Source organism: bacterium, from assembly GCA_041648665.1.
GTDB lineage: Bacteria > UBA10199 > UBA10199 > 2-02-FULL-44-16 > JAAZCA01 > JAFGMW01.
Map to the genome: position 1 here is coordinate 1 of JBAZOP010000003.1, position 53,135 is coordinate 53,135.

Sequence of the window (53,135 nt, forward strand, 5' to 3'; positions counted from 1 at the left end):
CGGCGGGGAGGGGCATGATGTCCGCGAGCGTCAACGGCTTGTCCACCCAGTCTCCGCACGCTCCCGTGTGCAGGTTGCGTCGCACGCACACCACGCGCCAGCACGTCTCGCACGTCCGCTGCGGCGGGGGCTGCACCATGTGCGGCACGTCTCGCGGCACCGTCGTTGTGTAGTGCTCACCGTGGCAGTCGGAGCACGGCGCCGGGTCGATGCGCGACTTGTCCCAGTAGCAGCCCGCGCACGGGGAAGGCTTCGGGGGCTGCTCAACCTCCTGGTCGCGCGGGTCGGGGTGCGGCGGAGCGAGAGAAGCTTCCATAGCCGCCAGTTTCTCGACTACGATTACCACACTTTGCAGCAGCGCGTTCTCGCTGGACAGGCCGGTAGCCAGGTTGAGTAATCGCATTGCTTCACGCCACTGATACTCCCGATCAGTGAACCCGGGGCCTTGGCTATCGAGCCCCACTGCCTCGACGGCGGAAGGGGGTTGCGAAGGCGCATTCCCATACTGCTTCTCAGGGGCGGGGAGGGGCTTGAATTGCGTGCAGCCGTCGAACGTGAGCACCTTGCACTTCGATGGATCGAAGGCGGCGCACCGACTCTCGCACGTCCGCTGCGCCGCTGGCTCGCACGCATCGGCCAGCTTGCGAAACGCGCTCGCGGTGCCCTTCCAGTCGGTGCCGTCGTCGGTGGGTGAGGGCTGCACAGTGGCAGGGTCGGCAGCGGGGGAGGCGGCATGCATCGGACACGACGCCTTGCTACACCCGTTGCAACCGGCACACTTCCGCGCCGCCTCGACCACCGCGCGCATGGCGTCGCGTTCCTTCTCTACCTCGGTCCTGCGACGAGCTTGATACTGCGCCGTTTCGATCCACTGGGCGCGTCCCCGGTCTGCTTCGATGCGCTCTTTCTCGGCTTTGCACTGCGCCGACACTGCGACAGTGAGCCTTGTGCACGTCTCGCGAAGTTCCGCCTTGTACTCATCCCGCTCCTTCTCGGCCTTGCGCTGGGAGGCGAGGGCGGCGTCACGCTCCGACTTCACGCCTCCGACCTCGATGCGAAGGTAGGCGATCAGATCCTCCGCATCCCTCACCCGTGCCTGCGCGGCGTCGCGCTCTGCAATGGCGGCGTTGTACTGCACGAGCCCAGGAACGGTCTCCTGCGCAGGGGCGGAGGCACAAGACGGGCAGAGAGAGGGAGGGGGCGTCTGTAGGTATACTGGTTTGAACGTCACGGGGTCGTGCGGGTTGTCGTTGTCTCGGTACAGAGTGGCCTGCATGTCGTGCCTATAGTCCGACGATGGCATCCACAGCGGCTGTCCGTTACTGCTACTGATGGCAACCCACCCGACCGGCTCCCCCTGCGGCGGCGCGGGGACGACTTCGGCGAGACGGCTCTTCAAATCCGCCAAGGCGTTGTCGCGAACGGTGCTCACGCGCGCCTCGGAGACGCTGCGCAGAACATACCCGGCCACCTCAAGATCCTTCGGCTCAGCCCGCACATACAGCGATGCGTCCAAAGGACCGCAATCGTCTGCGCCCACCGGAGCCTTGTACAGCCGCATCTTCTGCGGCTCTAGCCATTCAACGGTCTCGATGACATCGCGGATTTTCATGCACACCCCCCGCCGACCGCCTTGCGGTTCTCTTCCTTCTTGAACTTGTACGCGACCCGCGTCTCCTTCGGATAGAACCACGCGCGCAGCTTCACCTTCCCCTTCGTCAGATACTGGATCGCCAGCCTGTACGTCGTGTCCGGGCGGTTCTCTCCGCTGAGCCACCTGTACACGGTCGGCTGCTTGACACCCAGCGTTTCCGCCAGCCACTTCTGACTGCGCCCGAACTTGCGCCCCGACACCAGCCAGTCCCTGAGCATTCTTCCTGCGGAAGGTAGTTCCATGCGGCCAATATACGCGCCCGTATGAAAAAGTCAACGCATCCGTATTGACTTCCGCTGGACAGATGGATACTCTCAAGCCGCATGGGACTTTCGCTCGCACAGCTCAAGATGCGCCGCTCTGGCATCACGGCAACGGACATCTCCGCCATCCTTGGTGAGAACCCCTGGCACAAGCCCATCGACGTGTGGATGGACAAAATGGGCTACACGCCGCTGGAGAAGCCGGGCGGCGAGCGCGCGGACATGGGCAACGCCTTCGAGTCCGCGGTCGCGCAGTATTACAAGAGGACGCAGTGCCCGACCGGCAAGCACTGGCGCATCTACAAGCCCACGGTCACCATCCGCAGCAAGCAGTGCGAGTGGGCCCTGGCGACCCCGGACAGGTACGTGTTCGAGAACGATGCGGGCGTGTCCTTCATCAGCGCCAGTGGCTTGGATGCCATGAGCGGAAAGGCGCACCATCTTCTTGAGGTGAAGCTCGTCGGTCCGAGAGCCATGGACAAGTGGCTCTTGCGTAATGACGAGCCCGAGGTCGAATGTGACGCGGACCGCCTGCCGACGTACGTCTACTGTCAGGTGCAGTGGCAGATGTTCGTGACGGAGCACTACAAGCGGTGCGACGTTGCTGCGCAGCTTGGGGGCACCAGCTTCCGGGTCTTCAATATCGACAGGGACGACGCGTTCCTGGATCATGCCGTCAAGACAGCGGAACGCTTCTGGGCCCGCAACGTGGTGGGCAAGGCCACCCCCGAGCCTGACGGCAGCGAGTCGTACAAGGGCTTCCTGAACCAAACCTTCCCGGATGCGAAGGTCGTCGATCTCGTGCCCGCTCCAGCAGAAGCGGAGCAGATCGCACGCAGCTACAAGGACGCTTGCGCTCTGAAGGCCGAAGCCGATGAAGATCGTGAGACGTGCTCGCAGCAGCTCAAGACGATCATCGGCAGCGGCGCGGGCATCGAGGGGTCGTGGGGCAAGGCGACGTGGCTTACCTCGCGCGGGCAGGTGGACTACAAGAAGCTCTGCGAAGCGCTCAAGGTGCCGCAGGGGACGATCGAGAAGTACAGGGGCACGAACCGGGTTCTTCGCGTCACGATGAAGGGTGAGAAGTAGGAGGAAACATGTTGGGGAACGTCTTGATCTGTGATGTGGAAACGACTGGGTTGGACCCGGACTCGGACTTTGTGATCGAAATCGCCGCGGTCGGCTACAACGTGCCAAACCATAGTGTCGTCGAAGCATTCTCGTGCGTCGTCAGCTCTACCGACGACAACAAGGCCGAGGCGATCAACCATATTCCATCGGCCATCTTGTCGCTCTCCAGTAAGTGGCCAACGGATGTCTGGAACATCGCCAACGCCATGAGCATAGGGTGCGACGCTGTCCTCGCCCACAACGCGTCGTTCGATTACCAGTGGGTGGAGAAGACCGTAGCGGAGAGGCTGTACAATCTCCCCTGGATCGACACCTGCGACGGGATCACGTGGCCCAAGCAGGCCAAGCCCGGCTCCTCGTTGATCTCGCTCGCCCTGGAGCATGGTCTCGCCGTCGTCGATCCTCATCGCGCGCTCTCGGACTGTCTGCTGCTAGCCCGTCTGCTCACGCGTTGTGCCGAACTCGGCCACGACGTTCAGGCAATGCTCGCCAGGGGGCTGCGCCCACAGACGCTCGTGCAGGCGCTGGTGTCCTTCGAGGAGAGAGACAAGGCGAAGGAACTTGGCTTTCACTGGGACAGCGCCAACAAGCGATGGATCCGCCGCATGCCCCTTGAGGATTGCGCCGCCCTGCCATTCTCGGTACGACCAGTCTGAGGAGACTACCATGCCGAAGGTTGATACGATCGTCACCAAGTTCACCCAGGAAGAGCTTGCCACTGCGCTGTGCCGCGCCCATCTCGCCTACTTCGGCGAGACGCCCGCGGATCCGTGCCTTGCCTGCGCATGGGCGCACAACGTGCTGGAGTGCGGCAGGGACGCCCACGGCGTGATCTCCAGCTGCCGGTGTTTCAACCTGGGCAACATCACCATCGCTGCGAAGGACTACGAGTCCGTCCCCTACTGGCAGATCGTCTGCTCCGAGCAGCAGCGCAACGGCGATGGGTCGCTCAACGGCAAGTGGGTCAGCACCGTGATGCGCTTTGCAGCGTTCGACTCGCTGCTGGACGGGGCGATCTTCTACTGGGCGCTTCTTGCGCGTCGGCCTCGCAGCCTTGCGGCAATGCGGACCGGCGACGGCTACAAGTTCGGCCTAGCCCTTGGGGCCGATCACTACATGACCGCCAACCCTGAGCCATACGCTAGGTCGCTCGCGTCTCTTGCGCGAGAAGGCGCAGCACTCGTACAGGGCTTGGCAATCCAGGACACCTCTGGTGACGCAGATCGCGCCGGGCAGCTGATGAACATGATCGCGCTGACTCTGGACGAGTCGGTGCGCGACTTCTTGAATCCACCAAAGGACGAAGGGGAATCTAATACATGACCAACGGAAACGTAGAACAGAAGGACTCCGCCATCACGCTCCTGCGCAAGGACGTGGAATCCCAGATCGAGAGGGCGCGGGCGCTCATCGAGCCTGCGCTGCCGAAGTCGTGTGACTTCAAGCAGCTCGTTGCCAAGACGCTGGTGGCCATTCAGAGCACGCCCAGCCTCGCGGACACCAACGCCGTCTCGATCTTCTGGTGCTTCGTGCACGCCGCTGAGCTGGGGCTGTCGCTCGACGTGTCGAGTCAGGAGGCCCACATCATCCCGTTCGAGGACAAGAAGCACGGACGCGGCAAGCGGGCCAAACTCATCACCGGCTACCGCGGCCTCGTCAAGCTCGCCTTGCAGCATCCGAAGGTGCTCAGTGTCCACGCCAGGGCGGTCTGCGAGAAGGACAAGTTCGAGTACGACGAGGGGTCCACTCCGTTCGTTGTGCACAAGAGGTTCCTGGGAAGCGATCATCCCGGTGAGGTGATCGCCGCGTATGCGGTCATCAGCCTCCAGAACGGCGGTAGGATCGTCGGTGTCATGTCCAGGTTCGACGTGGACAAGGTGCGCGCCATGTCCCGCGGGTCGAGCGACCCCGACTCGCCGTGGACGAAGTGGTACGACCAGATGGCGGCGAAGACCGTCCTTCGCAACACCCTGAAGCAGAGCCCCAGGTCAGTCGAGGCGGAGAAGGCTCTCGCGCTCGAAGACGCGGCTGAGCAGGGCGTGATCGAGCCCGGCGAGGAGATCGTCGTGGCCAAGCGCGGCCAGCCAGCCCAGGGACGGGTGAGCAGGATGCGAGGCCGGGTTGCGCAGCAGGCAGAGGCGGAACCGACGAACAACGGTCGCGACGAAGAGCCGCCGCCGGATGATCTGCCGTGATCCTGTACGTGATCTACCGCCCGACCACCTCGGACCACTCTGGCAAGTGGGTTGTGCGAAAGCACTACATCCTGCCAGGGGTTCCGGTGGGCGTGCCCGACTCAACCGGAGCGGTGCTGGCCGACACCCTGGAGCAGGCCCGTGCCCAAGTCCCCGCTGGGCTGGAGTGCATCGTGCGGCATCCCGACGACGATCCGGTGATCGAAGAGACTTGGCTGTGATACCATCGATCGCATGAGACTCGCCCTCGTCCTGCTCTGCACTTTCGTCTGCGGCTGCGGCAACTGCAATCCGGTCCACAACCCCGTCTCCTCCGAGTACCCCTGCGGCACCCGGGCGCATGCGTGCTCGACAGCGCCGCTGAGCTGCTGCTGGAACGATCTCGTGTGCGGCGGAGAGGTCGGCAGCGGGTGCCCGGCTGGGATGTGCTGCTACGGTGGGGACTCGTTCGCCGCGCGCCAGGACGGCGGCAACGCCGCACCGTCGAGGCAGTGGCAACCCTGAATCGTTGTGGTACTCTTGAAGCAGTGGCACCGGCTGACGCGGCCCCCCCCTCCGCGTCGTCGGTGCTGCTCTTTATCAGAAGCCCATGCGGAAGGGCGAGTTCGGATCACTCTCGTGGCGGATCTCGTCCACATCGCCATCGCGATTCATCCCCTTGTAAAGCCGGTCTGGGAAGTTCACGACGAGCCCTGGAACCGCGCCCACGTTGCGGTACCCGTGCACGACCCCCGGGGGAACGATCAGCATGCACGGGTTGGAATCGCCCATCCACAGCTTCATCGACTTGCCGTACGTGGGCGAGCCCTTCCGGTTGTCCCAGAGCATGATCAAGAAGTCTGACGGCCCTGTGAAGCAGAACATGTCCGTCTGCTCCTTATGCTCATGCGGCCCGCGGTCAACGCCGGGGCCGGTCATGGACAAGTAGCACATGGCAGGAACGGGGATGTTGTCGGACGCGAACTTCAGGTTCGCCCACTTCGCGCACCGCTTGATCTCGTCGTGCCTAAGAAGCTCGCACAGCCAGCCCCTATCGTCCGTGTGCTTGCTCAGGATCGCAAAGTATATACCCTCCAACCAGTTGCCTTCTTTTTTGAGTTCCACAACTACCTCCTGCCGCACGTGATGACCGTGTCGTCCCCAACGGTGAGAGACAGCCCGCTGTGCGCCAGCGTGTCCTTGATGACTACGCGCCTTCCGACCAGAGCATCCTCCAGGCGGGGCACGCCGACAATCCGGCTGTCCTCCATGATGACCGAGTGCGACACGGTAGACTCGACGACGCACGCTCTGTCGCCAATCGACGTGAATGGGTCAATCCTTGAGTTGCAGATGCTCGCGCCCAAACCGATGATGACCGGGCCTCGGATCGTGGAGTTCTGGATAATGGCCCCGTTGCCAACGCGTACGCGGCCCCACAGCTTGCTCTTCTCATCTATGTGCGCCCCTGCGCTACCAGACTCCAGGAGGCTGTCCAGAACCGTGTCGTTCGCGAGCAGGAGGTCGTCCTTCTTGCCGGTGTCGAGCCACCACGATGTGACCATCGAGTAGCCGACCTTGCCGCCCATCTCGATCAGCTCCTCGATCGCATCGGTGATCTCCAGCTCGCCTCGCTTCGACGGCTTGATTCGATCGATCGCCTCGAAGATGCGCGCGCGGAACAAGTAGATCCCCACGAGAGCGAGATTCGAGATGCGCTCCTTCGGCTTCTCGATCAGCTGGACGATCCCGCCATCCTTGTTGAGGACAGCAACGCCATACGATGCCGGGTTCGAGACCTCCTTGAGCATGACCGCCGCGTCCACGCCCTTCTGCCATACAAACTCCTGGACCGGAGCAACGATCGACGTGCCGATCAGGTTGTCTCCAAGGTACATGCAGAAGTCGCTGTCGCCCAGAAACGGCTTCGCCACCAGAACCGCGTGGGCAAGCCCAGCAGGCTGCTCCTGGCGGATGAATGTGAACTTCACGCCCCACTTAGTTCCGTCCCCGAGCGCTTGCTGAATCTCAAGCCCGGTCTCGGGCGAGATGATCACCCCGATGTCCCTGACGCTCGCGCGCGCGAGGCTCTCGATGACGTAGAACAGGATCGGCTTGTTCGCCACGGGCACGAGCTGCTTCGCTCCGCTGTACGTGATCGGACGAAGTCGGGTTCCACAACCCCCCGCGAGGACGAGTCCCTTCACTTCGGCCCCACGCCGAGCCCCAAGCGCTCGCGGTTGTACTTTGCCTTGGCCTTCTCGCACCAGTCCAGGTGCTCCAGGTACCAGCGGACGGTGTGGCGTATGTCTTTCTCGAAGTCGCGCTTCGGCAACCACCCCGTATGCCTCCACAGCTTCGATGCTTCGATTGCGTAGCGAAAGTCGTGCCCCGGGCGATCCGTCACGAACCCGATCAGCCTGCGGTATCCGTTCTGGTTCTCTCGTAGCCAGCTGAGCGCGTCGCAGATCGAATGCACGACCTGTAGCGTGTTCCGCTCTTGGCTACTACCAATGTTGTAGACCTCCCCAGGCGTCCCATCGGTCGCCACACGTATGAGCGCTTCGCAGTGGTCGTCCACATGGATCCAGTCACGCACGTTCATGCCGTTGCCGTAGACCGGGATGGGCTTGCCCTCGATGGCGTTCAAGATCGTGAGCGGGATGAGCTTCTCGGGGAACTGGTAGGGGCCGTAGTTGTTCGAGCAGTGCGTGATGATCGTCGGCATCCCGTAGGTCTTGTTGTACGCGCGCACGAGGTGGTCCGACGCGGCCTTCGTCGCTGCGTAGGGTGAGTTGGGAGCATACGGGCTGTTCTCGGTGAACTTCGCGTCATCCATCCCAAGCGACCCGTAGACTTCATCGGTGGAGACGTGGATGAATCGGCACGAGCCTGAGCAGCCGCTGCCGCTGCTCCAGTAGTCCTTCACGGCGTTGAGCATCCTCGCTGTGCCCGCAACGTTGGTTGACACGAACGGCATGACCCCGTCGATGGATCGGTCCACGTGGGTTTCAGCGGCGAGGTGGAACACGACCGTGGGCTTGAACCACGCAATCTCGTTGTAGAGATTGCCGGTCCTGATGTCCAGATCCGCAAACTCGAACCGAGGATCTTCAGCCACGTCGGCGAGGTTCTCCATGCTGCCCGCGTAGGTAAGCGCGTCAATGATGTACACGCTGACCTCGGGCTCCTTGAGCAGCATGCGCACAAGGTTCGATCCGATGAAGCCTGCGCCACCCGTTATGACGTACCTCTTTTCGCCGCTCACTTTCCCGGCTCCCGCTCCCTGGCCTCCGCCGAGATGTTGAAGCGCTGCTCGTACTCGCGACACTTCTTCAGCAGCCGCGTGTTCTCGTTCTTGTACCAGCTGATCTTGTCCTGCATTGCCCAGTACCGTGAGGCGTACCAGCCCATCTTCTTGCTCAGCGGCGCGAGCACCTTGTACAGCACGTCCACGTCTCCCTTGGAGAGCTTGCCAAGGAGCACACCCGCAAGCAGAGCCTCCTTGGAGGCCTGCACATCGGCCCCATCCTGCTGGTCAGTGTAGCCAGCTGGCGGGGCCTCTGGGTACTCGTCCGGGAGACGCGCGGCCCGGTCAAGGTCGGCGGTCTCCACCACAGCTTTCTTCTTTTCAGTCATCGCTTCCTCCGTCTCCCTCCGGAACATCGCCCCCGAGCTGATCTCGAATCGCCTGCGTAACGACCTCGAACGGCACCACCTGCTTGGGCCGGAAGTTGTACCGAGTGATTCGCTTGCCGTCGATCTCCTCGATCGAGGATCGGATCTCGCCCACAACGTGGACCCACATCCCCTTGCGCAGCCTGTCGGCCATCTTCACGGCGAAGTCCCCGAACCACGCGAACGTCACCCAGGTCGTGTCCTCCTCCCACTTGTCGTTCTTCAAGTAGGGGATGTTCGCGGCAGCAACGACCTGGAGCCGCTTCTGCCCGTTTAGAAGCGTCTTCATCGACGGATCTTTGGCGATCCGCCCGAGAAATGTGAACGTTGCGATTCCGCGCATCGACGATCTCCTCGCTTTGGGAATATACGAGAGCGTAAAGCGTCGAAAGGGGCCTGTCAACAGGGAACGGATCAGGCCGCGCGCTTGATGATCTGCGGTCCGAAGTGCTTTCCAGCGAGGTATCCGAGCCCGGCGAAGACGAGCAGGGTGACGATCTTCCCCGTCGAGAAGCCGCCTGCGTAGTTCGGGGGCACGAGGCACTTGGGCCGGAACGGCAGAAGGTCGGGGTCCACGTGCCCCACGTACTGGATCTCGGACAGCTTGCGCTTCTTCGTGCTGATGTACTGGAGCCCGCCGTGATCCTTGTCGGTGTCTCCGCCATCCACGCTCTGAAGCCAGTCCTCCGCGGCGTTCATGTCCACGCAGGTGAACGTGTGCGTGAGCAGGCCCGAGCCGACGACGAGGTAGCAGCCGGGGAAGAAGGACCAGTCGGCCTTCCATGCGCCGAACTTCCGGGCGAAGTCGATGAAGCCCTTGTTGTTGCCGCCGCTGAACGCTGTGCCAGCTTCGTAGGGGAGCCACAGGTTCGGGTCTGCGACCCCGCTTCGCCGCTGGTTGCCACGCACAACGAGGCCGCAGGTGGAGACGCCAACCGTTGCGTACGTCTCGTAGTTCTCGACGTGGAAGGGCCGGTCCAGGTCCCAGTAGGCACCAGGAGGTAGGGGGCCAAGGATGTCCTCGAACTCCGCACGCGCCGCAGGGTTGCCGCTCCACGCCGAGAGGCCGATCATGCTCTTGGCGTTCGCGATGATGACCTCGCGCCGCCCCGCCGGGGTGGAAGGAGTTGCGATCTCGCGGAGAGGAATTGCTGCACCCATGGGTTAGCCCGTGTACATGATCGACGCGTCGTGCATGGCCTGCGCGAACGAATACGGTTTCGGATCGTCTTCGCTGAACATGCGCCTGTATGACCAGCTTCCATCCGGGGAGTAGATGAAGATGGTGTCGAAGAACCGCTCGAAATTGTCCGCGATCTCGAACACACCCTCGTCATCAACAGTGATGTGAAGTAGCTCCGTAACAAACCGCTGGTTTGCCGGATCGCTGAGCCACTTTTTCTTGGACATGTTGTCGTCCGCGCTCCACGACTTCGCCGCGTTGTCGAATACGGCTTCCACGAACCGACGAACTTCCTCTGGCAACGCGACGCCCTTTGCGGATCGCCTTACCGCCGCGGGACGGCTACGTTCCACATCGTACCCGAACTTCCCCCCGCGCGCTTTTCGTGTCGCTTTCTCGATCGCGTCCGCGTCGGCAGTGCTAGGCCCCCACGGAGGCCGCTCTTCACCAGCTTCGCGAGCAGCCGTAGAGAACGACACAATCGACCCGACAGCCATGGCGGCGATCTGGTCGTACGCCATTGGCTCTCGCGTATCCACGACAGTGCCGTACTCGTCCTCCCATGACTTTGGGGCCTGATCCTCGAAACCGATCTTGATGCCACCTACCTCCACCGTACCGGAATATTTGGATCGACCAAGATATTCGACCCGGATCTTCGCGTCGCCAATGTACCGCGTTGCCATGCTACGCCGCCTTCCTCCACAACTGATGGAGCAGGAAACCAACGATCGCTCCGCCGACAACAGCCGCGACCTTCGCGCTGCCCCCACCCTTAGCGAACACCAGCTCACCGCGCGCCCACGGGGCCAGCAGCGTGCGCCACACGGCCTCCTGGCACTCGTTGGCTTGGTAGATGTGCGCCTGCTTGTCGTCGGGCGGGAAGTCCGGTGGGTACACGCCCAGGATGAACAGCGCACCGATCCCAATCGCTTCCGCAACGGGGATGCCCAGGTCGATGTCGATCGGTTTCGCGCCCACGCTGTCGCCCAACGACAGGGCCGTCTCGCGCGTCCCTGGGTAGGTGGGCGGCAGGATCTTGGAGTGCGTGACGATCATCATCTTCTCGCCGCGCGACGCGCTGGAGGCGAAATCGAGCCAGTGCTGCCCAACCTTCGTGACCCTCCAGGTCTCGCCCTTCGCTCGCTCTGCGTACGAGGGCTGCGCGCCCTTCCACCCGCCGTGCATGCCATCCACCACGTACAACGCGCTCACCGCATCGGAGTCACCCGTGTTCTTGATGATCTGTCCGATGCCCCAGCCGCCTGCGGAAAAGCCCACAAGTCCGATGAGCCCGCTCGGGTCTGCGCCATGCTCTTCGATGAACGGACGCAGGAACTCGCCACCGTGCGCGTCCTGGTAGTTCTTGACCCAGGCCTGATGGTTGTCCGAGCCCGCAGCAGAGACGGGGATCGACAGCACGACCGGGCGCACAGATTCGTCAGGCCACAGCTCGCTCAGAAGCGGTCCGCAGATCGTCGGCGTGCAGGAGAAGTCGGTGATCAAGATGGGGCGGGGCATGTGGGTCTTCCTACTTCCAGTCGAACGCCTTCACCCAGAAGTCCAGCCCGGGTCCGTTGCCGAACGTGTGCTGAAGCCTCCTCGTGACAGCTTCCTCACACGCGGAGAAATTCGGCCCTACGCAGTCGATGTTCACCATCGTCACCAGTTGGTCTTCGTGACCCTTCTGCTTGCTGAAGTCCATACCCTTCGCAAGTACGTCCTGCGGAGCCCAAGCGTCCACAAGTTGGTAGTAGCGCTTCGTCTCGGAGATGACGGAGCTTTCCACTCGAACAACGCAGCGAATTTTGCCATCTGACATTTTCACGATCGTTCTCCTTCACCGCTGGTGCGTCTTGTCCGTCAGCGAGTCGTAGTGCTCACCTTTGTGGCCCTCGTGCAGCGTGCAATAGTGCCACCGGCTTCCCGCCTGCCACGCGAACTGGCAGCGGTTCGTGGGGTCCAGGAAGGAGTAGCCGTGGCGAGCGTTCGGGATCAGACGCTGCGTCGCATCGTCACACAGCGAGTCCATGTGCTGTCCACTGTGCCCCTTCTCCCTGGTGCACATAAACGTTCGCTTGCCGCTCTTCCACGTGTACTCGCACCGATTTGGGGGCTTCCAGCCCTGCGCCTTGGGATCCGTCAAGCGACTGTAGGCGTTGGGTGCCGCCCGGCCTGACAGAAACGACTTCACTTCATCCGGCGTGCCCTCGAAGATGCGGTGCCACGCGGGTTCGTCCGGTGCCGAAAGCTCGACGACCAGGATCGGAGCCCCACGCTTCTCGGACCAGTAGGCGCACTTCTTCAGGATGCGGACCTTGGCACCGGGGAAGCCCGCGACGTTGACGCCGCGGGAGTCGGTCGCGAACTTCTCCGCTTCCTGCGCGACCGTGGCAGCCTTCAAGGCTTCGATGCGAGGCACAGCGGCTTGAACTACGCGAGCGCTGACGTGAGAGCGCTGGGGAGTCTCGTTGTGACAAGCGTTCTTCTTCGCCCACGCGCTTGGTACTTCCTGTGCGAAAACCGTGTAGGACTTGCCAAGACGCTCAGACAGCCTGTCTCGCACAGCGGACTCGCAGGCTTTCTCGCTTGGGTCAGAGCACTCGACCACAACCTGTGTGATCTCTCTCTCGCCTTTCGTCGAACCCATCGGCGCGGTTGTCCGCAGATACGGATCTGCGCTCTTGATGTCTTCTCTCTTGAAACAATCAAGAATCATCTGCAAGTTGTGCTTATAACACCTGTTGAAAGGCTGCTCGATAACAACATAACAGATCATGACAACTCCTATATCGTCTCGACTTCAACCACCGGAGGGTTCCCCTCCCGATGCCCAACGATTCTCATTCTCCTGCCGAACAAAACCGTCTCCCTGTCATGCGCGGTAGGGGCGGCGAGGAGCCATTCCGAATGCTCTGTCGTCACAAACACATCCGTCGTCGGGCACGTCAGCTCTGCCACAACCGGGTTGCCGCGCACGACCGTCATCACGTGCTTGCCATACGCGTACTCTGTCGCCGCCTCAAACGATGGCGTCCACGACTCAAGAGGCCTCGTCTCGACAATCGTTCCGACCTTCGATGACAAGAGCTTGCCACCGTGCGCGCTGTGAAGACCTCGGTACACGGTGATGGTCGGCTTCCCGATTTTAGCTACCGTCTCGTCCGAAACCGCCTTCATTGCCAAAGCGATCTTCCTCGGATCGTAGTCCTCTTTCGCACGCTCGCCCGTGAACATGTCTCGCGTCGCGATCTGCATCTTGCCGGTGTCGTAGTGGTAGATCACGGTCCTGCTAAGCGCTCCTCGCGGGTCCAGCGTGAACCGGAACGTGCCGTCTTCGTCGTCGTACGGAGCCCCCGGTGTATCTGCCCCGGTGGCAAGCCCGCTCGCTTTCGCAATGCTCATCATCACGAGCGTCGGCTCGCAAACCGCAGACGCCCTCCACTGGCTGACCATGAACTCAAGGATCTGGCGCGTCACCGGGTCCGCAGACCAGTTGCGTCGCGCGCTTCGACTCCTTCGGCCAGCCATGCCCAGGATTCTACAACGACTCGCCAAATTCGACACGCGGCGCGACCCCGCCATCGGCCTGTCGCGAGATCGTATTGGTTACCGCTCGCTCTGCCACAGATCGCAGCAGAACATCTGCGGAGAATACGGCAACTTGGAAGCATCCTTCGGCTTGATACCCGTCGAAAGCCGCCAGTTCTGGTACCCGACGTTCGCGCACTGCGCTTGCCGGTTGAGCCACCCGCAGTTGGCGCACATGGCCCCGCCGCTTGGCACGCGGGAGCCCCACTTGTGGTCGGGCGGAAACGCGAACACCCCGTTCTTGATCCTGCACACGCACTGGCCACCGTCCGCGTGTGTCTCCATCTCGACGAGGTACGTGTAGTAGTGCTCGTTCTCGCGAATGTGCGCCATTGCGATGGCAAAGTAGACGAAGGGATCCCCGCGCGCGATGTCGGCGTGTTCCTGCTCCACCCACATGCCGACGACCATCTGCTCGACCTGATCGTCGTTCAGCGCAACGCCCAGGCGCGAAGCGATGTGCTTCACGTCCGCGTTGCTGAAACGCTTGCGAGCCATGACCTTACTTGGAGATGAGCGTCTTGATCGACGCCGCCGCGACGAGCACGCCGACGACGGCTGCGCCCATGGCGATCGGCTTGGCGTACTTGGTGATCGTCAGCACGATGCCCATGTACTTCTTCTCGTAGGCTGCGGCCAGCGTGTTGATCCGCTTCTCGGCGATCGGCAGCGCGATGTTCAGAAGCTCAGGGATCTTCGGCTTGGCTGCATCCACAAGTCCCGGGATCTTCGGCTTCACCACCGTGTCGATCACTTCGGCCAGCTTCGGCTTCGCCGTATCGATCAGCTCGGGCAGGCGTGCCTTCGCAACGTCGATCGCCATGTTCGCCACGACGGGGACGACCTGATTGATCTTCTCCTCGACGGGGGGCCACACCGCGCCCAGGATCTGCTGGGTCAGCTGGCTCGCGAGCGCCGACACGTCCAGCGACCCGGTGACGCTGAACCCGAGCCCCTGAAGGTTCGGGGCGGCTGAAAGTCTGCGAACGGGAGGAGCCTTGGGGTAGACCCGGTACATCTCGTACATAGGCCTGATTCTACCGCAGGATCACCGGAAACTGAAAGCGATCGGGTCCGCGATGAGAAGCTCGCCGGGCTGGGCTGGCGCAAGCGAAGCTCCCGCTCTGAACTCCACGCCCTTCCCGCTCTTGCCGAACAGCGTCAGCAGGGACCGCACGTCGGCCCAGGCGCTGTTGAACTCCGCAAAGACGGTCTTCAGGTCGGGGGCCTTGCACATCTCGATACAGGCCACCAGGACCGAGTTCGCGGCCTTCAGACCCGCGCCAGCCTTCGCCAGGGCGTCGCGCAAAGGGCCCTTCACGTTTTCGGGCATGGGCACCGTGTCCACGATGCTCTGCACCTGCGCGAGCGCGAAGGCAGCATCCGCAACGATGCTCTCGGTCTTCACCAGCACCGGCATCACGACGTTGCACTTGTTGCATCCCGACGTGGTGATCGCCGCGCCGATCAGCCCGGTCACCACCAGCAGCCCAAGCATGAACGAAACGAAGAAATGTCGCATCCTGTCCTCCTATTCGGGCATCGGCGGCAGCATGATCCGCGGCACGATGTCGTGCGTGTGAAAGTTCGCGAAGTGCTCGATGCGCCAGTAGGCCATGTCGGGGCCACGAATGCAGACCCAGTCGAATAGCTCGCCGCACTTGTCGCACTCGGCGTGGATCTGGATCTGCCCGCGCCGCATCCCGACCAGCGCGTACTGCACATGCTGCACGCGAGGGTGACGAACCATCTGCACTGCGTTGCTCATTCCTCAGCCTGCCCCAATATCTTTGCAGAAGCCCCACTTGAGCTGCTTGCACGCGAGGTACAGTACCACGGCGAAGCTGCCCATGCCTAGAGCTGCCTTCTTGGCCTGCGCCACATCCTCGTTGCTCATCTCCGGAGCGTCCTGGACGATCTTGATTGCGGCGATCGCGCCCAGCCCAACGATGAGGCCTCCTGCGAGCTGTTGGCGGGTCAGCGTCATTTGCTCGCACTCGCCGCCGGGACCGGCTTCGACGTTGTCCTGGCGACCGCGACGTTGACCGCGTAGGTCGCCACCGATCCGACGATGAGCATGGCGAGGCCCACAACGGCTGTGAACCGCGCCTTGCTCCACTCGAACTTCTGCGTCTTGAGCACCATCTGGCTCGCGTGCGCCGCTCCCAGCTTGCTCTCCAGGTCTCGGATATAGAACACCTTGCTGTTCTCGGACATGTCCTCCAACTTCTTGGTGATGTCCGTCTTGCCCTGCTCGACCGCCCCGAGCCGCTGCTCGATCCCGCCGTGCTTGAGCGAACACACGCGGTCCTGATCGAGCTTCATCTCGGTGAAGCGCCGATCCACTTGCTGGGTGTGGCTGGTCAGTGTGGAGTTCAGCGCGATGACACCGTCCGCGGCATGCGTGGTTGCGGCCATGATCTTGCCGAACATCTCCGTGATCTCACCGCCGCTGTCTCGCACACCCTGGAGTCCTTCCTTGATCTCCTTCAGCTCACGACCATGCGCCGCGAGAATCACGCTATGCTTCGCGACCGTTGTCTCAAGAGGTTCCGGAGGGGCCATCGTTGTTACCTGCGTCTTTCGCGGTTGGTTTGTCGTCTGACAGAGGCGCGGCGGGCGATGCCTTCTGTGCGCTCAGCAGCGCCTTCACAATCACATCCAGAAGCCACGGCAGCTTGAACGTCCCCTTGCTCATGGCGGGCGTGACGACCAGAAGGAGCGCCGCATGCAGTCCGTTCCAGACCCTCGCCATCGTGTGGTTCTTGGGCTGGGGTAGCTGAGCCCAGGCGACGTTGAAGATCGCCCACGCGATGACCGCGACCTCCAGCGGGTGAGCCGAGATCCATGCCCAGATTGCCAACAGGTACGTCATGTTCTACTCCGTGTACTTGTCCCACAGCAGCTTGCCGATGAGCCCGACGAGCGCGAAGCCGCCGACGATCTTGGCCTTCGCGATCAGCTTGGCCCGCTCGATTTCGTCCAGGCTGAACAGGTTCGTGAACACGCCCTCCATGACGCAGGCTTCGGCGTCATCCTGTCCGAATGCGGATAGGCCTATCGGCACCAAGCGTTTCGGGTTGCGCTTGATGATGGTCCCCGTGGGGCCTCGCCTGGGCGCGACTAGCGAAGCGGCAGCTTGCAGCCCGAGAACCTTTCCGGACAGCCCTTCGAGCGCGCCCTTGGTGCATTCAGTCTTCCAGCGTTCGGCGAGCACGGTGCGCACGACTTCGCGCTGAATCACCTCGGCCTGGAACTCGTGGGCCGGGCCGCTGCTGATGACAGCGCGGCTGCACCCTGGTTCGGGTGACTGATCCTTCACGGCGACCCCAAGCGTGATGAAGTTGCCGATGGCCTCGGCGCGCGTGACGCCGTAGGGCGCGCGAAACATCGCCTTGTGCGGGCACCCCTGCCACGCCGGGTACGGCTCCGTCCAGTACGTGCCCTGCTCGTCGGTATTGTAGCCAACGGGCCAGCTCTCCCGCGCCCCTTCCTCGACGAACAGTGCGGCTGGGTACAGAGACCCTTCGGGCCGATAGTCGCCAACGTCCTGCTTGACCAGCGAGATCAGCTTCGTGGCGGCTTCCGTGGTGGATGCGTAGGCATCACCCGGCACCACCTGCGAGTGCGACACGACCATGCACTGCTTGCCCTTGGCCGCTTCGGCGGCAAAGGCCCTGATGTTGTCGAAGTCAGCGTCGCGTACGAAGTCTTGCACCAGCGCGCCATCGATTCGCTCGTTGAACTGACGCGCGCGCGCCATGTCCACCAGCTTCGTGTCCCACGACGCGTGCATGCCGTCGCAGTAGTACACGAAGTCCACGAGCGCGCGATCCGCCGGGTTCGCAAGGATCTCGCTCACCGCGCCGCACCCGGCTGAAAAACCCATGATGCCCACGCGACCGATGGTGTAGCCCTTCGGGATCCTCAGAACTCCCGACGACCCGAGCACCCGCTTCTTCAGCCAAGGAGCGACGAACAGCCCGCCGTTCTCATCCTTGAACGACTTGACGGCAGCTTTGTAGTGTCCGCTGCCAACCATGCCGCTCGTAGCGGGAAGCGGCACTTCGGTGACGATCGGCGTGGGGGCGTTGCCCACGCTGTACATCCACAGCGTCTCAAGCCAGTCGCCCATCAGCGGCTTCGCCGAGTAGGCCGTGATCAGCACGTCGATGTACTTCGCCATGCCGCCCATTGTACGCGCAGACTCCGAAACGCCCAAATGGGGCGAGGTGTTACACCTTCTCGGGATCAGGACGCTTCGGAGGGACTTCGACCACGAAGCCGTCCGGGCATTTCTCGGGATTCACCGGGTGTTTCGGCTCAACGTGCAGGCTGTGCCAGTGCTCCTGGATCTTGCCGTCCATGAATGGCGTACCGTCCCACTGCCCGGCGATCTGCTTTCGCAGTTCATCGATTTTCTCGCACAGGACGTTCTGCGTGTGCTCGAAGTCCCGGCCCATCGCGTTCCAGAGGCGGTACCAGTAATCGCGCTGGTCCGACAGGTCGCACATCGCCTTGTTCAAACGAAGCATACGGGCGCGAAGCTCGGTCAGCTCCTTCACCATCGCAGGCACGTCGTCGAGCCTGCCAGCGAGCGCAGAGTAGGCGAGACCGATGCGCTGTGCGAAGACCTTGACGTTCACCAGCTGTTCTCCTTTTTGGGCGCGCACCATTTGAGGTGCGTCTCGGCAACGACAGATGCCGCTGCCATCCCGCCGTGCTTGCCGCAGCGGGCCACGATGATTCCGCATTTGCGGCAGAACACCCCATCGGGGGTTTCCTCTGTACAACGAGGCCCCCCGGTCGGCTCATCCTCCCCATGGGTGCACTTGTAGATTTCCAAGCCGCACCTACGCCTTCGCCGGTTCTTCCGGAGACGCCTCCGCCACAAGCTCCTCGTCCTTCTCGAAAGGGTTCTTCCCCTCGAACATCCGCCTGAGCTGCTTGTGTCGGAGAAAGACAAGCTGCGAAAAATCCTTCGAGTCGTCTTCCAGCTCGATACGGAAGCACGGGCACGGGACATCCTTGCGCGCCCTTGCGGCCACCGTCTCTCCCCAGTGTTCGCTCAGCTGCGAAGGCTCGATGGTTTCGATCCACTCCATCTTGTAGAGCTTCGTTCCGATGACCACGCTCACCCACGCGCCTATCTGCTGCGGAAAATGGACATAACCGTGCAGCGGCACGATGCTCATGGGAGCTTGGTACGGTATCCCATCGTCGTCCTTCGGTTCCACGATCATGAGAGCGCGCCTAACGGCACCCTCTTCGTCGAGCGGCCCATCGAGAAGCAGCCGAATTTCATGATCGCAGAAGTTCACAAACACGACGGCTTTGACGGTATCGGGTAGCCACTGGAGAAGCGCGTGTCGCTCATCAACCGGGTTGTCCCTGTGCGACTCCTTCGCCGGTTCTTCAGCAGCCGCTCCGTACCTTCGCTCCTCTGTCTCACAAGGGCACGGGAACACCACGGCGTCGAACGCCTCGCTTGCCTGAAGCCATGCCGACAGCCTGTGGCGGGTCCTTCTGTCGAGCTTGCCGATGGTGCGCATGATGTCGAACTCGTCCAGAATGATCGTGGCCCGACGCTCCTCCGCAGACCCTGGCATGTCCTCTGTGGGGATCGAAATGGTTTCTTCGGCAGGCCCATCGAAAATACCGTTGCCCATCACCTACTCCTTAGCCGGCTCTTCCGGAGCCGCCTCCGCCTCGGGCTCCTTCTGCTGCTTGGCGATGAATTCCGCCTGCACCTTCATGAGCACGCGCCACACGTCGTCCAGGTAGCGCTTGCCCTTGCCGGTTGCCAGGACAGTCCCGCTGGTCGCCGGGTCACTGCGCAGGCTCGCGACAAACCTGTCCTTCTCGATGACCTGGGGAATCATCACGACGGTGCTCTCGCCGTTCTGCTCGATGAATGTCTTGACCAACACCTCGGGCGGCACCCTGTGAGAGCACGCCTCCTTGATCGTATTCACGAGCCCAGCAACCTGCTCGCGGTTGATCCCTGGGATCCAGTCGAACGAGGACCACGGCTCCTTCTTCGGCGCGACGTTCTGCTTGGCCGCGGGCTGCGACACGGGGGTGTCTGCCGCAACGGCCTGAGCCGCCGTCACAGGCCCCTGCGGAGCCTGTTCGATGACCACTGGCGGCGGGTACTGGGGCTGCTGCACGGGCTGCTGCGGGGCCTGCCGCATCGGCTGCTGCGTGATGGACGGCTGCGTCATCGGGTTGAACGGGACCGGAGGCATGCCGGGACTGCGCGACGACATGCGGTTGTGCTCGTCTGCGCTCACCTGCGGCCCCGGCAGGTTGTCGAACGAAGACTGCACGGCTGGCCCCTCGCTGTCGGCGAACTGCACCCGGTGCACACGCCTGGGCGGAGGCAGCATCTGACGAGCCTGCTGCACGGGAGGCACCTGCTGCACCTGCACCTGCTGCACAGGAGGACTACCCTTCTGGAGCAAGTCCTTGATCTGTGGGATCAGCGTGTCGGCCTGGGAGATGGCCATGAGGATGGCCTTCTGATACCAAGGCGCGTTCGCCGCAGCCGCCGCCATCGCGGCCTCTTCTGGAGTCGGCCCGCCTTCCTTCTCGTCTGTCGCGATCCCGAGCGCAACGGCGGTCTCCCGAAGCTCCTGCACCTTGTTCAGAAGCGGCTTGTTCTGCTCCGCGAGGTGGGCGTTGACGAGCTGCGCCTTGCTCTGGAGATCCGCCACCGTCGCGGCAAGCTGGTTCTGAAGCGCGCGCACCTCGAATCCGTGCGCCGCATCGAGCGTCGTCTTGGTGTTCGTCTCGACCGCCTCGCGCATACGCGTTTCGCGATCGTGACTGCGCTGGATGTCGTCGAGCCGCTGTTGCCCGATGCGCTGCGCTTCTTCCATCGACCGCTTGTGCTCTTCGCGAAGGTAGCGCTCACGCCGATCGAAGTCGTCCTTCAGCTCGCGCTCCCGGCGTTCGATGATCGTATCCTTGTCGCGCATGCGATCTTCAAGTGAAGCAACACGGGTCTGCATCTCGGACCGAACGCGCTCGACCTCGCGCTCCTTCTCTCTCTTCTCGATCTCGATCAGCCGCTCGAACTCCCGCTGCCTCATCTCCATCTCGCGTGCGTGCTGCTCCTGCACCGCGCGCATGTCATCGGAGTTCGCCCCGCCGCGCACCGACGAGTTGATCAGCGCAACGGCCTTGACCATCTCGACCATGTCGTTGGGCTTCTGGCCGATCTCGGCGATCTGCCTGCGCATCTCCATCATCTCGGCTTGCTTGGCTTCGAGCTGACGTTCCAGAAGCGCAACTTGCTGCTGCGCCATCTCCTTGGTCGAGTCGATCGCGCGCTCCTGCTGACGACCCATCACGCTGAAGACCGTATCGGGCAAGCCCTGCTGAGCCTGCTGCGGCCTGTTTGCCATGCGCTCTGCGAAGCTCAGAAATGGCGCGTAGTCTTGCGGCTGCTGTTGCTGCGGCATCTGCATGCGCATGCCCGCGCCTCCGTAGGGGCTGCCACCACCCGGGAACGTGAACACCATAGGTCCCTCACTACTCTCGCTGTCTGCGATCGGAAGGCTCTGCATGTTGGGATCGACAGGTACGGAGAACTCCGCAACGGCAACATCCACCAGCGCGGGAGGCCCGCCCATGTTCGAGCTGTCACCTTGCTCCATCACGCCGTAGACCCGGTACTTGTACCCGCCGTAGAGCCGCAAGAACTCCTGCGTGCCGATCATCATGTTGTGCATGCCGACGATACCGGAAACGCGCTGGCGCTGCCCCGTGCCGGGATCGAGATGCCACTCGGGCTCGATGCGCTGTACGCGCAGCTTGCCGACCTTCCGGAGATCCGGGTACGCGCTGTACATCGTCTCAAGAGATGGGAACTTCGGCACGTTCATGCCGCCGCGGCGACGGCTGATCTCGGCACGCCGCTCGACATCCTCCATCGGCGCGCGCGACTCGGGAAGCGATCCCATGTCGATCCCGCCCATCGGATCGTACGAAGTAGCAGCAGGACCGCCTGATCGACGGCGCGCGGGGAACGGGAGTTCGGGCAGCGGCTGTTCTTCAGCCGTCGTGGGTTCGTCGGCCATGAGCTACCTCACCTGTCGCAGACATCGGCCTGTACGCCGTTGGTTTTGATAGCTCATCGAGCTTGGCGAATCCGTCATCGAAGCCGTGTTGCAGATATCGGCCTGCGCGCCATTGGTTTCGATCGCTACGGGATCGTCGGCCATGATCCACCTCAGTTTGGTTCAGGCTCGTCGGGCTCTTCTTCGATGACGAGATCCTTGACACCCTCGATGACAGATTCACCAAGCTCGATGAGATCGGCGAGCTGCGCAGCGATCGGAAGCCCCTGCTTCTTGGACTCCGCATGCTGCGCCTTGAAAATCTCAACGGCCTTCTCGACGAAGGCGAGGATCTTGTCGGCGTCTTCCTGTTCGAGCTGGCTCGCGCCTTCGGCCTCTTCGAGATCCGCGATCGCGTCTTCGTGGCGCACAACGGCGGCGGCGCACACTCGCACGTCTTCGGCCAGCATCTTGAGGTTCGGCAGAAGATCATCCTGGATGAAGTCGTGCAGATCGCGAGACCCCTCGTCGGTCTTCACGTCGTTGTCGATCTTCTTCGCGAGCTTGTCGAGATTCTCCAGCACCATGTCGATCTTCAGCACATCGCCTTCGGTCTCGTCACTCATCGGTCACCTCTTGGAACTCATCCTTGTCGAGAACCTTCTTGCCCGCTTCCACATCTTCCTTCGTCTTGAACATGCGGTAGCCCTTGATCTTGCGCGGAGCCTCGCGATCGCCAGAGCCCGCGCCCTCGACGATGACGCGCGCCTTGCCGATCTCGATCTTCTCCGCGTCGATCGCGTCCAGCACGTTCGTCGCCGCGGGATCAGGCGGATCGCGGAACTCGCAATCGAAGATGGCCGAGTCCTTCAGACACATCGCTGCGCCATTGATACCGCGAAGCGCTTCGACGGTGCAGAACCGCTCGATGAGCGCAAGGTCGGGAATGTCCGGGCTGATCACGCGCTGCCTCTTGTAGAAGCGGCACTTACCGAGCCGGGTCAACCGGCCCTTCTTTGGATCTGGCTCTTGTTCCAGACACGAGAACGTTTGCGGGCACAGCGGAGGAGGAAGTGCCTGAGAGAAGGTCCACGGCGGATCCTTCTCGATCGGCATACCGTCCGGTCCGTCTCGGTACTCGGGCTGCGCAGGCCGGAATTGCTCGAAGATGCTGCCGCCGGGAGTCGGGCTTCCGGTTTCAGTCTCCTCTTCGTCGGCTTGTTCTGCTAGTGTCTCGTCCTGTTCGATCGTGGGGTCATCAGCCATGACGCACGTTGTCGCAGGAAACGCACAGCGTGTCAACGACGATTAGGGGGTGCCTGTTTTCCCGGAGGTTGCGGATATCGGCCCGCACGCCGTTGGTTGATCGCCATGATCCTCGTTGATACGTCGCACGATACCTGCGAGTTGCGGATATCGGCCCGCACGCCGTTGGTTCTTGAGGCGCAGTATCCTCTTCGGGCGATAGCCGCAGCACAGATCGCACACGAGGAACGAGGGTTCCTTCACGGTCGAGCCCTTCAGATAGGGACCAGCGTAGAGCGTGGGGACGACGCGCCCGCACCACATGCACGGGCGATCGGGCACAACGTCGAAAGGTTCCCACTGCACGGGGATTTTGGGCCAGTGGCTCATGATGGGCCAGATGGTATCGCAGGGTCGTATAGTTGGCAAGGGGATGTGATGACAAATAGAGGACGCGCGGCACCAAGTGAGGGGGGGAGGACTCGGTCTGCCGCGCGCCAGATTTCGGCCCAAGGTCGCGATGCGTCTTCGTGGGCCTGAACGGTAGGGTATGCGCAACGGCCCCGCCCGTCAACTGTCGTCCACTTCCCACGTCCGAACAATGGTGCTGCCGCAGGGGCAGTCCCGGTACTCCATCGCTTCGCCCCAGTCGAATACCGTGTAGCCGACCAAGTGGAGCTTCTGCCACTGGGCTTCGGTGTAGAGCTTGCCGCACGGGCACCGCTTGGGCATCGGGTCCAGGAGCTTGCCGAGGCGGATTGCGGGTGTCGTTGCCATCTTCGATCAGCCAAAGCGTCCGAGCGAGAACCCGGCTGTCCCCGCACGACGCCCCTCCGCGATGTCGGCAAGCGAGCAGAACCCCAGAAATCTCGTATCTACGCGGTGATCCGGGACTCGTTTGACAACCGCTCCGCGCTCCTGCGCGACCTCCGGGCTTGTCACGTCCACGTCGCCGTTCTGCGCGCCAATGCACGCTGCTCGCCCTTCGGGCGGGTACCACTTCTCGACCAGCATGATGTGGACGGCCTTCTGTGCGCTTCCGAAGAGGGCAACGTCCCCTGGGGTGGGCTCCACAACCTGCGGAAGAGCATGCCAGATCGCGTTCGAGTTCATCTCCATCTCGAACCCGGCAGCGCGCGCGCAGTCGATGATGAGCCCCGAGCAGTCCAGGCCCCACGAGCTTACGCCCGCGTGCCCTCCGCCCCACTGGTAGAGCGTCCCAGCCTTCACATGCTCATCGGCGCGAGCAAGCATTGCCTTGCGCCACGGGGCCAGATTGGAGGCTCCCACGCGGCTCGCGTACACGATCGCTACGATGGCTGCGATGCCGAGAGCCCACGGAAGCGCGGGGTTCATCCTTGTCTTCCGCCTAGATACAAGTTCATGTCGCCGTGCTCACCGTGCAGCCGGTACGGCATCTTGCCCTCCGCGATGAGCTTCATCCTCCAGATCGCCAACCACAGCAGCACGCCGACGAAGCCGACGACGACTACGCCCACAATGGCCTTGGTCGCCGTGGAGGTCTCCTTCGCGCAACGGGGCTGGCCGTTCAGGTAGTACAAGGACTGCCCGGGTGGGCAGCTGGCCTGGGCGACCGTAGGCGGGTCCGCGCTGAGAGAGTGGGGGCGGGTAACCTGGATCATGCTGCCATCCTACCTCAACCGTCTCAAGCCACCAACTTGAGCCGCGCCCTGAACAGCCGGTTCTTGGTGGTCGAGTCGTTGGCCGCATCGGTCCCAAGCACGGCATCGACGATGGCGCTCCGATCCACAACGGGCATGGCGTCAACCTGCTTCAACACGCTAAGCAGTCTCGCCCGCGCCTCGATGAGGCTGTCGATGGTGCAGCTGGTCTCGAACTCGGGGACCACAACGGCGGCATGTCGGCAGCGGTCCCGCTTCACTTCGAGGCACTTCATGATGACGATGTGGTGCAGCCACGTGCTGACCTTGCACCTGCCATCGAAGGGAGCCGTGAGCGCCTTGATGAACGCCCACTGCACAATGTCCTCCGCATCCTCGCGGCTGGCCATGATGCGCTGCGCGGCAGCGACGAGCCGCGCCCGGTGCGCCCTGCATTCCCGATCCAACGCCTGCCTGTCCATCGGACAACCGATGGTAAGCACGCGCCGCGCCGCTTGCAAGAGTCGCCGCGCGCATGGATACATGATCGAGCGTTCCGACGTTCCTACGATCCATATCCTCTCATACGAGGTCGCGTCAGCGTTGTGGTAAATGCAAGCTCAACCCAAGCGCCTTCCGATCTCGCAGGCGAGGATCATGCTTTAGCGTTCTGGGTGAAGCAGAGGCTTCGATCCAACCATCCCGCTGAAGCGGCGTCCTCCCCTTCCGATGCCATCCTCTCGGAACGAGGATACACATATCACCAACTGATCCAGATCCCGATTCGAGGAAACACCTCGGTCTCATCCAAACGTTCGTACCCTACGGGCACTCACTGGGAACACGAAGCGTTATGGCGAATCGGGAAATACGCCACGACGTAAGGTAGATCCCTATTAGGCCAGAAAATGGATGGGGTCCACAAGTGAAAAGTGAACGTAGCGTGCCACGATTTCAAAATAGGTAGCATAATGTGAGCGCTATACACACAAAGCGCGCGACGGATTGGTTGATAGCTGGAAGCGTTCTAGTCGGGCTCGATCGCGATGGGATCGACGGGGCCTCGGCGCAAGGCTTCGGTCAATAGAACGGGCGCGAATTTATCGATCGCCACGTCCATCCCAATACCGATGCAGGCGTATCCAGGGAGCCATACGTCCGACTGGTTGAACCCGAACTTGATTTGCAACTGCTTGGACGTGAGCGACTTGCAGTGGCTGATGAAGTTCAGAACGTTCGTTCCTATCGACGGAGATATGACGAGTTCGACCATGTTTCTGGTCACCGCTCCGGAATTGATGAGAACGCTGTCTGGTCTTTGTTGTCGGACGATGCTTCTGATGAGTTCCTTGTGCTCCATCTCGAAGACTGTAGGAGGCTTTGCTCGCCAGCAAATCCACAACGGGTTGTAGTAGAACGACGCTCTTTCGGAGTTGACGAGGTTCGACATGTCCGATGGATCCGGGCATCGTCGATAGAAAATCGTCCAGTCGTACGGCTCCTCTGGCGTAAATCCACTTCGTTTCAAAAGAGCAATGATCTCTGGCCCGGGAGCAAACCACTCTCCTCTGATTCTGTAGTGCGCAAAAACACGATGGAATTTGTGCTCCGTTTCAACGCCACCGGCAATGACTCCGACGACATTCAACTCCCATGGACACCCGGTCTGTATCTCGTTCTGACGGCTTTTCGCCGTTCCTGTTGTCGTCCCGATTTTGATTGGTCCACCCCCGGGAATTTGCATGAAGTAAACGCTCATAATGGCATGGTAGCCACGCATTAGGAGCATCTCAAGCTATCTCTCTCTACTCTGAGTGACACGTAACGTAGTGCCACGCATCGCCACGCATTCAACCTGATGTGCGTGATGTCACGGACAGAAAATCATCGGTAAACAGGCTCGAAATGATTGACTGAACGGGCGTGGCTGCGTATCGTAGACGGTCCAGGCACAACGAGCGGGAGATAGTTGCAATGGCTACTGCAAGGTCAACGTGTCTCGACAGAAAGCCGCAAAAACATCCATGGGACGAGGGAGGTGAGGCTCCTGCCCGTGGGTGGCGTCGATGACCCCCGATCGTCTTGAGCTAGCCGTCCAGGTCATACGTCGTCTCAACCCCCATCCAGGCCGCTTCGCCTGCTACGTCCACCAGCGCAACCAGTACGTTCAGGTTCGCCGCGCCCCCACCGATCAAGAGGTGGTCGAGCACATACGCGGGCGTCGCCTGCTCGGAGCCGTGAGCGCAGACGACCAGGGGATGACGACAGCCGTGGGGCTGGATCTGGACGCACACGTGTCCGGTCAGCGCCCGTTGGCTGCGGCCAAGCGCTTCGTGCAAGCGTGTCAGGTGTTCGACATCCCGGTGCTCGTGCACACCAGCAAGAGCGCCAAGGGCTGCCACGTCCGCACGCTGTTCAACAAGGAGACGCCCAGCTGGATGGCGCGAGCGATGTACGTCGCCCTCGCCGTCTCGTCCGACCTGAACCAGGACAGCGCCTGCGACAAGGTATGGCCACCGTCACATGGCTATGGGGTGCTCGCTCTGCCGTACCAGGGGCGGTACGCGGTGCAGAACGGCGGCACCATCGCTCTGAACCCGAACACGTGGCTCCCGTACCCGCAGGACGTGCAGCTCGACGTTGTGACCGAAGCCCGGGAGATGGACACCGACGACATCGAGGGGGTGCTGCGCACCTTCGGTATCAACACCGAACGGCAGGCGAAGCTGCTGGCAGGAGCGGCCTTGAGCGGCCCCACGGAGCCGTCGTGCCGCGATGGGACAGATGGCGGCGTGCAGGAGATGATCAACCACTGCGCCGCCGTGAAGCGGCTGGAGGAGGAGGCTGGGACCGTCCCGTACGTTTTCTGGTTCGGGATGATGACCAACTTCCGCCCCTTCGCAAACGGCAGGGAGCTGTTCGAGGCGTATTGTGAGCTTGACCCAAAGCGTCACGATCCAAGGGCGCTAGACCGGATGTGGAAGGCGATCACGGGGAGGCCTAGGATCTGCCTTCACCTTGACCCTCAGTGGACATGTCCGCTTCAGGGCAGGTGTCCCGCGAATGCCCCAGCCGGGTTGCCGTTCGCGGTCAAGAGAGCGCAGAAGAAGCGGGAGCAGGGCGACAAGAGCGAGGGGTAATCATTCTCGGGAAGGGAGCAGGCAGAAATGGCCAAAGGGAGACGTGTCAGCGCACATAGCGACACAGGCGTAGGGCACAAATCGACACAGACGGCAGAAGGTGGCTCACAAGGTGCCGAAAGTGGTGCCAAACTGTTCGATGGTCAGGCACAGTTTGTCACTGATGACATTTCTGAGCCAACAAATGAGCCACCTGTGCCTATCCAGTCGGATTCTGGTGACAATGTTGGCCAATCTGAGCCAGAAGTGACAAATGGGCCAGAATCGACTGAGCCAGTGGCACGCAGGTACAAGGACTGGGTGTCGGGTCCTCTGATTTGCCCCAAATGCGGCCTGAACGAGCGCGCCTTCGGTATGAGGTGGTGCCGGGCCTGTAGAGCTGCTTACATGCGCGCAAACAGGCCAAAATACTCGGAATTGTCCGAAGAAGAGCGCCGACGTAGTTGCTGTAGGTCATATACACACACGTTGATCAAGAGGGGCCAGTTGCAGAGGGAACCGTGTATTCGCTGCGGGTCTCCGTACGCGCAAGCCCACCATCCTGACTACTCGGATCCAAGGAACATCGTTTGGATGTGCCGGGAATGTCACCTGCTTCTGCACGGAGTTTTGTTTGGAGGCCACCTATGAGCGCAGACGATGCTGAATTTCCGGAGCCGGTAGACGAATCGATCAAGGAAGCAGACGAGCCGTCTCGGCGCATGCCCGGCGACGACTCGGAGGAACCTGCTGCGTTTCCGAGCCCTCGCGAGAGCAAGCGCCCGCCGCCGATGCCAGCGTTCGTGCAGGGCGTGGATGACGAGGACCGCATGGACCCGCCCGCGACGTTCGTCCCCAACTCGGAGAAGATCCGGCAGATGGTCGAGGACAAGGCGAGCCCGGTGCGCGCGGGGGCCGACTACCCCATCGAGCGCAACTTCCCCAAGTGGAGGTCGGCCACAGACCTGAAGCGAGAGGCCAGCAAGCCCATCAACTGGCAGGTTTCCAATCTCTGGACCGAGCGGGCGAAGATTCTGCTGGCAGCAGAACAAAAGTCTGGAAAGACGTGGATCGTCTGCCATGCTGGAATATGCGTAGCAGCTGGTCGTCCGCTGTTCGGACACGACCGCTTCCGCATCCTGAAGGGAGGGCCCGTGGGCATCGTTGCGGGCGAGGACGACCCGGGCGAGATCGGGCGGCGCATGGACCGGATGTGCCGCGCCATGGGGCTTCTGATGTCGGACTTGCCGATCCACTTCCTCGAAGGCCATGGGATGCGCCTGAACCGCCAGCGGGATCAGGAGATGATGAAGTCGGCGGTGCGGTCGCTCGGCCTGAAGCTCATCATCTACGACCCGTTGGCGAGGCTCATGGACGGTGACGAGAACAGCAAGGAAGTCGTCTCGGCGCTGCTCAACCCCGCCAGCCAGCTCGCTCTGGACGAGGACGTGTCCGTGATGGTGGTGCACCACTTGGGCAAGCAGAACAACGAGAACCCCCGCACATCCATCGCGCGCGTGCGCGGCAGCTCCGACATCACGTCGTGGTTCAGCTGCGGTCTGTTCCTGTCGGGGCAGATGCGCGGCGGCAAGCTCGACGTGGAGGTTGTACAGCGCACGAGCGGCAACGTGCCCAACGAGTTCCCGGTCCATGTCCGCGAGGACCAGGACACGAGCGTGTACGGCCTGGGGACGATGCGGCTGGAGGCAGACCTGTCCGCGCACGAGCAGGACCAACATGGGCGCAATCAGGCGTTGATCGAGGAAGCTGCGCGTGAGATCCTCCTCCTGGTGCGAGGCAAGGCCGCTCACGGCGTGACGCTGTCCGAGATCCAGGTCCACCTGGGCTACGGGCGCGCGCTGACAAACGCGGCGGTGAAGAAGCTGGTGCGCGAGGAAGGCGCGATCGGGTTCGAGGACGCGGACGACATCCCGGAGAAGAAGGTGCTCATGCCGCGGATGCAGCGCAGGCCAGTTGCGGAGCGGCCCGCCCCGGATCCCAAGAAGGAACGGGACGACGATGATGACGACTTCGACCCGCCCGATGGGCAGGGCGAGTTGCCGATCAACTGAGGGAGGGAAGCAATGACGAAGCTGACAGACATCGAGGAACGCGTGTTGCCGGTCTCACTGGCCCAGCTGAACGGCAGGGTCACGATAGCGATCATTCTCGCTGAGCACGAGCCCAACCCGGAGAACCAGCGACTCGCGTGGGCATCGGTCTCAGCCATCGAGGAAGAGATCGCGCTTCACAAAGACGCGAGCGAGCAGGAGCGCAACATCGGCAGGCGCGGCGCAATCGAGGCGGCGATCAAGGCCGAATTGTACGGTCGCGCGAAGCACCTGTCGGACACGATGGGGTGAAAAATGTCCTGGCACTCCCCATCGAAGAAAGGCGGAAGGAAGATGGCAGACAAGCCGAAGCTCGACACGCGAGAAGCTCGACAGCTCACAAGCCGGGAGTGCTGCAAGATTCTGGGCGGCACGATCGGTGTCCTGGCGCAGATGGCGAGCCTTGAAGACGTGCGTACAGCGGTCCGGTGGTGGGCGGAGACAGAAGAGGTCTGGACTGCGTACGCGCTCGGAGCGCCCGCGGTCGATGCAGCAACTCAGGACGCCATCGCGAAGGTCCGAGGTTCCGGAGACAGCTGATGACCCTGGAGTTCGCCAAGTTCGAGTTCAAGCTCCAGGACTTCTGGGTCGGCGTGTTCTGGAAGCGACGCGGCGAGTGGCTGGACGTGTGGATCTGTTTTCTCCCCTGCCTACCGCTTCACCTCGTCCTTCGCGTATAATCTCCGCATGTTCATCGTCCAGCGCGACCCCTACCCTACTCGCCCGCTCTTCCACCATGCTGCGACCAGGGAGCCCGTGTTCGCCCCGAACCCGTGGTATCACCCCGGGTTGCATGGGCTCGGGCTCATGATCGTCCAGGACGACGCAGGCCGCACCACGGGCATCATCAGGAAGTTCGAGAGCCCATACCACGCGTACCGGCACTACAACCCGGGCTTCCATGGGCTGGGCGAGATGGACACGAGCACCAAGATGCTCATCGGGTGCGGGGTCGCGCTTTGTACCTTGATTTTCGGCCTCGCTGTCATGGAAGGCGCGTACGGCAAGCGGTAGCCCGTTGACACCCGATTTCAAGATCGTATCATCTCGCAATGAACTCAATCGACCGTGGCGTGCCCTGGAAAGTTGGAGAAGGACAGGCCGTCTATTACGGCTGCATGCCAGCCTATCCGCTGGAGCCCGGTATCGGCCCGTGGCCTTCTGATGGCGATCCCGGCCCGGTCCCGCTTCCGATCAAACCGCTGAGCCCTGATGAGTTTGCCAAGATGATGGCTGCGCTCACGCCCATCCTTGACGAGTTCGCCATCATGCGCGCGCTCGACAAGCTCGACGACGCAGCCAAGCGACGAGTGCAAGCGTGGCTCAACGCCCGTTGCGACATGACCCCGAGTGCGGTGCCACGATAGGCCTTGCAACGTATCGCCGTTTCGCAGTACCCTTCCCAACCATGGCCGACGAAGAACCCGCTACTTCCGTGCGAAGTGTACTCGATGCCCTGCTCACCCATCTCCGGTTGGCGCGTGACAACAGAATACGGACTCACAAAGCGAAGCTCATGGAGGAGTTCGGAACGGCGCGCAAGCTGCTGAAGGACGCGTACAGGGACTACGACCCGCAGGACGTTCCAATCGACATGAACCGGGTGATTCGCGATCTGGAGATCGACCGGGACTCCACGCTCGATGAGGACTGCGAGCAGATCGAGTCTGAGTACCGGGTCGCCATCGCGATCCTGGGCGAGGTCGCGGACAAGCATCCGGACATCTACCAGCGCGCGGTCGAGAAGGCGTCGGCGAGCCCGCGGTCCTGGAGACATCCCGCGCGCCCGGTGCAGGTGAGGCGCACCCCGGTCAACGGGATGCCCCTTTCGATTGTGATGCACCTGACCGCCGTTGAGCAGGCGAAGATCATCCGGGGCCTCATGGAGAACCGCGAGGGGCTGTACCTCCCCAAGCTCTGCGCGCTCACGTCCGACAAGAAGAGCCCGTTCAAGAAGAAGGCCGTGCGGCAGTTCATGGGGTTTTTGCGAGGGTCCGGGCACGTCAAGGTCGTCGGCACCGGGCGAGCCGCGCGCTACGTGGGGGCCGCGTCCCTCAAGCAGTACAAGAAACTGTCGCAGCAGTAGACCATGGCCATCAGCCTGCGGCTCTACCAGAGGGAGGCGGTGCTCGGCACGCGTGTCCAGTGGCGCGCGGGTAGCATCCACACCCTCATCGCCTTGCCAGTTGCAACTGGGAAAACATGGATATTCTGCTTTATGATCCACGCGATTCGCGCGAACGGGCTGCGCTGCCTCGTTCTGGTGAATCGTGACGAACTCGTCGAGCAGACGGTTCAGAAGCTCGCGCGCATCGGGATCCGTCCTGGGATCGTCAAGGCAGACCGCAACGAGTGGTCACGCGACGTTGTGGTGGCTTCCGTGCAGACGCTCTGGAGCAAGCGCAGGCTCTACATCATCCCGCCGAACCGCTTCTCGCTCGTCGTTGTGGATGAGTGTCATTACGCGAACTCCCCCGGCTATCAGCGCGTCCTTCAATACTTCGGCGAGGCCTACCACCTGGGGTGCACGGCGACGCCCTTCCGCGGCGATCACAAATCCCTGGCCGACGCGGGCTGGCAGAGCGTCGCCTACGTCTACCCGTGGCACAAAGCGGTCGAGGACGGCTGGCTGGCCCCGCTGCGCGTCGAGCGGCTCCAGACGACAACGACCCTGGTTGGCGTGTCCTCGAAGTCCGACGCGATGACCGGACAGACGGACTTTACGGCGAGTCGCCTTTCCTCGCGCATCAACACGCCGACTCGGAACGACGCTATCGTGCAGGCATGGATCGATAGGATTTCCCCGCGCCGCACGCTTGGGTTCTGCGCAACGGTCGAGCACACCGTGTCGCTCGCGAACGCCTTTCGTCGCAGGGGTATCGAAGCGCACGCGATCTACGGCGAGATGGGGCCGCGCGAACGCCGCGTGCTCATCGATGGGCACAAGCGGGGCCGCTTCCTCGTGCTGATAAACTGCCAAGTTCTCACGCACGGCTACGACGACCCGGGTATTCAGGCGATCATCATGGCGAAGCCGACGCAGAGCAAGGTGCTCTACATCCAGTGCGTCGGGCGCGGTCTGCGACCCGACCGAGACCACGGCAAGCAGGACTGCGTTCTTCTCGACGTTGTGGACATCTCCGATGAGCACTCGATGGCGATCAACGCAGAGGTGGCGGGGCTGCTCGGGGAGTTCGGCCAAGATCGCGCGATTGCCGATGGCGCGGTTCCGGAGCTGAAGGGGCCGGAAAGTTGTGAGGAAACTTGATCATCATGTAGGATACCGCCATGGGTAACGGCATCTACTCACCTAGGTATTTTGCTCTTCCTGACATCATCGGGCTCGCGACCCACCTGGAGGACGATCCAGCGGTCAGCGGGGACCGCGGCGTTTTCGCCCTGGCGGTGCGAAACGACCTTGCCGCGACAATTCTCACAAGCGCGAACGGCGACTACAGCGGGATTGCCGTAGACGACCGGGGGCGGCTTTTCACGCTCAGTGGTCCGTCCCCGGCGGGGACGTGGCAGACGCTGCGTGTCTTCGCCGCGACCATCGCTGACGTTGCGACGCCTGCGGTGATTCAGGTGCTTGGCCCTGGCGCTGTCAACTTGGCCGGTCTCGTCTACCCCGTGAACGCTCTCATCGGCTTGACCGTCACGATCAACGGGCAGACGTGCACGTTCATCGCGGCTGACGTTGTCAGCCAAGCGGCAATCCTCAACGCGCTCAACGTCGGCATGCCCGACATAACGTGGACGGACCCTGGGAACTTCCTGCTCGCCACGAAGGACACGCCCGGCAACATCGTTCTCAGCGGCACTGCGCTGGTGATCCTCGGGCTCAATCTGCTGCCAGCTACGACGGGTCCGTGGGTGGCGTTCCCGGTCAGCTCTCCGATGATCGAGATCGGATACCCTCCTGGCTTCAGCGTGGCGAACGCTCCGCAGGAAGTCATCCTTCGGGTGTGGCGGCTGAGCGGGGCCACGGGGGGTGTTGCGGACATCTGCGGAGAGATGCGGATGAACGCGACGGACATCAACTCGCAGGAGTCGCGCCGGTTCAGCTTCGACGGGACACACGCCTACGCGACTGTGGAGTTCGTGGGGGGCACAGCTCCGACGATCACTGGCACGCTCGACATCCGTCCGGTGTTCGATGGCGACCAAGCAATCGAGGCCCCGACGTTCCACGCGGTTGGCCCGAGCATTCTCGCCCACGACTTCTGGGACAACGCCCCGACGCAGGCCGTCTACAACTACTCGACCCTCAAGGGTGACGGCACGGCGGTTCGGCTGGCGAACACCACGATCACGTTCACCATCACGCCCGGCCTGACGGCTCCGATTTCGTCGCAGCTTTGCCGGGTGCGCGTGTTCATTGATGCGACCACCAAGCCGCTTGTGTGGGAGCAGGGGCGCAACGCGATCCTGAGCATCGCGGCGGGAGTCATCACGGTCAACGCGCTCGACGGCACTGTCATCACTGTGCCCGTTGCAGCAACGCTCGTGGAGGTGATGTGGAGCGGGCCGGAGAAGGGCGTAGCGTTGGAAGACAGCGCGCACGTATCCGGCGAGTACATCACCAAGGGCGGGCGTGTGCGGCGGGACGTGCCCGTGAACAGCGCGGGATCGGATGGCGAATGGTGCGCGCCGGGCACTGACGCAGACGGATACGACTACACGCGCGACAAGGCGTATGACGCGGCTGGCAACGACAACCGCGTTGCGGAGATCGCGCCTTTGTGGTCGAAAAATGTACTGACTCCCATCAACGTGATTGCGGCGGCGCAGAACATCGCTGTGGCGTGGGCAGACCTCGGCCCTGAGATCGGTTGCCAGGGGTACAAGACGTTCTGTCTCCAGGTGGACGTGGACATCAACACCTGCGTCAACGTGAGGTTCCGTGCACTTGCCCTCACGTCGGCTGGTGGCGCGAAGGAGTTTGCGCTGCCGTGCAAGGTCGTGGATTCGACAGCAGCAGCGTGGCTCGTGAAGGTGCAGCCGCACGTCTACGAGCTTGACCTGGACGTAGACCAGAAGCAACTCCTGGACTGGGTGACGGACAACGCGATATCGACCATTCAGTTTCAGGTTAGTTGTGAGTCCATGCCCGGGGCTGCGGGCCAAGTCCTCACGGCTGAACTCACCTACGGGTACTAGGAGATCGTCATGGCTATCGGTGCGACGGGCTTCCGCTCTGGCATCAACGACACGATCATTCTTTCCGCCAACCTCAAGACGCTGGTGGGGGCGCTCGGCACCATCTACGTGCCTGTGTTCCGCATCACCGGGGTGCTGCGCATCCTGCGGTTGTGGGGCATCGTGAGCACACAGATCGGCGCGAATCACACAGCCGCCAGCTTCCGCTTGAACGACGCGGGAGGTGCCCCCAAGCAGATTTCGTTGTTGGCTGGGCCGGACCTCAGCGGGAAGGTCGCCGGGACGTGCATCAATCGCAAGGGGCTTGTCACCCTGGCACTGGCCGTATGCGACGCTGCGGCGTGCGGCTTCACCGACCCGGTATACGAAGGCAGCACGGCTGACACCGAGTTCATCGTGCAGCAGAAGTTCGGCGTGAACACGGACATCGAGTACGTCTACACCACGACGGACAACCCGACGACCGGGGCCATCCAGTTCTACTGCGAGTACCAGCCCAGGAACGTAGACGGCTCTATTGCGGTTATCTGAGGTGAATCATGGCGAAGACGATTGCAGAGTTGGCCCCGACGCTGGTTGCAGGCGGGCTGAGCGAGACCGAGATCAAGGACGCTGCGCACGCAGAGCCGGTGGTGAAGCCGCCTGCGCAGGATGCGCCCATTCAGCCGAAGCGATACCGGGAGGCGATGGCGCTGCTGCTTGCGGAGCCGGGCATCAGCGATGCGGACGTGGTGAAGCGCGTTGCATCAATGCGGCTCGACGTGGTGGCGAAGCTGCGCGGCGAGGTGGCGGCGGTGAAGGCAGACAAGACAGCCGTCGTCACGCCGGTCGAGGAAGCGAAGCCGCTGGAGCCGGTTGAGGGCGACCCCAAGGTGATCGGATGAGCATCCAGCCCGTACACGTCGCTGGGGATGGACTGGTCTGGTCCTGCGAGTTCTACAACTCGCTGTGCGTCTCGGACCAGGGAGGCGTGGTCATAGCTGGTGCGCCGGTCATCAACAAGGGCGTGACGGCGAGCGGGGACAACACGGACCTGATCCGGTTCAGCGGCAACGCTACGAACCTGCTCATCGGCGCGACGCGGGCGACGTGGCGCGTGAAGTTCCGCACGGGGGCGAACGTCTTCAATGACAACATGCCGCTGACTCGCTACACAGCAGCGGGCAATGGTTCGTTCTGGTTTGGTTCGTATGGGGCAGGCGTTTTGGATGGTCGTCTCGCCAATCCCGCAGGAGCAGATCGTATTCATCGTTACACGGGCATCTTGGCGAACTCGGAGTACGATTTCACCTTCACGTACAGTGGACCTGGGGCACGCTTTCTTGCGTACCTCAACGGTGCTCCGGTCGCGTTTCCTTCTGCTTCTGGAGCCTTCCCCGCGTCATTGAACATCTACAACGGCCCGCTGGAAGTGTTCGGGCTGGCCGGGGTGAAGTACGCGCGCACTGGCTTCAAGCTCTACGCTGCCTACGTGTTCGATTTCGAGATGGACGCTGCCGCAGTTGCGGACTGGTACGCGAAGACCACGAACCGGGAGATCACGCCGTGAGCCGCCCCCTCATCTGGTTGCCGCTGCAAGTAGCGTACGTCGATGCGGGGCTCATGGTCACGCCCAACCTGGGCTCGGCCAGTAGCACGGTTCTCGTTGGTGACGGAACGACGGCTGCGAGGATGCCCGCGTTGGTCAGCCCCAGCGTCAACCTGCGCCACGGGATGACATGCCCGACGAATTTGCGTTATCTGCGCGGGACTATTCCAGCGCTCGGAAGTGACGGCACGCTGGTTTGCCAATGGATATTTCCAGACACGCAGGCCGCAGCATCAGCTTCCATCATGCAGATAGGTACGGGAGTTATCGGTGCCGGGGAGGTGCTTCTCTACGTTGTGTATGGCACCAAAACCCTCTATGGCTTTTGGGGCGGGGTGGCTGGCCCAGTGACAGCAGCGGTCTTCATGGCTGGACTGCACACTCTAATGCTTTCGTCGGCTGCCGGTCTCGCTTCTCTGTACTGGGACGGTCGGTTGGTTGCTGGTCCAGGCGCTATTGCCGCTCCTGTTACGGCTACGGACTGGTGCGCCATGGGAGACCCCGTGGTCGCATACGATACGACGGCTGGCATCATGGCGCACGCTTCCGTCTGGCCCTTCGGCTTCACGGGCCAGCAGGCGAGCATCATGCACCAACGGTTGACGAAAGACCTCTCATGCTAGATCGCCCCAAGCTGGTCTCTGACCTCCCCGACCCGCCCGTGCTCACGGAAGCGGACATCGAGCGCTTGTACGCGCAGGAGCGCGCGTGGACTGAGTGGCTGCGGGAGAAGAAGGAAGCGATGGAGGCGATCCGTGGCTGACACGATGGTCAACGAGTTGCGCGCGGCCTCCCGGCTGCAACTGGAGCTTCGCTACCAGCGTGGGAGTCTGCTCGACCTGAGCCCGTCTCCGCTTGCTGCGCCTGCCCTGGCTGATACGCCCATGTGGATCGAAAGCGAGAAGGGCCGGGGCATTGCAACGCCGATTGCGCGCGGGAGCCTGAACTACGGAGCCGCTGCGAAGCTCGACTTCGGGGCCACCGGAGCGTTCTTCTGCGCCTTCGTTGCGCCGCCTTCCGGTGTGGACCACGCGCTGTTCCGCAAGATGAACTACGGTGCTGGGACGAACGGCTACTGCTTCTTCGTTGGTGCAGGTGGTGGGTTGGTGTTTCAAGTGGGGGATGCGATAGGCAATGTTCTTGCGGTCAACAGATCGCTCACGCCCGAGATGGCTAGGATGCGCGCGAACACATGGTGCGTGCGCTGGACTGGCGGGCAGGTGTGGGCTGATTTCAACGGGGGGAACGTCGTATCTGCGGCTGCCATGGTGAAGACACCGACGCCAGCGGGTCAGAACTTCATCGTGGGGCGTGATGCGGTGGTTGATTTCGCGAACCCGTCGCCGCTGCTGGAGCTTGTGGCGAGCAACACGTTCCTAACGGCAGCGGAGTCGGCGCGGCTCTATTCTGACTGGCTACGCGAGACGTATCCGAAGGATCTGGCGAGGCGTGGCTTCGTCTACAAGTACCCCTCCAAGAACGCGACCGAGTACGCGGCGGCGGGGATCGCGCTGGACACCGACTTCGGATCCGAGATGAACGGCACCACGCGCCGGATCCGTGACCTGACGAACAACTACCCGGGGACGATCACGGGCGTCGTCATCCCGGGGCAGAACGGGGAGGGGCAGAAGACATCTTCTACTAATGATGGTGTAGACTGGGGTGCGTTTACTCCACTAAACAGCGCGGCGTATTTCAGCCTGGAACACTGGCTCGAATTTCCCGCTGGAAACATTGCCGTGGGCTACATTGATTGGAGAATCAGTGGCGCTGACGGTTGTGCCATAGGTAACATCATTGCTGCTGCCAACCCGCAGAAACTTGCATTTCGCGTCATCAACGGAACTGGTGATGCGGCGACGACGACAGCACAGTTGCGCGGAGGAACGCGACAGCATTTGCTGTGCGTGTTCAACGGCCCTGGAGCGACGAATCCGGAAAAGGGTCAGGTCTACATTGACGGCGAGTCGGTGCCACTAACCTTCGCCTCGAACTTCCCGGCCACAACGGCTAATCTGGCAGCGCGCCAGTTGTACACCGGGCAGGGCCTTGGAGTGGCAGGACTTCCAGCAACGCATCACGGCCTACGTTTTTATTCAGGCGTTGCCCTGACCCCCACCCAAGCTCGCGCCGCCTACGTGAACAACTTCGCCAAGAAGCTGCTCCTTCGCGAGACTCTTGAGGACGTGCCCGTGTCCCTGGTGGCGTCCGTGGGAGCGGGCGGCAAGATCGGGCCGTGGGATGTTATCTATGGCACCTGGAAGTGTAGCGAGACCTCGGACGGCAAGAGGTGGCTGGAGTGCGTGACGGCTGGAGATGCTGTCGTGCCTATCCCGGACTGCTCGTTCGGTACGCACACCTTCTACGTGCAGAAGCACCAGTTGCCCTCTGACACACGCATTGTCCTGGGGACATCGCGCTCGCCTGTAGGCACTGCGCTCGCCGGGTCGAATGGGTACTGCACGATCCTCGACGACAACCGGCGCGTGAGAATGAGCCGCTACACTGCGGGCATCATCGACGCAAACCTGTGGGTGACCGCCAACAATTTCTACGCTGTGGACACGACGTACCAGTTCACCGTTGCGCGTCGCGTGTCCGATGGTCGCTTCCAGCAATGGATCAAGGGCGGCGCGTACACGGTTGACACAACCACGGGTGGCCCAGCGGCTGACGCGACGTACACGGGGCTGGCGTGGCTGCACTTCCAAGGTGGAGCAGGCGACAAGCTCTGCCTGTACGACCCTCGCGATCCCACCGTTGCGTTCAGCGTGTACCAGGGCTGCTTGAACCCCACGATGGGCGAATTGCCCTCGTCCGTTTTGCTGAACATGCTGCGCTACAGCGAGCAGTTCGACAACGCGCTGTGGACGAAGGCGAACCTGACCGTCACACCGAACGTGGCTGCGAGCCCGTTCGGTACGCCAAGCGTCGTTGACCTTCTCACCGCAACGGCAGGCGCATCGACAGCCGTCATCGGGCAGTCCGTCACCGCCAACCCCGCTGCGCAGTACACGCAGTCGGTCTACACGAAGGCATCCGTGGGGACGGCCTTCACGCTGCACCTCGCAGACACCGTGACCGGCGAATGCTCAGCGGTCTTCAACCCGGCAACGGGCGCGCTGACCACGCTGACCGCAGGAGTCTACGGCAACGTGTCGGCGGGCTCAGAGGCTCTCCCCGGCGGCTGGTGGCGCTACTGGATCAGCGGCTCGCAACCGGCAGCACAGACCACCCTGCGCTCGTACACGTCGCTGCCGAACAACGCGGACGCGATCTACTACTACGCAGAGCAGCTTGTGCAGGGACCGTGCGCGGGCGCTTACAGGGAGACGCAGTAGGGCGACGGCGCGCGTGACGAAATTCGTAACACGGGGTACTATTCGGCCATGGATGAGTTCACTTACGAAGGCGCTGGGCAGAGGCAATGGTCGGATTCCGAGCTTTTCCCGAGGGCTCCTCTTCAGATCCCGGGCATGGATGCCGGTCCTCCGCAGCAGACCTTCCAGCAGCCCATGCAGCCGCAGATGCAGCAGCAGCCCATGGCTCAGCCTGGGCAGGGCAGTCCGCGCCAGCAGGAGCCGCTGTTCGTGGCTCCGGGGACCAACCCACAGAACGACCCGTTCGCGCCCCCATCCGCTCGCAGCTACGCGCACCCCAGGCTTGCCCCCACGTGGCAGCACGCCTCTGTGGGGGCCGTTGCGGGCACGGACACAGTAGATGCTGTGCACCGCCTGCTGGTCATCGGTCTGGGGGTGGGACTAGGCTACGCCGCCACGGGCAGCTGGAAGGGCGCTGCTTCGGGCGGGCTTCTGGGCATCGGCGTGAACCAGATCGGGCAGTTTGCGCTGACGAAGTCGCTCCCGAGGCTTCTGGCCGGGCTCGGCGGGCTCGGCGGGGGCGGCTACTGGATGTGGAAGCTCAAGGGAGGCCGTCTGCCTGCTGCGATCGCCAACCACACGCCGAAGTGGCTCAAGCCGTGCACAGAAAACTGCGGTGACGGCCCCGAGGAATGATCGTACAATACGCGCCTCCGGAGGTGATCACGTGACAGCAAGGAAGAGTACGGCAGAACTCGGTACCGAGCGGCTACTTCGTCCCGGTTGGAACTTCGAGATCGACTACGACGGCATCGGCGGGAACGTCCCAGTCGTTTTCACATGGCCCACGCCCGCGGTCCCGCTTGCTGTCAACACGCCGGATCTGTCGGTCCTCGACGATGAAGCGAGAAGCGATCCTCCCCCGGACGGGATTTCTCCCGTACTGACGAAGTTCGTGCCGGTCGCATGCGGTTCGACGATGCTTTTCTTCATCCCGATCGTACCTGCCGAGAACCCGGCCCCGGCAGACAAGTGGATGTACGTTTGGAAGATCCTCTTCCGGTGGCGCAGCGCCGCGGACTGGGTGCGCAACAGGCGGAAACGCAAGGCCTACCAGATTGGCAAGACGACGCTTGCCTGCCCCGATACGCGTGTCGATACCGTCTACGGGCGCATCAGCCAAGTCACGGGCGTCCAGCTCCTGGTTGCGGGCAACCGTTACCTCATGCCCGTGACGAGCGAAGCTATCATCTACGGCAAGCCCGAGCAGAACATGATCCCCGCGGTGCCACCTGCGTACCCACCGCAGCTGGACACGATCCTGCCCGACAGCGCATCGGTCCCGGCGAGCGCGAGCATGGTCGGGGCCTCTCCCTTGTACCCGGGCTATTCGCTGATGGCGGCTGGCGACATGCACACGATGGATCATCAGCAGGGCGTGCTCGATCCGAACTTCCCTGGCATCACGCCCGCTCCAGCAAATCCCAACGGCTTCAGGCCGACGCAGGCCACGCACCTGACCAAGTGGATCAAGAGCGCTGGCAACGAGTTCGTGGTCGAGGTCTTCAAGTTCAACTACGTGGACCCGGCTCAGCCGCAGACGTTCACGCCCCGCAACTGGGACTTCAACATCGCCGCTGGCATCCCGCAGCCGGGCTCCGAAGACTACCCGTTCAGCGTCATGTTCGGCATCGGTGGGCAATCGTCCGTGCCCGCGCATACGATCACCCCGTACACAGGCGTGAGGGTTGTATCGGGCCTCGCGCCGTTGTAGTAGTTGGACGATAGGAGAACCGAACATGGCGAAAGAACTCAACCCATCCCAGTACGGCATTTTTGCCGGTTCCGAAGCGCTCGGCGATATGGACGACCCCGCTCCTTCGAGCGATGGGACCGGCTACAAGAAGCGCCGCTACTGCGAGTATTGCTCTGCGGTCAATCAGGTCGAGATGACATGGGCGGAGCTGTACTGCTTGAGCTACGGCCTGCTGCCGCAGCAGGTTGGCCAGAGGATCCACAGGCCCGACATCTTCCCGACCATCTGGCAGTACAACCAGAAGCACCAGTGCTTTCACCCGCGCGCGTTCTGCCAGTGCGGCGACCCTCGCGCGATGCTGCTGTTCGACATGACCCCGACCGAAGCCGAACGGCTCGTGAGCACGGCGGCGCGCAACGGCGTCATGTCGCAGGAGCAGAAGGCCATCATCGGCGGCATCCAGCCGGTCGTCACAGAGCTTTCGGCCAACCGGCGGGGGTAGTTCGTGGTCGAGCGAGCAATCTCCGACGAAGAAGCGTGGGAGGTGCTGGAGCCTCACTGGCGGCTCGTCACCGAACGGTTCGAGAGGAAGGGCTTCGACGTGGACGGCTTCGGTCGGTTGGTGATCGATAGCTCGGCGCACGACTCGTGCAGGCACTTCGCCAAGACGTACACGGACGCGAGCGAGGTCATGCTCGCCCCCGAGATGGTGCACCTGCCCGTGCCGTCGATCCAGGCCATCATGGCTCACGAGCTGGGCCACGTTGTGGATGTGTCCAGGCCTGGGTACTGCTGGTACCGCAAAGGGGCGCTGGTCATCCTGCCCGAGCTTCCATCGAAAGGACTCCGCAAGCTCCTGCGTCAGTGGCAAGAGCGATCGGACGATGAGGTGGAGCGTGTGGCCGATGCGATTGCAGAGGTCGCAATGGGGCAAAAGATCGGCTATGTTGGCTCAAGCTCCTGCCTCGTCGAATGTCTCGGCAAGGGCAAGGCGCGACCAAAGGGGCTTCGATGAACAATAGCAGCGTCGATACGAAAGAGGCGGAGAGCGCGCCCGTTTTTCCGGCGAGCGTTATCGGTGCGATGGCCGATGCGGTGAAGGATGATGAGTCCGAGCCGATGTCGGACGAGGAGTTCTGGGCGAAGCTGACGGAGATGGCCACCCGGCTCGTCAAGCTCTGTGAAATCGAGCGCGACGTGATCAACGCGCACGAGCAGCGTGTCCTGGCTGCGCGAAGGTTTGCCGCAGCGATGAAGCGCGGGGACAAGCAGGACGCGACCGCGCAGCTGATTCGGTGGAGTCAGCTTGCCCCTCGCGTCGAGCATCACACCAGCCGTCTGACCACCGCGGCAGCGGAAGCACTTGCCGAGATCGAGGGTTGAGGATGGACGCCGATCGCATCACGGGGAATCTGTGGGTGGGCAGCGCGCCTCCGCCGAGTACGGGGCTTCGCCAGAAGTTCGACGTGCTCGTGCTGTGCGCGGAGGAGTACCAGCCGAAGTCGTACAACTTCCCGGGCGTGACCGTTGTGCATGCGGGGTTCGACGACACGCAGGAGCTGAGCCGCAAGGACAAGCAGGTTGTGCAGTCCGCGGCGTACCTCGTTCGGCAAGCGCTCGACCGGAACATGCGTGTACTTGTCACCTGTCACGCCGGGCTCAACCGTTCAGCGCTTGTCGCGGGGCTCGCGCTGCGGCTCCCCGGGCGCGGGCGGTCCACGCCTTCCTGTATGAATGGGGACGAGGTCGTGCACTTGCTGAAGTCGCGACGCGACCCCAACGCGCTGATGAACCCCCTCTTCCAGAAGATCGTTCGGCGGGCTCAGGTGTGTCGATAGATTGTTCGATACCCGGCCTTGACGCCGCGCGATCGATGCGTACTATGCGGGTAGCAGCTTGCTCCTGCTTGAGTGGCCCGATCGCCCGCAACGGCGATCGGGCTTCTCGCTATTTGGGGTTCTGAGCGCCATCGCGTAGAATCAGGGGCATGCCGCTCCTCCTGACGAACGACGGGACCGCCTCCCTGGGCACTTTCAAGGGCACCCCGCAAACCGTTGCGCTGATGCGGGACTACGCGCTCGGCCCTGATGGCGAGCAGAACTTCTTCGTGCGGCAGTGCACAGAAGCGATCATCCGGGACGTTTCGCCCAAGGACTACCTCTCCGAGATCCTGGCGCTGTACGGCTGGGCGAAGTCGCCCTTCCTGCGGTACACGAACGACGCGCTGCATGTCGAGCAGGTGAAGTCTCCCTTCCGGGTCCTCACCGAGGTCCAGAAGACCGGCAAGGCCCTGGTGGACTGCGACTGCGTGACCGTGCTGCTCGCGACCATGGGGCTCGTGCTGGGCAGGGAAGTCGAGTTCGTCGTGGCGGGGTTCATGACCCCCGGCGTTTACACCCACGTGTTCCCTAGAATCCGTGAGCCGCGAAGCAAGGAATGGATCATCCTGGACACAGTTGCGGGCACCCGGGACGCTGAGATGGCCAGAAAGATCGTCACTTTCAAGACGTACCCCGTGGATTCCTGAGCGTGTCGAAACTTTGAGGATCTGGGGTTGCAGTATAGAATCTGCGCCATGACCACAGTGTTTATCCCGGCGAAGAAGGCTCCGAGGACGCGGCTTTCCGGTTTCGGCGGCGTTTCGAGCCAGTCAATCTTCATGGCGACAAATAGGCCGAAGCCGATTCCTCGCGGGATGGGCGCGGCTGACGGCGCGGCGCTGGTGTCCGCAGCTCTGCGTCGTCCGCTTCAGGGTCTCGGCGCGCAGATGATCGCGGCCAAGTTCAACCCGATCCAGGCGCAGTTCACGCCCGTGAGCACGTCTACAGACGGCGGCTCCACGACGGCGTGGCTGATCGGCGGGGTGGTCATCATCGCAGCGGTTGGTGGGCTCGTCTACCTGAGCACGAGGAAGAGGTAGCGTCATGAAGGTAGCCCGCTTCGGCCCTACTCCGATTTGCGGCGAGCCGCCCGCTGTGCCGAGTCCGTACGACGTGCAGCCCGGCGGCATGAACATGCAGGCGATGAGGCAAAGTACCATGCAATACGGAAGGCAGCTTCGTGGGCTCGGGGGCGGAGGCCACCATGGGGGCGGCGGTCATCACGGTGGGGGTGGCCACGGTGGCGGCGGAGGTCACCACTGGGGTGGCGGCGGGATGTACTGGGGTGGCTACCCGTACTACGACGGTCCGCGCACGGGCTTCTTCGAGACCGTGGTTGCCGACTGCGGTCCGAACTGCATCTGGGACGGCTACTCATGCCTGTGCCCGGACATGCCTCCGAAGCCGATCAAGCCCGAGGCCCCTGCCGCGGTGAAGGGTCTGCTCGGCCTGGGCGCGGTGCCACGATCGAAGTACCACCACGACTCGTGGTCGGGCGACGATCCCGCGGTGCTCGAAGCCGATGAGCAGGACGACGCGGTCGGCAACGGCATCTTCGACGGCGCGGGCGCGGCCCCTGTGCAGCACGCTGGCAACGGCGTGTTCGAGGCGAGCTACGCGGAGCCGGGCTACCTCTACAGGGAGCGCTTCGGGCAGCCCAGCGAGATCCTGGACGCGACAACGGGCAACCCCATCGTCTACCACCCCAACGCGGGACAGTCCTCGCACGAAGACATCCTGCGCACGTATCGCAGGTGGGACCTGGAGACGCCGCGGCACTACGGTCCCGCGCGCACGCCGCTCCAGGGGCTCGGGCAAGGGGCTTCCGAGACGACAGCTCTTCTGCCGTACGCCGTGGGAGGGATCCTTCTCGGCGTCGCGGCAGGCATCCTCTACACGGTCGTGAAAGGCAAGTGACATGGACGGCCTTGGCTCATACTTCAAGTCCTCGCCTCTCGACGGCGTTGCGATGGGTGCCTACTACGCTTCGCCGGTCCCGGCGATCGTCGCGCCCACCCCGATCCTCACCAAGTCGATCCAGCCCATCTCGTCTCTCGCAGGGACGAGCGGTCTGAGTTCGTTCGGGACAGGATCAATCCTGACCGTGGTGATTGCTGCGGCAGCCGGGTACTTCGTCGGCAAGCAGCTGGGCTACCCGGTCGCAGGCGCAGTCGCAACGGGGCTGCTCGGCTTGCCCGGCATGCTCGGCGTTGCGGTGTACTCCTCCTACAAGAGGAAGGGGCTCGCGGTTGCCAACCGCCGTCGCAGCCGTCGTCGTAGGAGCCGCCGATGAGCAAGAATCTCGCATGCTCGAACTGGTGCCAGTTGAACAGCAAGGGCAGCAGCGACGCGTACCTGCTGTGCCTCAACAAGTGCCCGCAGGAAGGCGTGAAGTGGTCGCCGCCGTCCTCGCTCACGTTCACGGGCAAGACGACTTCCGGGGTCAGCGTGCCCAGCCCGGTGGCCACGGCCTCCAAGACGATCTCGTCTTCGTCGATCACCCGGCTGCTTCCGACGAAGCCCGCGCCCAGCTTGGTCATCGCGGGCAAGGCCTCTTCGGCGACCGCTGAGCAGAGCGCGCCGCTTCCCGACAGCATCTCCCCGTCGCTGGACCCGGGCCCAGGTCCGGGGATGGAGGCTGAGCTTCCGCCGTCCTGGCTTTCGCAAAACAAGCTGCTGGTCGCGGGGATCGCAGCCGCTGCCATCTTCGCGGGCGTGATGGTCGTGAGAAGCCGGAAGCGCGCTGTGGCGAATGGGGTAGCGTGGATCGACCGCCTGATTGCCCAGCTGGATGAGCCCAGCAAGCCGATAACGAAAGCCGAGATGAGGGCTCTCAAAGCCAAGCTCAGGAAGCGATTCAAGCCCGAGACGGGAAAGAGGAAGCGTCAGAAGAGGAGCGGTAGATGAACGCACTTGGAGCAGCCTTTGGCATATACGACCCTGCAAAAGTCGTTCGCGCGGCGAAGAACTTCATGGCCGTCACGGGCGGCGACGTGTCCACGCATGTCGTTGCAGCGCGGGCAGGGCTTCGCGGTCTCGGTGCGGATCCTGCCCCGGCCCCGGCTCCTGCAACGAGCACGGCAGGGGCGGGCACGGTGCTCGCCGTTGTGGGCGGGATCGTGCTGGTGGTGGTCGCGCTACGCGGGGCAGCGGGCTGGTACATCGGCAAGCAGTTCAAGCGCCCGTATCTGGGGATCGCCGCGGGTGCGATCGGCGGCGCTCCTGGTCTCGGAATCCTTTCTCTCTTCCCCGGTAGGTGATTCATGCCGCGCTACCTCCCCATCCGTTCGCCCTTCTACGCGCAGTTCGAGCGCTGGCCGTACACGCGCGGGCCGAACTACACGCGGGCGATGTTCCGCGAGCAGGGGCCGGGCGGGTACTTCACGGCGCAGCCGATGAACCGGATGCCACCGCTTCTGGGGCTCGGGTACGTGGGGACGGGGGAGACTCCTGAGAACTGCACGAAGATTTGCACCGATGGGTGTGGGTCGCTCGACAAGGACTGCTTCAACGGCTGCTACAGCCAGTGTATGGGCATTTCGGTCCCTGTGACCCCCGACAACAAGAGGGAAGGCGAGACCATCGACTGCAACGCCGCGTGTGCTGGGAAGACCGGAGAGGCGCTCTCCAGGTGCGTGTTCGATTGCGGCACCGGACGCGCTGTACCGAAGTCTGCGCAGGCCGGTTTCTTCGCGGACTTCTGGTCGAGCCCGGTCAAGATGGTCGGCACGCTCGCCGTTGTGGGCGGGCTGCTGTGGTGGGTGACGAGCAGGAAGCGAGCGACGGCGAACCCTACGAAGCTCCGCGCTGGGGACACGGTTTATTTTCTGAGCGGGGAAAGAGAAGGGAAGCTCGCTCGCGTATCGAAGCGGTGGAAGGACAAAAACGGGCACGTTTGGGTGATCTTGAGGGAGCGCGAACCGGGCGCTTGGCAATGGCGCGCGCGCGAAAGGGATGTTCTCCGGTACGCGGTGAGCGTAGCAACTTTCTGAGGAAATCACGATGAACAAGCACGGCGGCATCTTCAACGCTCTGTCTTCTCTCGGCTGCGCAGTCGGCTTGGGCGCAGACGCTCCGATCAAGAAGTCGTGTACGTTCGCGACGGGTCTGTACTCCGAGGGCGCGAAGGCGATCCAGCAGGTGCTCATCAGTCGCGGGGCCACCAAGCTCAAGGCTGACGGGCTGTGGGGACCGTGTTCCGAGAGCGCGTTCGAGAAGGTGACAGGCGGCAAGCTGACCCAGGCATCGATCCTGGCGCAGTTCAACATCAGCTGTAGCCCGTACATCAAGAACGTGATCGGCACGTCGTGCAGCAACGGCACCGACGCCTATACGCCGCCTGCCGTGAGCCCGGACGACATCTCGCCCAACATCCCGCCTACCGAGAAGGCTCCTCCTGTCGGCACCGTCGTGTGCCCCCCTGGCACCGATCCGATCATGCAAGGCACCCAGGTCATGTGCCAAGCGCCGGTCGTGGCGAACCAGCCTCCTCCCCCCGTTGTGGCCCCCGTGCGCGCGAACCTGATTCCCGGCGTGCCCAACATGTACCTGGGCATCGGAGTCGGCGTGCTGGTGCTCGGCGGGCTTGCGTACTTCATGCTCAAGCCGAAGACGGCGGCGGCGAATAGGCGGCGGCACCGAAGGCATCACAGGTAGCCGATGGATGGCGTCTTCAACACCAACTCGAATCGGTCGTAGACAAAGGACACGGACATGTCGATTTTTGGAAGCCGAAAGAAGCAGCTGCGCGGATGCGGATGCCAGGGCGTCGGCCTGGGCGCAGTCGAAGTGCCGTGGTGGTGCTGGAGTACCGAGGGCTTCAAGGCATGTTCCGACGAGTCCCTCTCTTGGGCGCAGAACGCGTGCAAGGCCGACTGGGAGAACGGTGAGAAGGTCACCAACTCGGTCAACAACGAGCCGTACGCGAACTACGCCGACTGTGTGGCGCGCACTCAGCAGTACAGGTTCGAGAATGGCTGCATGCCCAAGTGCCCCTCGCAGCAGCCTGGGACGGCGACCACGGCAACGACAACCGGCGGCTCCGTCGTGTGCCCTCCTGGCCAGTGGCCCGACGCGTCATTCAACAGCTGCGTGAAAAGCTCTGGGGCGTGCTCCGACGCGAACGTGATCAAGAGCGTGCAGGCGCAGATCGGCACCACGGTGGACGGCAAGTGGGGTCCGAACAGCGCAGCAGCTCTCAAGGCATCCGGCAAGACGTACCAGCAGCTTGCCCCCGGGTGCTCAGGAGCGGTGCCCGGCGGCGGCACGGGTGGAGGGAGCGGCACGTACAAGCCCCCTGCGACAACCAAGACGCCGATCGGTACGCAACCGGGAGTCGCGCAGGCCAGCGGTTTTCTCGGCATCCCGCTCATCGCGTGGGCCGGGGTCGCAGCAGTCGCGGGCGTACTGCTGTACGCGAAGTCGAGGAAGAAGCAGGCGGTCGCAAACAGGCGTCGTCGGCGTCACCATCGCAGGTAGGAGACCACAATGAGTCGCATGGGAATCTTCACGGCGCTCAACGGCGCAGGCTTCGGCGGCTTCCTGGGGCTCGGCCTGACGCCAGCAGAGCAGTACGCGGCAACGTGCAAGCAGAACTGCGAGAACATCCCCGGCACGCAGACCGTTGCGGAGTGCCAAGCCGACTGCGACAAGTTCACCGCCGCTGCGGTGACATGCGCTCCAGCGTGCGCACAGTTTCGCCAGGACTCGAACGAGTGGGTCTACTGCATCCAGAAGTGCCACGGGCTGACCCCTTCGCAGGCGTACGACGAAGCGCAGAAGTCGCTGTGTTCCAAGCAGGGCATGACGTACTCGTGGCTTGAGAACAAGTGCGTCGATACGAACGCGTATAAGAGCTGTCCCGCTGGGACCGTCTACGCGATCTACCCTGACGGCAATCGGTGCATCGGCATCAACACCGATCTGACGAAGACGACGTGCCCTGCTGGCACCTCTCTGAAGATCGTGCCGTCCACGACTGGGGGGCCATCGGGGCAGGCATGTGTGTCCCCTGTGACGCCGACCCCTGCGAAGAAGACGCCTGTTCCGGTGAAGCCCAATCCTGTCATCGTAGGAGACGGTGGCGGCGGGGGCGGGACCTTGCTTGCTGGCATGGGCACCGGCTGGATGCTCGTGGGCGTCGGCGCGCTTGCGCTCATCGGAATCGTCGTGCTCGCGAAGAAAAAGAAGAAGCCGCTGGGCGCTGCGCCCAACAGGCGGCGAAGAAGGAGATAGTCATGCGTGAGGGCGGCATTTTTGATCTTCCGTCAGCGCTCGGCATCGAAGTCGCGATGAGCGACGCCGTCACCGAGATGGACAGCTGCAACCTCTCCGGGACGTTCTCTGAATCGGCCCAGTGGCTCCAGAACCTCCTGAAGGAGAAGGGCGCACTGTCCCTCGTCGTGGACGGCAAGTGGGGGCCGTGCTCCGAGAGCGCGTTCTACGGACTGTTCGGCGTTCGCACGAGCCAAGCCTCCGTTGCGGAGAAGACCGGCCTGTCGTGTGCGAAGTTCGTGAACTACTACGGTACCGTTGGCGGAAACTGCAACGGCAGCGACATCATCTACGAGCAGCAGGGTACGCCGCCTCCCGCTCCGACCGGGACGAAGAAGGTCGCCGTCATCAAGAAGGCTGAGCCCAAGCCGGTCAGCCTTTCCGTGGTGAAGTCCCCGTTCAAAATGGCGACGGCAACGCCCCCCACACAGGTCGTGCAAGCCGACACAGCTGGCACTTCCAAGACGTGGATCTACGTGATCGGAGGGCTCGCGCTGCTCGGCATCGTCGGCTTTTTCTTCCTCAAGAAGAAGTCCCCTGCTCCGGTCGCGCCGCCCCCCGCCATCCCCAACAGGCGTCATCGCCGCCGGTCTCACCGCATTCGGCTTCTCAAGTAACCCGCGCCAGACGACCGTCTCTTGTTGGAACGGGCCACTGTCCTGCGTCTTCGGGGCGATTGAGTCCGGGCTTCGACATGGGCCGCGGAATCTAGCCGTTGCGGGCTCAGTGTCAAGGCCTCGTGCGCTGGACGAAACCCGTCATCCCGTGGATAATCAGGCCCATGGCTAATCGTGGTGGCATCTTCAAGGGTACGGCTCTCGGGCTTCTTGGCGCTGGCAGCATCGAATGCACGGGCACGACGCTGTTCAACGCGGTCAAGGCTGCACTTGTGGCCAAGGGCTACACCGGGCTCGCTCTCAAGAACAGCTGGGACGGCTGCTTCCAGGCGGCGATCGTCAAGGAGCTTGGTCATCCGATGCTCACGGTCGGCGACGTGCGTACGCTCACCGGCAGCGGCTGCACGAAGGGCTACTTCGATGCGGGCCTGAACGACATGAACCCGCTCGTCGCGGGCGCTGGGCCGACCGACGTGGCCTCGTGCTCGGACGGAAGCGACGTGAAGGGCAAGCTGCCGACGACGATCGATCCGTCTGGACCGCTGAGCACGGACTGCTTGGGTGGCTGCGCGAAGCTGCCGTTTCTGTCTGCGGACTGGCAGGGGTGCGTCACCAAGTGCGGCGGCAGCATCCTTCAGCCCCCGGCTCCTACGCCCGGCACTCCCGCGTGCGCTCCCGGGATGTTCTACGACACGAACGCGGCCAGCTGCATGCTCATGATCGATCCGCTCAACTGCGGATCGAAGTGCAACCAGTTCCCGGCGTTCAGCTCCGAGTGGGTACAGTGCATGGTCAACTGCGGCGCGAAGGCAGTCGGTCCGCAGGGCACCCCCGTTGTGGTGCCCGGCACGAACCCTCCCGTGAAGACCGGCATGTCGATGGCAGACGTGTTCGGCAAGAACTGGCTGGTCATCGCCGCAGCGCTTGCGATCGGTGTCGGCGCAGTCGTCTACTTCAACAACAAGAAGCGGAAGGAACGACTGGGGGCAGTCGCAGCGCCGAACCGAAGGCGTCGCCGTCGTCATCACCGCTAGGAGATCACCATGCCGCTGTCCGATGTCGAATCGTTGGCGAAGCAGGTGCAGCCGCTCTACCCGGAGATGGCGACGCCGGAAGATCGGCTCATGGCGGCGTACAAGGCCGCGCGCGCAGCGTTGATCGAGACGTTGCCCAAAGGCACGACCGTTGATCCGTTGGCAGCAACGATCGCGCAGCAGACCGTGGAGCAGCAGTTCGATGCGCGCGTCCCGGCTCTTCAGTCGTCCTTCCAGAACAACACCGATCTCTCGGCTGACGATGCGGCGAAGCTGACCGCTGAGCAGAGCAGGCAGCACTACCTGTACAAGTACCTCATCGCGTGCGACGGGCTCGGCCTGTACGCGAGCGGGTACGCAAAGCAGCTCGATGCCAACGGGGAGTTCCCGGGCGACTACAACAAGAGCGTCGAGGACAGAATCCGCATCTTTTCCGAGATCACGCATGCGCACGGGACAGGGGCACTCGTCGGTCTGGTGAACAACGAAGCCGTCGTGCAGCAGGCTGCCCAGCGAGCCGCGATGTCGGGGCTCGGCGGAGTCGGGCAGGGGCAGGTGACCACGTTCATCGGATCCAAGGGCATGACGATCACCCTGCCGTCTTCGAGCGGCGCAGCCGGGCTGGGCGCACCCTTGCCATGGCAGGCCTGGGTTTTGATCGGTGTCGGCACCATCGTCGCAGGCGTCGTCATCTACCTGCTGGGAAGCAAGCGGATCGAGACGACAGCTGAGACGACCAGAATCATCTGCCTCAAGCTCATCGAGAGCGGGGACAAGGCAGCCGCCAAGAGCTGCATCGACCTCCAGAAGGAAGCGACAAACATCGGCGGCGTTGGCGACATCATTGGCAAGGAGACCATGCAGACGCTCACGAAGTACGCGTTCGTCGGTGGTCTGCTCATCCTCACCGTGATGTTCCTGCCGACGATCGTGGGCTCCGTCACCCAGGCGCAGACGACGTACCAGATGCACAAGGCTGTGCGCGCGGCAGCGAACCGTCGAAGGCGATGATGCGGTACTCGGTCCACAACGTGATGCGCGGCGGGTTCGACTACTACGACGGGCCGGATGTCACTCCGATCAACGATGACCAGCCCACGCCCTCGTTCGACTCCTCCATCCGCACCCCGCTCGGGATCCCCGCGAGCCTCGCAGGCAGGCCTCTGCCTCCCAACGCCTCCATCCGCGGGCACGGCGCGACGGCGCAAGGCGCGGTGTCTTCGGGCAAGCGCGGATCGTGGTCCACCACCGCAGCCAGGAATGGCGGCATGCCGTCTGGCATCGGCGCTGCGCTCGGGCTCGACGACTCCACGAGCAGGATGCTCCAGGCCGTTGTGGGCATCGTGGGGTTCGCCGGAATCTTCTATCTCATCACCCGTTTCGGCGACAGGGAGCGTAAACGTGTCCGCTAGCCGCAACTTCTCGACCGAGCCGTCGCGTCGCACCGTTGTTCTCGACCTACCCGAGATATACGAACGTGCAAAGCAGATGCGCAAGGTCTTCCAGGGTGAGAAGCCAAAGAAGCGCGTAGAGATGCCATTTACGTGGCCCAGCTACTTCGTGTACGTGGGCCGCGCGCTCTCCGAGCTGTACTTCTCCGACAAGAAGCTCAACGGCGGGAAGTGGGAGATTTACAAGCACGTTGCGGAGGCTGGGCAGGATCTCTACGT

The 53,135-nt window shown here is 62.9% G+C and carries 75 protein-coding genes (1 of these 75 running past the window's edge); 43 read left to right on the forward strand and 32 right to left on the reverse strand.

Annotated elements, in window-relative coordinates; all coding sequences use genetic code 11:
- Positions 1–1,612 (reverse strand): hypothetical protein (locus WC683_02095; protein ID MFA4971375.1); only part of this gene is annotated, 1,612 nt, incomplete at its 3' end.
- On the reverse strand, positions 1,609–1,896 hold the full coding sequence (locus tag WC683_02100) for a YdaS family helix-turn-helix protein (GenBank protein MFA4971376.1): 288 nt from the start codon (positions 1,894–1,896) through the stop codon (positions 1,609–1,611). The genes WC683_02095 and WC683_02100, both read right to left, overlap by 4 nt.
- Before the next feature lie 81 nt (positions 1,897–1,977).
- Here WC683_02100 and WC683_02105 point away from each other — a divergent pair, with 81 nt between their 5' ends.
- The 6 genes from WC683_02105 to WC683_02130 are packed head-to-tail and all read left to right on the forward strand — an operon-like array spanning position 1,978 to position 5,747.
- The gene (locus WC683_02105; GenBank protein MFA4971377.1) at positions 1,978–3,006 is read left to right on the forward strand and encodes a YqaJ viral recombinase family protein; all 1,029 of its coding nucleotides are present in this window, start codon (positions 1,978–1,980) and stop codon (positions 3,004–3,006) included.
- Between the two features lie 8 nt (positions 3,007–3,014).
- Positions 3,015–3,704, forward strand: coding sequence for an exonuclease domain-containing protein (locus WC683_02110; protein ID MFA4971378.1), 690 nt, complete (start codon positions 3,015–3,017; stop codon positions 3,702–3,704).
- A gap of 10 nt (positions 3,705–3,714) precedes the next feature.
- Entirely contained in the window at positions 3,715–4,371 is a 657-nt protein-coding gene (locus WC683_02115) for a hypothetical protein (GenBank protein MFA4971379.1), read from the forward strand.
- Entirely contained in the window at positions 4,368–5,243 is an 876-nt protein-coding gene (locus WC683_02120) for a recombinase RecT (GenBank protein ID MFA4971380.1), read from the forward strand. Before WC683_02115 ends, WC683_02120 begins: the two co-directional genes overlap by 4 nt.
- An 8-nt stretch (positions 5,244–5,251) precedes the next feature.
- Positions 5,252–5,464 carry a hypothetical protein gene (locus WC683_02125; protein ID MFA4971381.1) on the forward strand — a complete coding sequence of 71 codons (213 nt, stop codon included), beginning with the start codon at positions 5,252–5,254 and terminating at the stop codon, positions 5,462–5,464.
- A 13-nt stretch (positions 5,465–5,477) separates the two neighbouring features.
- A complete protein-coding gene (locus tag WC683_02130; protein MFA4971382.1) occupies positions 5,478–5,747 on the forward strand; it encodes a hypothetical protein in 270 nt (89 codons plus the stop codon).
- A 75-nt stretch (positions 5,748–5,822) separates the two neighbouring features.
- Here WC683_02130 and WC683_02135 read toward each other — a convergent pair whose 3' ends face one another.
- From WC683_02135 to WC683_02280, 30 genes are all read right to left on the reverse strand, one after another.
- Positions 5,823–6,347: a dTDP-4-dehydrorhamnose 3,5-epimerase family protein gene (locus WC683_02135; protein MFA4971383.1), complete on the reverse strand. Its 525-nt coding sequence runs from the start codon at positions 6,345–6,347 to the stop codon at positions 5,823–5,825.
- Between the two features lie 2 nt (positions 6,348–6,349).
- Positions 6,350–7,429 (reverse strand): glucose-1-phosphate thymidylyltransferase, encoded by a 1,080-nt coding sequence (locus tag WC683_02140; protein ID MFA4971384.1) that lies wholly within the window; start codon positions 7,427–7,429, stop codon positions 6,350–6,352.
- Complete coding sequence (rfbB, locus tag WC683_02145) at positions 7,426–8,490, reverse strand: dTDP-glucose 4,6-dehydratase (protein MFA4971385.1); 1,065 nt, start codon at positions 8,488–8,490, stop codon at positions 7,426–7,428. The genes WC683_02140 and rfbB overlap by 4 nt, the downstream gene beginning before the upstream one ends.
- On the reverse strand, positions 8,487–8,861 hold the full coding sequence (locus tag WC683_02150) for a hypothetical protein (protein MFA4971386.1): 375 nt from the start codon (positions 8,859–8,861) through the stop codon (positions 8,487–8,489). The genes rfbB and WC683_02150 overlap by 4 nt, the downstream gene beginning before the upstream one ends.
- A complete protein-coding gene (locus tag WC683_02155; GenBank protein MFA4971387.1) occupies positions 8,854–9,243 on the reverse strand; it encodes a single-stranded DNA-binding protein in 390 nt (129 codons plus the stop codon). Before WC683_02155 ends, WC683_02150 begins: the two co-directional genes overlap by 8 nt.
- 71 nt (positions 9,244–9,314) lie before the next feature.
- Positions 9,315–10,061, reverse strand: a complete 747-nt coding sequence (locus tag WC683_02160) for a hypothetical protein (protein MFA4971388.1) — start codon at positions 10,059–10,061, stop codon at positions 9,315–9,317.
- 3 nt (positions 10,062–10,064) lie between these two features.
- Positions 10,065–10,769: a hypothetical protein gene (locus tag WC683_02165; GenBank protein ID MFA4971389.1), complete on the reverse strand. Its 705-nt coding sequence runs from the start codon at positions 10,767–10,769 to the stop codon at positions 10,065–10,067.
- 1 nt (position 10,770) lies between these two features.
- Complete coding sequence (locus WC683_02170) at positions 10,771–11,604, reverse strand: hypothetical protein (GenBank protein MFA4971390.1); 834 nt, start codon at positions 11,602–11,604, stop codon at positions 10,771–10,773.
- A gap of 10 nt (positions 11,605–11,614) precedes the next feature.
- Positions 11,615–11,911, reverse strand: a complete 297-nt coding sequence (locus WC683_02175) for a hypothetical protein (protein ID MFA4971391.1) — start codon at positions 11,909–11,911, stop codon at positions 11,615–11,617.
- Positions 11,912–11,923: 12 nt separating this feature from the next.
- Positions 11,924–12,862, reverse strand: a complete 939-nt coding sequence (locus tag WC683_02180) for a hypothetical protein (protein MFA4971392.1) — start codon at positions 12,860–12,862, stop codon at positions 11,924–11,926.
- An 8-nt stretch (positions 12,863–12,870) separates the two neighbouring features.
- Complete coding sequence (locus tag WC683_02185; GenBank protein MFA4971393.1) at positions 12,871–13,614, reverse strand: hypothetical protein; 744 nt, start codon at positions 13,612–13,614, stop codon at positions 12,871–12,873.
- A 78-nt stretch (positions 13,615–13,692) separates the two neighbouring features.
- Positions 13,693–14,172 carry a DUF5661 family protein gene (locus tag WC683_02190; GenBank protein MFA4971394.1) on the reverse strand — a complete coding sequence of 160 codons (480 nt, stop codon included), beginning with the start codon at positions 14,170–14,172 and terminating at the stop codon, positions 13,693–13,695.
- A 4-nt stretch (positions 14,173–14,176) separates the two neighbouring features.
- The gene (locus tag WC683_02195; GenBank protein ID MFA4971395.1) at positions 14,177–14,701 is read right to left on the reverse strand and encodes a hypothetical protein; all 525 of its coding nucleotides are present in this window, start codon (positions 14,699–14,701) and stop codon (positions 14,177–14,179) included.
- Between the two features lie 21 nt (positions 14,702–14,722).
- Complete coding sequence (locus WC683_02200; GenBank protein ID MFA4971396.1) at positions 14,723–15,196, reverse strand: hypothetical protein; 474 nt, start codon at positions 15,194–15,196, stop codon at positions 14,723–14,725.
- Positions 15,197–15,205: 9 nt separating this feature from the next.
- Positions 15,206–15,442 carry a hypothetical protein gene (locus WC683_02205; GenBank protein MFA4971397.1) on the reverse strand — a complete coding sequence of 79 codons (237 nt, stop codon included), beginning with the start codon at positions 15,440–15,442 and terminating at the stop codon, positions 15,206–15,208.
- Between the two features lie 3 nt (positions 15,443–15,445).
- A complete protein-coding gene (locus WC683_02210; protein MFA4971398.1) occupies positions 15,446–15,661 on the reverse strand; it encodes a hypothetical protein in 216 nt (71 codons plus the stop codon).
- Positions 15,658–16,239, reverse strand: a complete 582-nt coding sequence (locus WC683_02215) for a hypothetical protein (protein MFA4971399.1) — start codon at positions 16,237–16,239, stop codon at positions 15,658–15,660. Before WC683_02215 ends, WC683_02210 begins: the two co-directional genes overlap by 4 nt.
- On the reverse strand, positions 16,217–16,549 hold the full coding sequence (locus WC683_02220; protein ID MFA4971400.1) for a hypothetical protein: 333 nt from the start codon (positions 16,547–16,549) through the stop codon (positions 16,217–16,219). Before WC683_02220 ends, WC683_02215 begins: the two co-directional genes overlap by 23 nt.
- Positions 16,550–16,552: 3 nt before the next feature.
- A complete protein-coding gene (locus WC683_02225; protein ID MFA4971401.1) occupies positions 16,553–17,860 on the reverse strand; it encodes a hypothetical protein in 1,308 nt (435 codons plus the stop codon).
- Between the two features lie 49 nt (positions 17,861–17,909).
- Positions 17,910–18,320 carry a hypothetical protein gene (locus WC683_02230; protein MFA4971402.1) on the reverse strand — a complete coding sequence of 137 codons (411 nt, stop codon included), beginning with the start codon at positions 18,318–18,320 and terminating at the stop codon, positions 17,910–17,912.
- Positions 18,321–18,527: 207 nt separating this feature from the next.
- Entirely contained in the window at positions 18,528–19,343 is an 816-nt protein-coding gene (locus WC683_02235; GenBank protein MFA4971403.1) for a hypothetical protein, read from the reverse strand.
- Between the two features lie 3 nt (positions 19,344–19,346).
- On the reverse strand, positions 19,347–21,758 hold the full coding sequence (locus WC683_02240; GenBank protein ID MFA4971404.1) for a hypothetical protein: 2,412 nt from the start codon (positions 21,756–21,758) through the stop codon (positions 19,347–19,349).
- Between the two features lie 152 nt (positions 21,759–21,910).
- Positions 21,911–22,363, reverse strand: a complete 453-nt coding sequence (locus WC683_02245) for a hypothetical protein (GenBank protein ID MFA4971405.1) — start codon at positions 22,361–22,363, stop codon at positions 21,911–21,913.
- On the reverse strand, positions 22,356–23,003 hold the full coding sequence (locus tag WC683_02250; GenBank protein MFA4971406.1) for a hypothetical protein: 648 nt from the start codon (positions 23,001–23,003) through the stop codon (positions 22,356–22,358). The genes WC683_02245 and WC683_02250 overlap by 8 nt, the downstream gene beginning before the upstream one ends.
- 42 nt (positions 23,004–23,045) lie before the next feature.
- Positions 23,046–23,372, reverse strand: a complete 327-nt coding sequence (locus WC683_02255; protein ID MFA4971407.1) for a hypothetical protein — start codon at positions 23,370–23,372, stop codon at positions 23,046–23,048.
- A gap of 180 nt (positions 23,373–23,552) precedes the next feature.
- Positions 23,553–23,759, reverse strand: coding sequence for a hypothetical protein (locus WC683_02260; protein ID MFA4971408.1), 207 nt, complete (start codon positions 23,757–23,759; stop codon positions 23,553–23,555).
- 6 nt (positions 23,760–23,765) lie between these two features.
- Positions 23,766–24,338, reverse strand: coding sequence for an NlpC/P60 family protein (locus WC683_02265; protein MFA4971409.1), 573 nt, complete (start codon positions 24,336–24,338; stop codon positions 23,766–23,768).
- On the reverse strand, positions 24,335–24,625 hold the full coding sequence (locus WC683_02270) for a hypothetical protein (GenBank protein MFA4971410.1): 291 nt from the start codon (positions 24,623–24,625) through the stop codon (positions 24,335–24,337). The genes WC683_02265 and WC683_02270 overlap by 4 nt, the downstream gene beginning before the upstream one ends.
- 23 nt (positions 24,626–24,648) lie before the next feature.
- Entirely contained in the window at positions 24,649–25,086 is a 438-nt protein-coding gene (locus WC683_02275; protein MFA4971411.1) for a sigma factor, read from the reverse strand.
- 545 nt (positions 25,087–25,631) lie between these two features.
- Positions 25,632–26,363, reverse strand: a complete 732-nt coding sequence (locus WC683_02280) for a GIY-YIG nuclease family protein (GenBank protein MFA4971412.1) — start codon at positions 26,361–26,363, stop codon at positions 25,632–25,634.
- Between the two features lie 307 nt (positions 26,364–26,670).
- Here WC683_02280 and WC683_02285 point away from each other — a divergent pair, with 307 nt between their 5' ends.
- From WC683_02285 to WC683_02465, 37 genes are all read left to right on the forward strand, one after another.
- Positions 26,671–27,744, forward strand: a complete 1,074-nt coding sequence (locus tag WC683_02285) for a hypothetical protein (protein ID MFA4971413.1) — start codon at positions 26,671–26,673, stop codon at positions 27,742–27,744.
- 626 nt (positions 27,745–28,370) lie between these two features.
- A complete protein-coding gene (locus tag WC683_02290) occupies positions 28,371–29,795 on the forward strand; it encodes an AAA family ATPase (protein MFA4971414.1) in 1,425 nt (474 codons plus the stop codon).
- A gap of 12 nt (positions 29,796–29,807) precedes the next feature.
- Positions 29,808–30,086, forward strand: a complete 279-nt coding sequence (locus WC683_02295) for a hypothetical protein (GenBank protein ID MFA4971415.1) — start codon at positions 29,808–29,810, stop codon at positions 30,084–30,086.
- Between the two features lie 42 nt (positions 30,087–30,128).
- Positions 30,129–30,374: a hypothetical protein gene (locus WC683_02300; protein MFA4971416.1), complete on the forward strand. Its 246-nt coding sequence runs from the start codon at positions 30,129–30,131 to the stop codon at positions 30,372–30,374.
- On the forward strand, positions 30,374–30,514 hold the full coding sequence (locus WC683_02305) for a hypothetical protein (GenBank protein MFA4971417.1): 141 nt from the start codon (positions 30,374–30,376) through the stop codon (positions 30,512–30,514). The genes WC683_02300 and WC683_02305 overlap by 1 nt, the downstream gene beginning before the upstream one ends.
- Positions 30,515–30,521: 7 nt before the next feature.
- A complete protein-coding gene (locus tag WC683_02310; GenBank protein MFA4971418.1) occupies positions 30,522–30,848 on the forward strand; it encodes a hypothetical protein in 327 nt (108 codons plus the stop codon).
- 38 nt (positions 30,849–30,886) lie between these two features.
- On the forward strand, positions 30,887–31,201 hold the full coding sequence (locus WC683_02315; GenBank protein ID MFA4971419.1) for a hypothetical protein: 315 nt from the start codon (positions 30,887–30,889) through the stop codon (positions 31,199–31,201).
- A gap of 41 nt (positions 31,202–31,242) precedes the next feature.
- Positions 31,243–31,920, forward strand: coding sequence for a hypothetical protein (locus tag WC683_02320; protein MFA4971420.1), 678 nt, complete (start codon positions 31,243–31,245; stop codon positions 31,918–31,920).
- 3 nt (positions 31,921–31,923) lie between these two features.
- Positions 31,924–33,102, forward strand: coding sequence for a DEAD/DEAH box helicase (locus tag WC683_02325; GenBank protein MFA4971421.1), 1,179 nt, complete (start codon positions 31,924–31,926; stop codon positions 33,100–33,102).
- Positions 33,103–33,122: 20 nt separating this feature from the next.
- Positions 33,123–34,994: a hypothetical protein gene (locus tag WC683_02330; GenBank protein ID MFA4971422.1), complete on the forward strand. Its 1,872-nt coding sequence runs from the start codon at positions 33,123–33,125 to the stop codon at positions 34,992–34,994.
- Positions 34,995–35,003: 9 nt separating this feature from the next.
- On the forward strand, positions 35,004–35,525 hold the full coding sequence (locus WC683_02335) for a hypothetical protein (protein ID MFA4971423.1): 522 nt from the start codon (positions 35,004–35,006) through the stop codon (positions 35,523–35,525).
- A gap of 8 nt (positions 35,526–35,533) precedes the next feature.
- Positions 35,534–35,878, forward strand: a complete 345-nt coding sequence (locus WC683_02340) for a hypothetical protein (protein ID MFA4971424.1) — start codon at positions 35,534–35,536, stop codon at positions 35,876–35,878.
- Complete coding sequence (locus WC683_02345; protein ID MFA4971425.1) at positions 35,875–36,543, forward strand: hypothetical protein; 669 nt, start codon at positions 35,875–35,877, stop codon at positions 36,541–36,543. Before WC683_02340 ends, WC683_02345 begins: the two co-directional genes overlap by 4 nt.
- Complete coding sequence (locus WC683_02350; GenBank protein ID MFA4971426.1) at positions 36,540–37,205, forward strand: hypothetical protein; 666 nt, start codon at positions 36,540–36,542, stop codon at positions 37,203–37,205. Before WC683_02345 ends, WC683_02350 begins: the two co-directional genes overlap by 4 nt.
- Positions 37,199–37,345 carry a hypothetical protein gene (locus WC683_02355; GenBank protein MFA4971427.1) on the forward strand — a complete coding sequence of 49 codons (147 nt, stop codon included), beginning with the start codon at positions 37,199–37,201 and terminating at the stop codon, positions 37,343–37,345. The genes WC683_02350 and WC683_02355 overlap by 7 nt, the downstream gene beginning before the upstream one ends.
- On the forward strand, positions 37,338–39,926 hold the full coding sequence (locus tag WC683_02360) for a hypothetical protein (protein ID MFA4971428.1): 2,589 nt from the start codon (positions 37,338–37,340) through the stop codon (positions 39,924–39,926). The genes WC683_02355 and WC683_02360 overlap by 8 nt, the downstream gene beginning before the upstream one ends.
- A gap of 48 nt (positions 39,927–39,974) precedes the next feature.
- Positions 39,975–40,601 carry a hypothetical protein gene (locus tag WC683_02365; protein ID MFA4971429.1) on the forward strand — a complete coding sequence of 209 codons (627 nt, stop codon included), beginning with the start codon at positions 39,975–39,977 and terminating at the stop codon, positions 40,599–40,601.
- Between the two features lie 31 nt (positions 40,602–40,632).
- A complete protein-coding gene (locus WC683_02370; protein ID MFA4971430.1) occupies positions 40,633–41,679 on the forward strand; it encodes a hypothetical protein in 1,047 nt (348 codons plus the stop codon).
- A 25-nt stretch (positions 41,680–41,704) separates the two neighbouring features.
- Entirely contained in the window at positions 41,705–42,163 is a 459-nt protein-coding gene (locus WC683_02375) for a hypothetical protein (protein ID MFA4971431.1), read from the forward strand.
- Positions 42,164–42,166: 3 nt separating this feature from the next.
- The gene (locus WC683_02380) at positions 42,167–42,676 is read left to right on the forward strand and encodes a hypothetical protein (GenBank protein ID MFA4971432.1); all 510 of its coding nucleotides are present in this window, start codon (positions 42,167–42,169) and stop codon (positions 42,674–42,676) included.
- Positions 42,673–43,044, forward strand: coding sequence for a hypothetical protein (locus tag WC683_02385; protein ID MFA4971433.1), 372 nt, complete (start codon positions 42,673–42,675; stop codon positions 43,042–43,044). Before WC683_02380 ends, WC683_02385 begins: the two co-directional genes overlap by 4 nt.
- A gap of 2 nt (positions 43,045–43,046) precedes the next feature.
- Positions 43,047–43,499, forward strand: coding sequence for a hypothetical protein (locus WC683_02390; protein MFA4971434.1), 453 nt, complete (start codon positions 43,047–43,049; stop codon positions 43,497–43,499).
- Positions 43,500–43,648: 149 nt separating this feature from the next.
- Positions 43,649–44,188, forward strand: coding sequence for a hypothetical protein (locus WC683_02395; GenBank protein MFA4971435.1), 540 nt, complete (start codon positions 43,649–43,651; stop codon positions 44,186–44,188).
- A 48-nt stretch (positions 44,189–44,236) separates the two neighbouring features.
- Positions 44,237–44,581 (forward strand): hypothetical protein, encoded by a 345-nt coding sequence (locus tag WC683_02400; protein MFA4971436.1) that lies wholly within the window; start codon positions 44,237–44,239, stop codon positions 44,579–44,581.
- A gap of 4 nt (positions 44,582–44,585) precedes the next feature.
- Positions 44,586–45,458, forward strand: a complete 873-nt coding sequence (locus tag WC683_02405) for a hypothetical protein (GenBank protein ID MFA4971437.1) — start codon at positions 44,586–44,588, stop codon at positions 45,456–45,458.
- 1 nt (position 45,459) lies between these two features.
- Positions 45,460–45,834 (forward strand): hypothetical protein, encoded by a 375-nt coding sequence (locus WC683_02410; protein MFA4971438.1) that lies wholly within the window; start codon positions 45,460–45,462, stop codon positions 45,832–45,834.
- The gene (locus WC683_02415) at positions 45,831–46,448 is read left to right on the forward strand and encodes a hypothetical protein (protein ID MFA4971439.1); all 618 of its coding nucleotides are present in this window, start codon (positions 45,831–45,833) and stop codon (positions 46,446–46,448) included. Before WC683_02410 ends, WC683_02415 begins: the two co-directional genes overlap by 4 nt.
- Positions 46,445–46,801 carry a hypothetical protein gene (locus WC683_02420; protein ID MFA4971440.1) on the forward strand — a complete coding sequence of 119 codons (357 nt, stop codon included), beginning with the start codon at positions 46,445–46,447 and terminating at the stop codon, positions 46,799–46,801. Before WC683_02415 ends, WC683_02420 begins: the two co-directional genes overlap by 4 nt.
- A gap of 3 nt (positions 46,802–46,804) precedes the next feature.
- Positions 46,805–47,533: a hypothetical protein gene (locus WC683_02425; protein ID MFA4971441.1), complete on the forward strand. Its 729-nt coding sequence runs from the start codon at positions 46,805–46,807 to the stop codon at positions 47,531–47,533.
- 10 nt (positions 47,534–47,543) lie between these two features.
- Positions 47,544–48,197 (forward strand): hypothetical protein, encoded by a 654-nt coding sequence (locus tag WC683_02430; protein MFA4971442.1) that lies wholly within the window; start codon positions 47,544–47,546, stop codon positions 48,195–48,197.
- A 57-nt stretch (positions 48,198–48,254) separates the two neighbouring features.
- Positions 48,255–49,019, forward strand: coding sequence for a hypothetical protein (locus WC683_02435; protein MFA4971443.1), 765 nt, complete (start codon positions 48,255–48,257; stop codon positions 49,017–49,019).
- Positions 49,020–49,028: 9 nt separating this feature from the next.
- Positions 49,029–49,775 carry a hypothetical protein gene (locus WC683_02440; GenBank protein MFA4971444.1) on the forward strand — a complete coding sequence of 249 codons (747 nt, stop codon included), beginning with the start codon at positions 49,029–49,031 and terminating at the stop codon, positions 49,773–49,775.
- A 2-nt stretch (positions 49,776–49,777) separates the two neighbouring features.
- Complete coding sequence (locus WC683_02445; GenBank protein ID MFA4971445.1) at positions 49,778–50,431, forward strand: LPXTG cell wall anchor domain-containing protein; 654 nt, start codon at positions 49,778–49,780, stop codon at positions 50,429–50,431.
- A 164-nt stretch (positions 50,432–50,595) separates the two neighbouring features.
- Entirely contained in the window at positions 50,596–51,465 is an 870-nt protein-coding gene (locus WC683_02450) for a hypothetical protein (protein ID MFA4971446.1), read from the forward strand.
- A 9-nt stretch (positions 51,466–51,474) separates the two neighbouring features.
- Positions 51,475–52,476, forward strand: coding sequence for a hypothetical protein (locus WC683_02455; GenBank protein MFA4971447.1), 1,002 nt, complete (start codon positions 51,475–51,477; stop codon positions 52,474–52,476).
- The gene (locus WC683_02460; GenBank protein MFA4971448.1) at positions 52,476–52,877 is read left to right on the forward strand and encodes a hypothetical protein; all 402 of its coding nucleotides are present in this window, start codon (positions 52,476–52,478) and stop codon (positions 52,875–52,877) included. The genes WC683_02455 and WC683_02460 overlap by 1 nt, the downstream gene beginning before the upstream one ends.
- Positions 52,867–53,135: the start of a hypothetical protein gene (locus WC683_02465; GenBank protein MFA4971449.1), read on the forward strand. Its footprint extends 301 nt past the window's final position; the window shows 269 of its 570 coding nt (coding positions 1–269); its start codon is at positions 52,867–52,869; the stop codon falls past the right edge of the window. The genes WC683_02460 and WC683_02465 overlap by 11 nt, the downstream gene beginning before the upstream one ends.

What these genes read in the sequence shown, in the direction of transcription:
- WC683_02105 (MFA4971377.1), top strand. Translation starts at nt 1,978, where the DNA reads ATGGGACTTTCGCTCGCACAGCTCAAGATGCGCCGCTCTGGCATCACG.
- WC683_02345 (MFA4971425.1), top strand. Translation starts at nt 35,875, where the DNA reads ATGAGCATCCAGCCCGTACACGTCGCTGGGGATGGACTGGTCTGGTCC.
- WC683_02275 (MFA4971411.1), bottom strand. Translation starts at nt 25,086, where the DNA reads ATGGACAGGCAGGCGTTGGATCGGGAATGCAGGGCGCACCGGGCGCGG.
- WC683_02310 (MFA4971418.1), top strand. Translation starts at nt 30,522, where the DNA reads ATGTTCATCGTCCAGCGCGACCCCTACCCTACTCGCCCGCTCTTCCAC.
- WC683_02330 (MFA4971422.1), top strand. Translation starts at nt 33,123, where the DNA reads ATGGGTAACGGCATCTACTCACCTAGGTATTTTGCTCTTCCTGACATC.
- WC683_02100 (MFA4971376.1), bottom strand. Translation starts at nt 1,896, where the DNA reads ATGGAACTACCTTCCGCAGGAAGAATGCTCAGGGACTGGCTGGTGTCG.
- WC683_02405 (MFA4971437.1), top strand. Translation starts at nt 44,586, where the DNA reads ATGAAGGTAGCCCGCTTCGGCCCTACTCCGATTTGCGGCGAGCCGCCC.
- WC683_02165 (MFA4971389.1), bottom strand. Translation starts at nt 10,769, where the DNA reads ATGGCAACGCGGTACATTGGCGACGCGAAGATCCGGGTCGAATATCTT.
- WC683_02290 (MFA4971414.1), top strand. Translation starts at nt 28,371, where the DNA reads ATGAGCGCAGACGATGCTGAATTTCCGGAGCCGGTAGACGAATCGATC.
- WC683_02450 (MFA4971446.1), top strand. Translation starts at nt 50,596, where the DNA reads ATGGCTAATCGTGGTGGCATCTTCAAGGGTACGGCTCTCGGGCTTCTT.
- WC683_02440 (MFA4971444.1), top strand. Translation starts at nt 49,029, where the DNA reads ATGAGTCGCATGGGAATCTTCACGGCGCTCAACGGCGCAGGCTTCGGC.
- WC683_02250 (MFA4971406.1), bottom strand. Translation starts at nt 23,003, where the DNA reads ATGGCTGATGACCCCACGATCGAACAGGACGAGACACTAGCAGAACAA.
- WC683_02220 (MFA4971400.1), bottom strand. Translation starts at nt 16,549, where the DNA reads ATGACGTACCTGTTGGCAATCTGGGCATGGATCTCGGCTCACCCGCTG.
- WC683_02375 (MFA4971431.1), top strand. Translation starts at nt 41,705, where the DNA reads ATGGCGAAAGAACTCAACCCATCCCAGTACGGCATTTTTGCCGGTTCC.
- WC683_02320 (MFA4971420.1), top strand. Translation starts at nt 31,243, where the DNA reads ATGGCCGACGAAGAACCCGCTACTTCCGTGCGAAGTGTACTCGATGCC.
- WC683_02150 (MFA4971386.1), bottom strand. Translation starts at nt 8,861, where the DNA reads ATGACTGAAAAGAAGAAAGCTGTGGTGGAGACCGCCGACCTTGACCGG.
- WC683_02185 (MFA4971393.1), bottom strand. Translation starts at nt 13,614, where the DNA reads ATGGCTGGCCGAAGGAGTCGAAGCGCGCGACGCAACTGGTCTGCGGAC.
- WC683_02205 (MFA4971397.1), bottom strand. Translation starts at nt 15,442, where the DNA reads ATGAGCAACGCAGTGCAGATGGTTCGTCACCCTCGCGTGCAGCATGTG.
- WC683_02255 (MFA4971407.1), bottom strand. Translation starts at nt 23,372, where the DNA reads ATGAGCCACTGGCCCAAAATCCCCGTGCAGTGGGAACCTTTCGACGTT.
- WC683_02130 (MFA4971382.1), top strand. Translation starts at nt 5,478, where the DNA reads ATGAGACTCGCCCTCGTCCTGCTCTGCACTTTCGTCTGCGGCTGCGGC.
- WC683_02305 (MFA4971417.1), top strand. Translation starts at nt 30,374, where the DNA reads ATGACCCTGGAGTTCGCCAAGTTCGAGTTCAAGCTCCAGGACTTCTGG.
- WC683_02155 (MFA4971387.1), bottom strand. Translation starts at nt 9,243, where the DNA reads ATGCGCGGAATCGCAACGTTCACATTTCTCGGGCGGATCGCCAAAGAT.
- WC683_02355 (MFA4971427.1), top strand. Translation starts at nt 37,199, where the DNA reads ATGCTAGATCGCCCCAAGCTGGTCTCTGACCTCCCCGACCCGCCCGTG.
- WC683_02280 (MFA4971412.1), bottom strand. Translation starts at nt 26,363, where the DNA reads ATGAGCGTTTACTTCATGCAAATTCCCGGGGGTGGACCAATCAAAATC.
- WC683_02190 (MFA4971394.1), bottom strand. Translation starts at nt 14,172, where the DNA reads ATGGCTCGCAAGCGTTTCAGCAACGCGGACGTGAAGCACATCGCTTCG.
- WC683_02200 (MFA4971396.1), bottom strand. Translation starts at nt 15,196, where the DNA reads ATGCGACATTTCTTCGTTTCGTTCATGCTTGGGCTGCTGGTGGTGACC.
- WC683_02110 (MFA4971378.1), top strand. Translation starts at nt 3,015, where the DNA reads ATGTTGGGGAACGTCTTGATCTGTGATGTGGAAACGACTGGGTTGGAC.
- WC683_02435 (MFA4971443.1), top strand. Translation starts at nt 48,255, where the DNA reads ATGTCGATTTTTGGAAGCCGAAAGAAGCAGCTGCGCGGATGCGGATGC.
- WC683_02455 (MFA4971447.1), top strand. Translation starts at nt 51,475, where the DNA reads ATGCCGCTGTCCGATGTCGAATCGTTGGCGAAGCAGGTGCAGCCGCTC.
- WC683_02365 (MFA4971429.1), top strand. Translation starts at nt 39,975, where the DNA reads ATGGATGAGTTCACTTACGAAGGCGCTGGGCAGAGGCAATGGTCGGAT.
- WC683_02265 (MFA4971409.1), bottom strand. Translation starts at nt 24,338, where the DNA reads ATGAACCCCGCGCTTCCGTGGGCTCTCGGCATCGCAGCCATCGTAGCG.
- WC683_02340 (MFA4971424.1), top strand. Translation starts at nt 35,534, where the DNA reads ATGGCGAAGACGATTGCAGAGTTGGCCCCGACGCTGGTTGCAGGCGGG.
- WC683_02300 (MFA4971416.1), top strand. Translation starts at nt 30,129, where the DNA reads ATGGCAGACAAGCCGAAGCTCGACACGCGAGAAGCTCGACAGCTCACA.
- WC683_02210 (MFA4971398.1), bottom strand. Translation starts at nt 15,661, where the DNA reads ATGACGCTGACCCGCCAACAGCTCGCAGGAGGCCTCATCGTTGGGCTG.
- WC683_02260 (MFA4971408.1), bottom strand. Translation starts at nt 23,759, where the DNA reads ATGGCAACGACACCCGCAATCCGCCTCGGCAAGCTCCTGGACCCGATG.
- WC683_02245 (MFA4971405.1), bottom strand. Translation starts at nt 22,363, where the DNA reads ATGAGTGACGAGACCGAAGGCGATGTGCTGAAGATCGACATGGTGCTG.
- WC683_02390 (MFA4971434.1), top strand. Translation starts at nt 43,047, where the DNA reads ATGGACGCCGATCGCATCACGGGGAATCTGTGGGTGGGCAGCGCGCCT.
- WC683_02385 (MFA4971433.1), top strand. Translation starts at nt 42,673, where the DNA reads ATGAACAATAGCAGCGTCGATACGAAAGAGGCGGAGAGCGCGCCCGTT.
- WC683_02120 (MFA4971380.1), top strand. Translation starts at nt 4,368, where the DNA reads ATGACCAACGGAAACGTAGAACAGAAGGACTCCGCCATCACGCTCCTG.
- WC683_02395 (MFA4971435.1), top strand. Translation starts at nt 43,649, where the DNA reads ATGCCGCTCCTCCTGACGAACGACGGGACCGCCTCCCTGGGCACTTTC.
- WC683_02315 (MFA4971419.1), top strand. Translation starts at nt 30,887, where the DNA reads ATGAACTCAATCGACCGTGGCGTGCCCTGGAAAGTTGGAGAAGGACAG.
- WC683_02180 (MFA4971392.1), bottom strand. Translation starts at nt 12,862, where the DNA reads ATGATCTGTTATGTTGTTATCGAGCAGCCTTTCAACAGGTGTTATAAG.
- WC683_02325 (MFA4971421.1), top strand. Translation starts at nt 31,924, where the DNA reads ATGGCCATCAGCCTGCGGCTCTACCAGAGGGAGGCGGTGCTCGGCACG.
- WC683_02115 (MFA4971379.1), top strand. Translation starts at nt 3,715, where the DNA reads ATGCCGAAGGTTGATACGATCGTCACCAAGTTCACCCAGGAAGAGCTT.
- WC683_02170 (MFA4971390.1), bottom strand. Translation starts at nt 11,604, where the DNA reads ATGCCCCGCCCCATCTTGATCACCGACTTCTCCTGCACGCCGACGATC.
- WC683_02285 (MFA4971413.1), top strand. Translation starts at nt 26,671, where the DNA reads ATGACCCCCGATCGTCTTGAGCTAGCCGTCCAGGTCATACGTCGTCTC.
- WC683_02425 (MFA4971441.1), top strand. Translation starts at nt 46,805, where the DNA reads ATGCCGCGCTACCTCCCCATCCGTTCGCCCTTCTACGCGCAGTTCGAG.
- WC683_02240 (MFA4971404.1), bottom strand. Translation starts at nt 21,758, where the DNA reads ATGGCCGACGAACCCACGACGGCTGAAGAACAGCCGCTGCCCGAACTC.
- WC683_02415 (MFA4971439.1), top strand. Translation starts at nt 45,831, where the DNA reads ATGAGCAAGAATCTCGCATGCTCGAACTGGTGCCAGTTGAACAGCAAG.
- WC683_02225 (MFA4971401.1), bottom strand. Translation starts at nt 17,860, where the DNA reads ATGGCGAAGTACATCGACGTGCTGATCACGGCCTACTCGGCGAAGCCG.
- WC683_02430 (MFA4971442.1), top strand. Translation starts at nt 47,544, where the DNA reads ATGAACAAGCACGGCGGCATCTTCAACGCTCTGTCTTCTCTCGGCTGC.
- WC683_02235 (MFA4971403.1), bottom strand. Translation starts at nt 19,343, where the DNA reads ATGGGCAACGGTATTTTCGATGGGCCTGCCGAAGAAACCATTTCGATC.
- WC683_02160 (MFA4971388.1), bottom strand. Translation starts at nt 10,061, where the DNA reads ATGGGTGCAGCAATTCCTCTCCGCGAGATCGCAACTCCTTCCACCCCG.
- WC683_02215 (MFA4971399.1), bottom strand. Translation starts at nt 16,239, where the DNA reads ATGGCCCCTCCGGAACCTCTTGAGACAACGGTCGCGAAGCATAGCGTG.
- WC683_02460 (MFA4971448.1), top strand. Translation starts at nt 52,476, where the DNA reads ATGCGGTACTCGGTCCACAACGTGATGCGCGGCGGGTTCGACTACTAC.
- WC683_02420 (MFA4971440.1), top strand. Translation starts at nt 46,445, where the DNA reads ATGAACGCACTTGGAGCAGCCTTTGGCATATACGACCCTGCAAAAGTC.
- WC683_02445 (MFA4971445.1), top strand. Translation starts at nt 49,778, where the DNA reads ATGCGTGAGGGCGGCATTTTTGATCTTCCGTCAGCGCTCGGCATCGAA.
- WC683_02295 (MFA4971415.1), top strand. Translation starts at nt 29,808, where the DNA reads ATGACGAAGCTGACAGACATCGAGGAACGCGTGTTGCCGGTCTCACTG.
- WC683_02335 (MFA4971423.1), top strand. Translation starts at nt 35,004, where the DNA reads ATGGCTATCGGTGCGACGGGCTTCCGCTCTGGCATCAACGACACGATC.
- WC683_02195 (MFA4971395.1), bottom strand. Translation starts at nt 14,701, where the DNA reads ATGTACGAGATGTACCGGGTCTACCCCAAGGCTCCTCCCGTTCGCAGA.
- WC683_02410 (MFA4971438.1), top strand. Translation starts at nt 45,460, where the DNA reads ATGGACGGCCTTGGCTCATACTTCAAGTCCTCGCCTCTCGACGGCGTT.
- WC683_02270 (MFA4971410.1), bottom strand. Translation starts at nt 24,625, where the DNA reads ATGATCCAGGTTACCCGCCCCCACTCTCTCAGCGCGGACCCGCCTACG.
- WC683_02400 (MFA4971436.1), top strand. Translation starts at nt 44,237, where the DNA reads ATGACCACAGTGTTTATCCCGGCGAAGAAGGCTCCGAGGACGCGGCTT.